This is a genomic window from Rhodoferax sp. (genome assembly GCF_034520025.1).
GTDB lineage: Bacteria > Pseudomonadota > Gammaproteobacteria > Burkholderiales > Burkholderiaceae_C > Allorhodoferax.
On sequence record NZ_JAXHNZ010000001.1, the window covers coordinates 1414356 to 1469581 of the forward strand.

Annotated in this window: 53 protein-coding genes, 1 tRNA gene and 2 pseudogenes (2 of these 56 cut by a window edge); 24 read left to right on the forward strand and 32 right to left on the reverse strand. The window is 61.2% G+C overall.

Translation table 11 applies throughout. From position 1 onward, the window contains the following. Together U5L73_RS06790 and U5L73_RS06795 are read left to right on the forward strand one after the other, a co-directional pair. On the forward strand, positions 1 to 877 hold the end of the coding sequence (locus U5L73_RS06790; RefSeq protein ID WP_322561632.1) for an ABC transporter permease. Its footprint begins 1640 nt before the window's first position; the window shows 877 of its 2517 coding nt (coding positions 1641-2517); the start codon falls outside the window, past its left edge; its stop codon occupies positions 875 to 877. 67 nt (positions 878 to 944) lie between these two features. Next, positions 945 to 1346: a group II truncated hemoglobin gene (locus U5L73_RS06795; RefSeq protein WP_322561633.1), complete on the forward strand. Its 402-nt coding sequence runs from the start codon at positions 945 to 947 to the stop codon at positions 1344 to 1346. A 29-nt stretch (positions 1347 to 1375) separates the two neighbouring features. Here U5L73_RS06795 and U5L73_RS06800 read toward each other — a convergent pair whose 3' ends face one another. Together U5L73_RS06800 and radC are read right to left on the reverse strand one after the other, a co-directional pair. Beyond that, positions 1376 to 2020 (reverse strand): Smr/MutS family protein, encoded by a 645-nt coding sequence (locus U5L73_RS06800; protein ID WP_322561634.1) that lies wholly within the window; start codon positions 2018 to 2020, stop codon positions 1376 to 1378. 9 nt (positions 2021 to 2029) lie between these two features. Further along, positions 2030 to 2749: a RadC family protein gene (gene radC, locus U5L73_RS06805; RefSeq protein ID WP_322561635.1), complete on the reverse strand. Its 720-nt coding sequence runs from the start codon at positions 2747 to 2749 to the stop codon at positions 2030 to 2032. A gap of 102 nt (positions 2750 to 2851) precedes the next feature. Here radC and U5L73_RS06810 point away from each other — a divergent pair, with 102 nt between their 5' ends. From U5L73_RS06810 to U5L73_RS06830, 5 genes are all read left to right on the forward strand, one after another. Further along, positions 2852 to 3316, forward strand: coding sequence for an FKBP-type peptidyl-prolyl cis-trans isomerase (locus U5L73_RS06810; protein ID WP_087496686.1), 465 nt, complete (start codon positions 2852 to 2854; stop codon positions 3314 to 3316). A gap of 11 nt (positions 3317 to 3327) precedes the next feature. Continuing rightward, entirely contained in the window at positions 3328 to 4263 is a 936-nt protein-coding gene (gene ispH / locus U5L73_RS06815) for a 4-hydroxy-3-methylbut-2-enyl diphosphate reductase (RefSeq protein WP_322561636.1), read from the forward strand. 90 nt (positions 4264 to 4353) lie between these two features. Continuing rightward, complete coding sequence (gene serS / locus U5L73_RS06820; protein ID WP_322561637.1) at positions 4354 to 5670, forward strand: serine--tRNA ligase; 1317 nt, start codon at positions 4354 to 4356, stop codon at positions 5668 to 5670. A gap of 72 nt (positions 5671 to 5742) precedes the next feature. Beyond that, a tRNA-Ser gene (locus tag U5L73_RS06825) sits at positions 5743 to 5830 on the forward strand. A gap of 157 nt (positions 5831 to 5987) precedes the next feature. Continuing rightward, on the forward strand, positions 5988 to 6938 hold the full coding sequence (locus tag U5L73_RS06830) for a tripartite tricarboxylate transporter substrate binding protein (RefSeq protein ID WP_322561638.1): 951 nt from the start codon (positions 5988 to 5990) through the stop codon (positions 6936 to 6938). Between the two features lie 22 nt (positions 6939 to 6960). Here the strand turns inward: U5L73_RS06830 and U5L73_RS06835 are convergent, their stop codons facing one another. After that, positions 6961 to 8706 (reverse strand): alpha/beta fold hydrolase, encoded by a 1746-nt coding sequence (locus U5L73_RS06835; RefSeq protein ID WP_322561639.1) that lies wholly within the window; start codon positions 8704 to 8706, stop codon positions 6961 to 6963. After that, complete coding sequence (locus U5L73_RS06840) at positions 8699 to 10444, reverse strand: GMC oxidoreductase (protein ID WP_322561640.1); 1746 nt, start codon at positions 10442 to 10444, stop codon at positions 8699 to 8701. The genes U5L73_RS06835 and U5L73_RS06840 overlap by 8 nt, the downstream gene beginning before the upstream one ends. Before the next feature lie 135 nt (positions 10445 to 10579). Between U5L73_RS06840 and U5L73_RS06845 the strand changes: the two genes are divergently transcribed. The 3 genes from U5L73_RS06845 to U5L73_RS06855 are packed head-to-tail and all read left to right on the forward strand — an operon-like array spanning position 10580 to position 13752. Further along, entirely contained in the window at positions 10580 to 12586 is a 2007-nt protein-coding gene (locus tag U5L73_RS06845; protein WP_322561641.1) for a bifunctional diguanylate cyclase/phosphodiesterase, read from the forward strand. Next, the gene (locus U5L73_RS06850) at positions 12586 to 13086 is read left to right on the forward strand and encodes an SRPBCC family protein (protein WP_322561642.1); all 501 of its coding nucleotides are present in this window, start codon (positions 12586 to 12588) and stop codon (positions 13084 to 13086) included. The genes U5L73_RS06845 and U5L73_RS06850 overlap by 1 nt, the downstream gene beginning before the upstream one ends. A gap of 9 nt (positions 13087 to 13095) precedes the next feature. Further along, positions 13096 to 13752, forward strand: a complete 657-nt coding sequence (locus U5L73_RS06855) for a hypothetical protein (RefSeq protein ID WP_322561643.1) — start codon at positions 13096 to 13098, stop codon at positions 13750 to 13752. Between the two features lie 10 nt (positions 13753 to 13762). Here U5L73_RS06855 and U5L73_RS06860 read toward each other — a convergent pair whose 3' ends face one another. The 12 genes and pseudogenes from U5L73_RS06860 to U5L73_RS06915 all read right to left on the reverse strand — a co-directional run bounded on the left by U5L73_RS06860 (position 13763) and on the right by U5L73_RS06915 (position 26120). Beyond that, positions 13763 to 15091, reverse strand: a complete 1329-nt coding sequence (locus tag U5L73_RS06860; protein ID WP_322561644.1) for a tryptophan--tRNA ligase — start codon at positions 15089 to 15091, stop codon at positions 13763 to 13765. Positions 15092 to 15131: 40 nt separating this feature from the next. Next, positions 15132 to 15800, reverse strand: coding sequence for a site-2 protease family protein (locus U5L73_RS06865; RefSeq protein WP_322561645.1), 669 nt, complete (start codon positions 15798 to 15800; stop codon positions 15132 to 15134). Between the two features lie 45 nt (positions 15801 to 15845). Further along, the gene (locus U5L73_RS06870) at positions 15846 to 16469 is read right to left on the reverse strand and encodes an L-threonylcarbamoyladenylate synthase (RefSeq protein WP_322561646.1); all 624 of its coding nucleotides are present in this window, start codon (positions 16467 to 16469) and stop codon (positions 15846 to 15848) included. Positions 16470 to 16519: 50 nt separating this feature from the next. Beyond that, entirely contained in the window at positions 16520 to 17374 is an 855-nt protein-coding gene (locus U5L73_RS06875) for a 3',5'-nucleoside bisphosphate phosphatase (protein WP_322561647.1), read from the reverse strand. A 46-nt stretch (positions 17375 to 17420) separates the two neighbouring features. Continuing rightward, entirely contained in the window at positions 17421 to 18095 is a 675-nt protein-coding gene (locus U5L73_RS06880; protein WP_322561648.1) for an RluA family pseudouridine synthase, read from the reverse strand. Then, on the reverse strand, positions 18088 to 20289 hold the full coding sequence (locus U5L73_RS06885; RefSeq protein WP_416221267.1) for an ATP-binding protein: 2202 nt from the start codon (positions 20287 to 20289) through the stop codon (positions 18088 to 18090). Before U5L73_RS06885 ends, U5L73_RS06880 begins: the two co-directional genes overlap by 8 nt. Continuing rightward, positions 20289 to 21926, reverse strand: coding sequence for a bifunctional UDP-sugar hydrolase/5'-nucleotidase UshA (gene ushA / locus U5L73_RS06890; protein ID WP_322561649.1), 1638 nt, complete (start codon positions 21924 to 21926; stop codon positions 20289 to 20291). The genes U5L73_RS06885 and ushA overlap by 1 nt, the downstream gene beginning before the upstream one ends. A 7-nt stretch (positions 21927 to 21933) precedes the next feature. Then, positions 21934 to 23265, reverse strand: a complete 1332-nt coding sequence (locus U5L73_RS06895; RefSeq protein ID WP_322561650.1) for a c-type cytochrome — start codon at positions 23263 to 23265, stop codon at positions 21934 to 21936. After that, positions 23262 to 23993 (reverse strand): c-type cytochrome, encoded by a 732-nt coding sequence (locus tag U5L73_RS06900; protein WP_416221268.1) that lies wholly within the window; start codon positions 23991 to 23993, stop codon positions 23262 to 23264. Before U5L73_RS06900 ends, U5L73_RS06895 begins: the two co-directional genes overlap by 4 nt. 23 nt (positions 23994 to 24016) lie before the next feature. Continuing rightward, positions 24017 to 24754 carry an AMP-binding protein gene (locus U5L73_RS06905; RefSeq protein WP_322561651.1) on the reverse strand — a complete coding sequence of 246 codons (738 nt, stop codon included), beginning with the start codon at positions 24752 to 24754 and terminating at the stop codon, positions 24017 to 24019. A 184-nt stretch (positions 24755 to 24938) separates the two neighbouring features. Beyond that, positions 24939 to 25712 (reverse strand): annotated as a pseudogene (locus U5L73_RS06910) (AMP-binding protein); the annotation flags it as partial. Positions 25713 to 25817: 105 nt separating this feature from the next. Then, a complete protein-coding gene (locus U5L73_RS06915) occupies positions 25818 to 26120 on the reverse strand; it encodes a 2Fe-2S iron-sulfur cluster-binding protein (RefSeq protein ID WP_322561652.1) in 303 nt (100 codons plus the stop codon). A gap of 137 nt (positions 26121 to 26257) precedes the next feature. Between U5L73_RS06915 and U5L73_RS06920 the strand changes: the two genes are divergently transcribed. Next, the gene (locus U5L73_RS06920) at positions 26258 to 26785 is read left to right on the forward strand and encodes a GNAT family N-acetyltransferase (RefSeq protein WP_313875467.1); all 528 of its coding nucleotides are present in this window, start codon (positions 26258 to 26260) and stop codon (positions 26783 to 26785) included. Positions 26786 to 26811: 26 nt separating this feature from the next. On the opposite strand, the gene U5L73_RS06925 is transcribed toward U5L73_RS06920, so the two are convergent. Next, positions 26812 to 27930, reverse strand: a complete 1119-nt coding sequence (locus tag U5L73_RS06925; protein ID WP_322561653.1) for a beta-ketoacyl-ACP synthase III — start codon at positions 27928 to 27930, stop codon at positions 26812 to 26814. Positions 27931 to 28110: 180 nt separating this feature from the next. On the opposite strand from U5L73_RS06925, the gene ahr reads away from it, so the two are divergent. The 3 genes from ahr to U5L73_RS06940 all read left to right on the forward strand — a co-directional run bounded on the left by ahr (position 28111) and on the right by U5L73_RS06940 (position 30739). After that, the gene (gene ahr, locus U5L73_RS06930; protein WP_322561654.1) at positions 28111 to 29127 is read left to right on the forward strand and encodes an NADPH-dependent aldehyde reductase Ahr; all 1017 of its coding nucleotides are present in this window, start codon (positions 28111 to 28113) and stop codon (positions 29125 to 29127) included. 26 nt (positions 29128 to 29153) lie between these two features. Then, entirely contained in the window at positions 29154 to 30122 is a 969-nt protein-coding gene (locus U5L73_RS06935; protein WP_322561655.1) for a bile acid:sodium symporter family protein, read from the forward strand. Between the two features lie 272 nt (positions 30123 to 30394). Beyond that, on the forward strand, positions 30395 to 30739 hold the full coding sequence (locus U5L73_RS06940; protein ID WP_322561656.1) for a hypothetical protein: 345 nt from the start codon (positions 30395 to 30397) through the stop codon (positions 30737 to 30739). A 442-nt stretch (positions 30740 to 31181) separates the two neighbouring features. Here the strand turns inward: U5L73_RS06940 and U5L73_RS06945 are convergent, their stop codons facing one another. Further along, positions 31182 to 31421, reverse strand: coding sequence for a hypothetical protein (locus tag U5L73_RS06945; protein WP_322561657.1), 240 nt, complete (start codon positions 31419 to 31421; stop codon positions 31182 to 31184). A gap of 289 nt (positions 31422 to 31710) precedes the next feature. Between U5L73_RS06945 and ubiG the strand changes: the two genes are divergently transcribed. After that, positions 31711 to 32442, forward strand: a complete 732-nt coding sequence (ubiG, locus tag U5L73_RS06950; protein WP_322561658.1) for a bifunctional 2-polyprenyl-6-hydroxyphenol methylase/3-demethylubiquinol 3-O-methyltransferase UbiG — start codon at positions 31711 to 31713, stop codon at positions 32440 to 32442. Between the two features lie 74 nt (positions 32443 to 32516). Here ubiG and U5L73_RS06955 read toward each other — a convergent pair whose 3' ends face one another. From U5L73_RS06955 to U5L73_RS06965, 3 genes are all read right to left on the reverse strand, one after another. Next, entirely contained in the window at positions 32517 to 32936 is a 420-nt protein-coding gene (locus tag U5L73_RS06955) for a BLUF domain-containing protein (RefSeq protein WP_322561659.1), read from the reverse strand. 147 nt (positions 32937 to 33083) lie between these two features. Further along, positions 33084 to 33554 carry an SRPBCC family protein gene (locus tag U5L73_RS06960; protein ID WP_322561660.1) on the reverse strand — a complete coding sequence of 157 codons (471 nt, stop codon included), beginning with the start codon at positions 33552 to 33554 and terminating at the stop codon, positions 33084 to 33086. 60 nt (positions 33555 to 33614) lie between these two features. Continuing rightward, positions 33615 to 34124, reverse strand: coding sequence for a hypothetical protein (locus tag U5L73_RS06965; protein ID WP_322561661.1), 510 nt, complete (start codon positions 34122 to 34124; stop codon positions 33615 to 33617). 135 nt (positions 34125 to 34259) lie between these two features. Here U5L73_RS06965 and U5L73_RS06970 point away from each other — a divergent pair, with 135 nt between their 5' ends. The 3 genes from U5L73_RS06970 to U5L73_RS06980 are packed head-to-tail and all read left to right on the forward strand — an operon-like array spanning position 34260 to position 36936. Further along, entirely contained in the window at positions 34260 to 35162 is a 903-nt protein-coding gene (locus tag U5L73_RS06970; protein ID WP_322561662.1) for a DUF808 domain-containing protein, read from the forward strand. A 3-nt stretch (positions 35163 to 35165) separates the two neighbouring features. Continuing rightward, on the forward strand, positions 35166 to 36101 hold the full coding sequence (locus tag U5L73_RS06975; RefSeq protein WP_322561663.1) for a DMT family transporter: 936 nt from the start codon (positions 35166 to 35168) through the stop codon (positions 36099 to 36101). Positions 36102 to 36141: 40 nt separating this feature from the next. Next, the gene (locus U5L73_RS06980) at positions 36142 to 36936 is read left to right on the forward strand and encodes an SDR family oxidoreductase (RefSeq protein ID WP_322561664.1); all 795 of its coding nucleotides are present in this window, start codon (positions 36142 to 36144) and stop codon (positions 36934 to 36936) included. On the opposite strand, the gene U5L73_RS06985 is transcribed toward U5L73_RS06980, so the two are convergent. Beyond that, the gene (locus tag U5L73_RS06985) at positions 36933 to 37850 is read right to left on the reverse strand and encodes a helix-turn-helix transcriptional regulator (RefSeq protein ID WP_322561665.1); all 918 of its coding nucleotides are present in this window, start codon (positions 37848 to 37850) and stop codon (positions 36933 to 36935) included. The genes U5L73_RS06980 and U5L73_RS06985 overlap by 4 nt on opposite strands. Before the next feature lie 325 nt (positions 37851 to 38175). Next, complete coding sequence (locus U5L73_RS06990; RefSeq protein WP_322561666.1) at positions 38176 to 38415, reverse strand: hypothetical protein; 240 nt, start codon at positions 38413 to 38415, stop codon at positions 38176 to 38178. A gap of 47 nt (positions 38416 to 38462) precedes the next feature. On the opposite strand from U5L73_RS06990, the gene U5L73_RS06995 reads away from it, so the two are divergent. Next, positions 38463 to 39218, forward strand: a complete 756-nt coding sequence (locus U5L73_RS06995; RefSeq protein WP_322561667.1) for an MFS transporter — start codon at positions 38463 to 38465, stop codon at positions 39216 to 39218. Between the two features lie 46 nt (positions 39219 to 39264). Here the strand turns inward: U5L73_RS06995 and U5L73_RS07000 are convergent. Next, positions 39265 to 40167, reverse strand: a pseudogene (locus tag U5L73_RS07000) (DMT family transporter). A gap of 108 nt (positions 40168 to 40275) precedes the next feature. Between U5L73_RS07000 and U5L73_RS07005 the strand changes: the two are divergent. After that, on the forward strand, positions 40276 to 41271 hold the full coding sequence (locus U5L73_RS07005) for a quinone oxidoreductase (protein ID WP_322561668.1): 996 nt from the start codon (positions 40276 to 40278) through the stop codon (positions 41269 to 41271). A 53-nt stretch (positions 41272 to 41324) separates the two neighbouring features. Here U5L73_RS07005 and U5L73_RS07010 read toward each other — a convergent pair whose 3' ends face one another. The 4 genes from U5L73_RS07010 to U5L73_RS07025 form a co-directional block, all read right to left on the reverse strand. Next, positions 41325 to 42209 (reverse strand): hypothetical protein, encoded by an 885-nt coding sequence (locus tag U5L73_RS07010; protein ID WP_322561669.1) that lies wholly within the window; start codon positions 42207 to 42209, stop codon positions 41325 to 41327. A 146-nt stretch (positions 42210 to 42355) separates the two neighbouring features. After that, positions 42356 to 42865, reverse strand: coding sequence for a signal peptidase II (lspA, locus tag U5L73_RS07015; RefSeq protein WP_322561670.1), 510 nt, complete (start codon positions 42863 to 42865; stop codon positions 42356 to 42358). Beyond that, positions 42865 to 45765 (reverse strand): isoleucine--tRNA ligase, encoded by a 2901-nt coding sequence (gene ileS, locus U5L73_RS07020; RefSeq protein WP_322561671.1) that lies wholly within the window; start codon positions 45763 to 45765, stop codon positions 42865 to 42867. Before ileS ends, lspA begins: the two co-directional genes overlap by 1 nt. Before the next feature lie 134 nt (positions 45766 to 45899). Next, positions 45900 to 46898 (reverse strand): bifunctional riboflavin kinase/FAD synthetase, encoded by a 999-nt coding sequence (locus U5L73_RS07025; RefSeq protein WP_322561672.1) that lies wholly within the window; start codon positions 46896 to 46898, stop codon positions 45900 to 45902. A gap of 178 nt (positions 46899 to 47076) precedes the next feature. Between U5L73_RS07025 and U5L73_RS07030 the strand changes: the two genes are divergently transcribed. Further along, entirely contained in the window at positions 47077 to 47634 is a 558-nt protein-coding gene (locus tag U5L73_RS07030) for an HNH endonuclease (RefSeq protein WP_322561673.1), read from the forward strand. Positions 47635 to 47643: 9 nt separating this feature from the next. Continuing rightward, positions 47644 to 48066: a methylglyoxal synthase gene (locus U5L73_RS07035; RefSeq protein WP_322561674.1), complete on the forward strand. Its 423-nt coding sequence runs from the start codon at positions 47644 to 47646 to the stop codon at positions 48064 to 48066. A gap of 78 nt (positions 48067 to 48144) precedes the next feature. Here U5L73_RS07035 and U5L73_RS07040 read toward each other — a convergent pair whose 3' ends face one another. Continuing rightward, a complete protein-coding gene (locus tag U5L73_RS07040) occupies positions 48145 to 50835 on the reverse strand; it encodes a bifunctional acetate--CoA ligase family protein/GNAT family N-acetyltransferase (protein WP_322561675.1) in 2691 nt (896 codons plus the stop codon). A 17-nt stretch (positions 50836 to 50852) separates the two neighbouring features. Beyond that, complete coding sequence (locus tag U5L73_RS07045) at positions 50853 to 51779, reverse strand: histone deacetylase family protein (protein WP_322561676.1); 927 nt, start codon at positions 51777 to 51779, stop codon at positions 50853 to 50855. A 150-nt stretch (positions 51780 to 51929) separates the two neighbouring features. Between U5L73_RS07045 and U5L73_RS07050 the strand changes: the two genes are divergently transcribed. Beyond that, a complete protein-coding gene (locus U5L73_RS07050) occupies positions 51930 to 52958 on the forward strand; it encodes a permease (RefSeq protein ID WP_322561677.1) in 1029 nt (342 codons plus the stop codon). A gap of 42 nt (positions 52959 to 53000) precedes the next feature. Here the strand turns inward: U5L73_RS07050 and U5L73_RS07055 are convergent, their stop codons facing one another. Further along, entirely contained in the window at positions 53001 to 53489 is a 489-nt protein-coding gene (locus U5L73_RS07055) for a MarR family winged helix-turn-helix transcriptional regulator (protein WP_322561678.1), read from the reverse strand. 58 nt (positions 53490 to 53547) lie between these two features. Continuing rightward, positions 53548 to 54300, reverse strand: a complete 753-nt coding sequence (locus U5L73_RS07060; RefSeq protein ID WP_322561679.1) for a 4-hydroxy-tetrahydrodipicolinate reductase — start codon at positions 54298 to 54300, stop codon at positions 53548 to 53550. Positions 54301 to 54391: 91 nt separating this feature from the next. Here U5L73_RS07060 and U5L73_RS07065 point away from each other — a divergent pair, with 91 nt between their 5' ends. Beyond that, positions 54392 to 55226: the 5' portion of a chloride channel protein gene (locus U5L73_RS07065; protein ID WP_322561680.1), read on the forward strand. It continues 497 nt past the right edge of the window; the window shows 835 of its 1332 coding nt (coding positions 1-835); the start codon lies at positions 54392 to 54394; its stop codon lies off the right edge, out of view.

Here is a 55226-nt window from a genome sequence, read left to right on the forward strand (position 1 = left end):
GATCCGCGGCCGGTTGGTGGCGGTGAACGACAAAGCTGTCTCTCCCGACGACTACACCGAAGACCGTGCCAAGCGCTTGGTGGACCGCGAGTTCAATATTTCGCACAGCGCCAAAAACCCGCAGCACAACTTGATTGTGGATGGCCGCTGGACTGAAGAAGAGGCCGGTGCCATCAGCGTAGAAGAGGGTATTGCCAAAGCTCTGAATCTCAAACTCGGCGATACCCTGCGCTTTGATGTGGGCGGAGTGCAAACTGAAGCCAAAATTACCTCGCTGCGCAAGGTGGACTGGGGCTCGATGCGGGCGAACTTCTTTGTGATGTTCCCGGTCAGCACCCTCAAAGACGTGCCCAGCACCTACATGGGCGCCTTCAAAGCGCCTGAGACCAAGGGGTTTGACAACTCCCTGGTGCGCGAATTCCCCAACATCACCAACGTTGACATGAGCAGCACCATCAACCAGGTGCAGCGGGTGCTGGACCAGGTGATTCGTGCGGTGGAGTTTTTGTTCGGTTTCACGCTAGCCGCGGGGCTGGTGGTGTTGTTTGCCGCAGTCACCGCTACCCGCGAAGACCGCGCCCGCGAGTTCGCCATCATGCGGGCGGTGGGCGCGGGCAGCAGTCTGCTGCGCCAGGTGCAGCGCACCGAACTGGCAGGCGTGGGCTTGTTGGCGGGCTTTTTGGCTTCCATCGTGGCCGCTGCGGTGGGCTGGGCCTTGGCGCGTTTTGTGTTTGAGTTCGACTGGACGGTGCAGCTCTGGGTGCCACTGGTGGGCGCCTTGGCCGGTGCGGTGCTGGCGCTGGCCGCTGGCTGGTGGGGCCTGCGTGACGTGTTGCGCCGCCCGGTTGTTGAAACCCTGCGCCGCGCTGGCAGCTGATTGCTCTTATTTTTATAGCGGATGGCGCACGTTCCATGAGCGCCAGAGGAATTTTCGCTTGTAAGTCATGCAGATTCAAGAACCCAACGCCAAAACCCCGTTTGAATGGATTGGGGGCGAGCCCGTGATCCGCAGCATGGTGGACCGCTTTTATGACCTGATGGATCTGGAGCCGGGCTACGCCGAACTACGTGCGGCCCACGGCACCGAGCTCGACAAGGCGCGCGACCATCTGTTCTGGTTTTTGTGCGGCTGGATGGGCGGGCCGGATTATTTTGTGGAGCGCTTCGGCCATCCGCGCCTGCGGGCGCGTCACATGCCATTCAAGATCGGCATTCTGGAGCGCGATCAGTGGCTGGCCTGCATGGACCAGGCCATGGGCGACGCCGCTATCGACCCGGTGCTGCGCGAGCGGCTCAAGACCTCGTTTTTTCAGACCGCCGACTGGATGCGTAACGTCGGCACCTGAGGCCCAGCCTCAAAGGGGTTTAGCGGCGTTCAGGCTCGGTTCTGGGGCTGGAGCAGCACTACCAGTGCGCCTGCTCCACCTTGCGCTGGCTGGGCCTGTACAAAAGCCACCACCTCGGCTTTTTGCACCAGCCATTTGTGCACTTTCTCTTTAAGCACCGGCGCCTTGCCCGGTGAGCCCAACCCCTTGCCGTGCACCACCCGCACGCAGCGTATGCCGTTGCGGTGCGATTCGCGGATGAAGGCGCCCAGCGCCTCGCGCGCCTCGTCACTGCGGTAGCCGTGCAGGTCAATTTGCTTTTGGATGCTCCATTTGCCCTTGCGCAGTTTTTGCGTCACATCGGTGCTCACGCCGGGGCGGCGAAAGCTCAGGTGCTCGTCGGTGTCCAGCAGGGTGGTGACGTCGATCTCGTCGCTCAGCGCCTCTTGCAGCGCGGCTGCGTCGTCCAGCATTTGCTGCTTGGGAATGGGCTTGGGGGGTTCTGGCGCTAATTTGGCGCGCTCAGGCGGTGCCATGGGTTTGACTTTGCCGATGGCGGCTTGAAACAGGTTGCTGGCTGCAGCTTTGCGCTTGGCCTCAAGGGCTCTTTGCGCCGCCAACGCGGCTTCGCGTGCGGCTTGGGCTTCGATGGCTTTTTTGACCTGCTTGAGGTCGGAAAGGGCGTTGATTTTCATGACGGCCCTTTAAATGAGTCCGGTCTCGGCCATGGACAGTGCCTGGCCGGGTCCTACGATGATGTGGTCCAGCACCCGCACATCCACCAGTGCGAGCGCGGCTTTGAGTGTGTGGGTCAGTGCTTCGTCGGCCCGGCTGGGCTGCACACTGCCGCTGGGGTGGTTGTGCGCCAGCACGACGGCAGCAGCGCTGTGGTGCAGCGCACGGATCACCACCTCGCGCGGGTACACACTGGTTTGGGTGAGCGTGCCGCGAAACAGCTCTTCCATGGCTAGCAGCTTGTTCTGGCTGTCCAGAAACAGCACCGCAAACACCTCATGCCCTTTGGCGGCCAGGTGCAGCTGCAGGTAGTGCTTGACGGCTTGCGGGTCGGCAAACACCTCGCGCTCTTGCAGGCGCTGCGCCATAGCGCGGCGGGCAAGCTCCAGCACCGCCACAATCTCGGCCCGCTTGGCAGGCCCCAGACCTTTGACGCGCTTGAGGTCGTCGGCGGTCGCGTGCAACAGACCCGCTATGCCTCCAAACCCGCCCTGGCCCTCGTTGATATTGCGCGAGGCGCTATCTTTTTTGAGTTGCAGCAGCTCTTCGGCCATCTGCAACACCCCTTTGCCCGCAATGCCGGTGCGCAGCAAAATGGCCAGCAGCTCCGCATCGCTGAGCGCCCCGGGGCCACGCGCGAGCAGCTTCTCGCGCGGTTGGCTTTCGAGGGGGAGGTCTTTGAGGGGCATGGCAGAAGTGGCTGTTCAAGGGGGAGTTCAGGGCTAAGCCCGAGCCTGATGGGGTCATCAGGGCTAGCTTTCTACAATAGAGGCCAGTTTATCGGGACTTTTATGACCAGCACGCTTCCCCGGGTTCAGCCGGGCTCCTTTCTCACCTTGCATTACCGCCTGGGCGGCCCCGCCGGGGACATCATCAACACCTTCGATGGCAAGCCCGCCACCCTGAGTCTGGGCACCGGCGAACTCTCGCCCGCCGTCGAGGCCTGTTTGATGGACATGGAAGAGGGCGCCCGCGCCACCTTTGAGCTGCCGGCCGGTGCCGCCTTTGGCGAGCGCAACCCCGACATGCAGCAATGGCTGGCCCGTAAGGTGCTGACCCAGATGGGCGACCCGCTGGAAACCTACAACGTGGGCGACGTGGTGCAGTTCCCCACACCCGATGGCCAAGGCCAGTTTGCCGGTGTGGTGCTGCAGCTGCGTGGCGAAGGTGCCGAGCGCGCGGTGTTGTTTGACTTCAACCACCCGCTGGCCGGCCAGCCGGTGACCTTTGAAGTGCAGCTGATCGGGGTGCTATGACAACGCCTGCCATGCCTCAAGAGATTTTGCTGGCCGAGCCGCGTGGCTTTTGCGCCGGTGTGGACCGCGCCATCGAGATCGTAGAAAAGGCCCTCGCCAAGTTCGGCCGCCCCATCTATGTGCGCCACGAGATCGTGCACAACACCTATGTGGTGAACGACCTCAAGGAGCGCGGCGCGATCTTCATTGAAGAGCTCGATGACGTGCCCCCGGGCGCCACGCTGGTGTTCTCGGCCCACGGCGTGAGCCAAGCCATTCAGCGCGAGGCCGAGCGCCGGGGCTTCCAGATTTTTGACGCGACCTGCCCGCTGGTAACCAAGGTGCACGTGGAAGTAGCCAAGCTCCACAAAGAGGGCTACGAGTTCGTGATGATCGGCCACAAAGGCCACCCCGAGGTGGAGGGCACCATGGGCCAGCTGGAGAGCGGCATTCATTTGGTGGAAGACGTGGCCGATGTGGCGCGCATCCAGCCCGGTCAGACCGATAAATTGGCGGTGGTGACGCAAACCACCCTGAGCGTGGACGATGCGGCCGAGATTACCGATGCGGTGGTTGCCCGTTTTCCGCTGATCAAAAAGCCCAAGATGCAAGACATTTGCTACGCCACCCAGAACCGCCAGGACGCGGTGAAAGTCATGAGCCCGCAGGTGGACATCGTCATCGTGGTGGGTAGCCCCACCAGCTCCAACAGCAACCGCCTGCGCGAAGTGGCCAAAAAGCTGGGCACCGAGAGCTACATGGTGGACAACGCCGATGAGCTAAAGCCGGAGTGGTTTGAAGGCCGCTCCCGCGTGGGCCTGACAGCCGGCGCCAGCGCCCCCGAGGTGCTGGTGAAGGCCGTGATTGACCGCATCAAGGCGCTGGGCGCTGTGTCGGTGCGCAAGATGGACGGTATTGAAGAAACCGTGAAGTTCCCGCTGCCCAAGGGTTTGAAGCTGGACGCCTGAGGACAGCGCTAGCCGCTATGAAAAAAGTAGCTGCTTGCGCAATAAAATAGAGGGCTGGAGCCCGATTTGATTCAAAAGTACGAGAACACCATGTTAGATATCAACCTGCTGCGCAAAGACCTGGATTCGGTGGTCGCCCGCCTGCTGACCCGTAAGAACCCCCAAGTTTTCTTGAATGTGGATGCCTTCAAGGCCCTGGAAGCCGAGCGCAAGACCATCCAGATGCGCACCGAAGAGCTGCAAGCCAAGCGCAACAGCGTGAGCAAGCAAATCGGCATGCTCAAAGGCAAGGGTCAGCACGCCGAAGCCGACGCCGCCATGGCCGAAGTGGGCACCCTGAAAGCCGAGCTGGAAGCATCTGCCACCCGCCTGGATGCCATCCAGGCCGAAATGCAAACCATGCTGGAAGCCGTACCGAACTTGCCCCACGAGAGCGTGCCAGTAGGCGAGGACGAGCACGGCAACGTGGTCGCCCGCACTTGGGGCACACCGAAGACCTTTGACTTTGAAGTCAAAGACCATGTGGATTTGGGTCAGCCACTGGGCCTCGATTTTGAAATGGGCGTCAAGCTCACCGGCTCGCGCTTTACCGTGATGAAGGGCCAGATCGCCCGCCTGCACCGGGCACTCGCCCAGTTCATGCTGGACGTGCAGACCAACGAACACGGCTACACCGAGTGCTACACGCCCTACATCGTCAACGGCGACAGCCTGCGTGGCACTGGCCAGTTGCCCAAATTTGAAGAAGACCTGTTTGCCGCCAAAAAGGGCGGGCAAGACGGTGAAGCGCAACCCGACCACACGGCGCTGTACCTGATTCCCACCAGCGAAGTACCGCTGACCAATTTTGTGCGCGATGTGGTGTCGGCCGAATCCGATCTGCCCATCAAGCTCACGGCCCATACACCGTGCTTCCGCTCTGAGGCGGGCAGCGCCGGACGCGACACGCGCGGCCTGATCCGCCAGCACCAGTTCGACAAGGTGGAGATGGTGCAGATCGTGCACCCCGAGAAGAGCTACGAAGCGCTGGAGGCCATGGTCACCCATGCCGAGGCCATTTTGCAGAAGCTGGGCCTGCCTTACCGCGTGATGAGCCTGTGTACCGGCGACATGGGCTTTGGCGCCAGCAAGACCTATGACCTGGAAGTGTGGCTGCCCGCGCAAGGTACGTACCGCGAAATCAGCTCGGTCTCTAACTGCGAGGCTTTCCAGGCTCGCCGTTTGCGAGCGCGCTTCAAGAACGCCCAAGGCAAAAACGAACTGGTGCACACCCTGAATGGCTCTGGCTTGGCAGTGGGCCGCGCGCTGGTTGCGGTATTGGAAAACCACCAAAACGCAGACGGCAGTATCACGGTGCCTGAAGTGCTGCGCCCCTACATGGGCGGTTTGACAGTGCTCAAGGCCTGAAAACCGCGCTCGCTCGAAGCAGGCCTGCGAGCCTGCTAGAATCGTTGCTTCGTTTCGACCGACACGAACTCAGGAGAAGTGGCAGAGTGGTCGAATGTACCTGACTCGAAATCAGGCGTACCGCAAGGTACCGAGGGTTCGAATCCCTCCTTCTCCTCCAAACTATAAAGCCTGCATTCCCACCGGAATGCAGGCTTTTTTCATGGGCGCGGCTTTGTCACGTTGCTGCAACCCAGCTGTCGCATAGTCCGGGTATTCGAGTTTTATGCATAGAGGTGTTGACAATGCGCAGCAAGTTTTTTTCTCGTCGGACGGCTTTGGCAGCTTTGGTTGTGGGCGTGTCCAGTGCCCTCCCGGCGTGGGCCCAAGGCAGTTTTCCGGACAGGCCTGTCAAGATCGTGGTGCCTTTCGCGCCCGGCGCCGGTACCGATGCCATGGGCCGCCTGATGGCCCAAAAGCTGGGCGAGGTCATGGGCGGCAGCTTTGTGGTCGAAAACCGCACTGGCGCCTCTGGTGCGATCGGCACCCAATATGTGGCCCAGCAGCCCGCTGACGGTTACACCTTGCTGCTGATGGCCTCGCCGTTCACCACGGTGGCCGCTTCATTGCCCACTGCGGGCTACGACCCTCTGAAGAGCTTTACACCGGTGGGCATGATTGCCAGCGGCCCCTTGGTTTGGGCTACGACACCTCAGACGGGCTTAGGGTCCATGCAAGACTTGGTGGCCAAAGCCAAGGCGCAGCCCGGTGCGCTCAACTATGGGTCCGCCGGTGCAGGGGGCGTTAACCATCTGGTGCTGGAGCTTCTCAAGGCACGCACAGGCACCTTCATCACCCATATTCCCTATCGTGGTGTGGCACCCGCCACCCTGGATATGGTGTCCGGCCAGGTGCAGGTCGTCACGGGCACCATTCCGGCCCTGCTGCCCCTGATCAAAGACGGCCGCGTCAAGCCGTTGGCGGTGACCAGTGCCAAGCGCTCCAGCGCTATGCCTGAGGTGCCCAGCATGACCGAGGCTGGGTTCAAGGGTTTTGATGTGCAGAACTTCTTTGCGCTCGCTGCGCCAGCCGGCACGCCCGCTGCAGTGATTGAGAAGCTCAATACCGCCTTGAATAAGGTAGTAGCCTTGCCCGAAGTGCAGGCTCGCTTCAAGCTCGATGCGGTAGAGGCCATGCCCGGTACTCCCGCAGCGCAGACCCGCTTTATCGAGGCCGACTACCAGGCCTGGCGAGACGTGGTGCGCACCCAAAACCTGAAGATTGAATGAGCCCGCGGGCGCGCCGCCCGGTTTAGTGGGCGTGCTGCCGCAAAAATTTGAGAAAGCGCGGAAACACATTTTGTGCCGCGTTCTTGCCGATGATCACGTCCGCATGGCCGTAGCCCGGGATCACCTCTAGTTGGTGCCGGCCCGGTGCAATCTGCGCTAGCCGCTCGTAGCACAACACATTGGAGTCGAGAAAGAGGGCGTTTTCTTGCCCTGCGACCAACAGCATGGGCGTGGTGATGTCAGCCGCGTCTTGAAGGTAGTTGTCGGGCAGGTGGCGGTAGCGTACGTCTTTGGGGTCGAACTTTACCGCCGTGTTGTTGGCGCCCACCATCTTGCGGATGTGGCGGTAGTAGTGCACCCCACTGCCACCAAACAGATCGCCGGTACGGCGGTGGGTGACCTGGTGCAGGTTCTCATGCCGGAACAGTACCGGGTAGCCGTAGCCCCACATGAAGCTGGTCATGTGGCATTCCGGCACATCGCATTCGCGGTGCATCAGGGTGACGCCCTTGGCCAACAGCTTGCCCGCAGAGATGCCGGCTTGCTGCCCCCATTCCGGGTTGAGGTAGTCCACCCCCAAAATGGATTCCGCCAGAAACGGCCCCGCAGCCAGCTTCATGCGCGCAAACGCCCCCACCTTGGGGGTGAGGGCGACTCCGTTCGTAATCACACTGGATACGCCCGGCAGCTGTTTGCCAAACAGGCTCATGGCCACCGACATGGCCCCCAGGCAATGGCTGATGATGTGGATGCGCGCCTCCGGCCCTACTACTTTACGGACGGCGGCCAGCGCGCCGGGGTTGTCATAGAGCGCCACGTCGTCCACCGTAAAGCGGTGGCGGGTGTGGTTGTAAGGCTGGCGCTTGCTGATGCGGCCGTCGAGCGTCCATACATCGGTAAAGCCTTCGTCCAGCAGCACCTGAGTCAGGTTGCGGTGCTCGGGCATGATGAACATGTCGCTGGACGCCGTGAGCCCCGGCACTAGCAGCACCACGTCCTTGCACGGCGCGCGCTGGAATCGCAGCAGGCTGATGCCCAGACCATCGCCGGTGCTGGCGTAGTGCGTACTGACATCCGCATCTTTCACGCCTTCCAGGCTGTGCAGCGGGATGGTGCGTATGCGGGGCTCGCGCCCATGGCGGCGTGGCAGGCCATGGGTCTCCCACAGTTTGCCCAGAAACAAGCGGCCAAAGCGCTGCACCGCATGCAGGCGCTCACCCAGGGTGGGGGCGTCTGCCTCAAAGGTCGTGAGCTGGTGCAAAAAGTCGCGCGCCTCAATATGCAGGATGCCACTCGCCAACACAGTGGCGGCTCCGTCGTCGATGGCGCGCACGTGTCCGGCATACAGGTTCACATAAAGCGTTGTCGTGTCGGACCAGGTGTCAAAGCCGAAGTCGTCCCGAATGTCTTTGCGGCCGCAGAGCGTGAGCGCTTGGCCTTCTGAGTTTTCGAACTTCAGGCGGTACAGCATGGTCTTGCGGTCGGCATCGCCGCTGTCGGTAAACAGGTTGAACTCTCCTGCCAACACCGGCTGTCGCCCACCGATGTAGCTCCCTTCCAGATACCCGATAGCCTGCGCATGGTGCGTCGGGTCGGCAATAAAGGCGTCCAGGTCGTCTATGCGGATGGTGAGGTGAAACATCAGCGCCAGACCGCTGGCCTTACCCTCGTTATGGCCCTGTTGCCAGGTGTGTTGGCCGGGGCTGATGTAGCCCTTCATTTCCTCGGTGAACTGAAGTGCGACCGGTCTAGGCAATGGCTCAGGCATGGGGTACTCCAAGCGTGTCGTCCGGAGCCAGGCCGGTGATGTCTTCTGCAATCCACTCCGCCAGCGCGGTGATGGTGGCGCTCGGGTTGGCCCCCACGCCGGTGGGGAGGATGGAGCCATCCGCCACATACAAGCCGTGGTAGCCGAAGGCTTGTCCCCGCACTCCGGGCAGGCTGCAGACCACCCCCTGGGCGGGTTTTTCGGCCAAGGCACAGCCGCCCAAAGGGTGGACCGTGATGTTGTTGCGAACCGGCCAGGCCCAAGTGGGCTGCGGAATGTGGCTGGTCGCCCGGGTGAACTGCTTGAACCGCTCTCCGCAAGCCACCATAGCGTCGTAGAGCGGGCGGCTGGTGGTTTGTGGCCAGTCCAGCGCAAGTCTGCCGCGCTTCAGGCTGAGAGTGCCGTCGGCAGCGTCCTGCCCCATGAACAAAAGCACGCTGCTCCGGTACGACACATCGCCTTGCAGCACGGCATTGGCGTAGGCAACCACTGAGCCGCTCCATTTGCCGGAAAACAGCTGGTCCACCCAGCGCTGCTTGAAGATTTTCAAGGTGCGCGCAATCCGGCTGAACACATAGCCGGGGCTGGCGGCGGGGCGCAGTCCTTCGACATACCAAGCGGCAAAAGCGGGGTAGGCCGCGTCTTCCAGCATGAAGGCGGGTTGGCCCGGCTGGGGTTGCTGCAAGCCATAGTCGATGTACTGGGTAATCACCGGGCCGTAGTTGGGGTCGGCATCTCGCTCACCGCCGGTCACAAACGACAAAAAGTCGCCGTTGCCCGAAAAGCCTTGCCCCAAGCGTTGGCTGAGGCGCGGCAGGGTGCCCAGCGCATCGCGGCAGCGCAGCAGCAGTTCGTTGGTGCCCAAAGTGCCTGCTGACACCACCACCCGACGGGCCAGAGCATGCCGTGCGGTGCCTGCATCGTCGCGGTAGTCGACTCGGTAGCCGTGGCGGCCATCGGCGGTGCTGTCAGTATCACCGGCTTCATTGAGTGGGGTGATGCAGGTGACCTCGCTACCGGTTTCTACCAAGGCGCTATGCTGTTTTTCTGCAGCGTACAGGTAGTTCAGGTCGAGCGTGTTTTTGGCGTGTACGTTGCAGCCCACATTGCACTCGCCGCAATAGGTGCACGAGGTTTGCACTGCACCAAAGCGGTTCCGCTCTTGCTCGCCGATCGGCAAAGGGCCGCTCTGGCGATTCGCGTAGCCCTTGCCGAAAAACACACAAATATCGGCAGCCCTGCTGGTGCCACCATCGGCTTGGGCAAAGTCGGCATACAGGCCGGTGCGCTGAATGGTCCGCCGGGCATCGCCTTGAGCCGGCGGCACAGGCCGGGCACCCAGCACACCTTGCGCCATCCGGTAGTAAGGGGCGAGGGTGCTCAAATTGATTTGCGCGGGCCAACGTGCCCCAAACACCCACGCAGGTGCAGGCATGAACACATTGGCGTAAATCAGCGAGCCACCGCCCAAACCGGCGCTCACCACCGCGTCCATGCGGTGGTAGTTGCGGATATCAAACAAACCATTGAGCTTGCGTGGCTGGCCGGGCTCGGCATCGGCCCAGAGGTTGTTGGCAAAGTCATGCGGGCTGCGCGCAAAGCTGCCCTTGGGGTAGCGTTTGCCCCGCTCCAGCAGCAGCACTTTGCCAGGCCAGCGGGTGGCCAAGCGACAGCACATCACGGCCCCGCCAAACCCGCTACCGACAATGATGGCTTCCAGAAATCGTTTTTGTGTCATGGAATCCCCCTGAAAAGCGTGTCAGCATGGTGGACATGCAACCGCTAGCAGGTTAAGTTAGCACAGCAGGTGGATTTTGGGTACCGCAAAACCACGACCTGCACCCCCACAAATAGCGGTTCAGGGAGTCACACCATGGATCCACACACTTGCCCATTACCTGTTGGTCAGAGCCCGCCGCCCTATGAACGGGCATTGCCTGCCACGCTCAAGCAATTGCTAGGGATCGGAGAGCAGGAGTTGGTGCCCGACGCCAGCCGCCGGAGCAACACTCTGATTTTTACCGTCATCGGCACCTTGACCTTGCTGGTATTCGGGGTGGCCAATGTGCGGGCGGGGCAAGACCACCGGCTGATGGTGATGGGCGTTGTGCAGTTGCTCGAGGTCGCGTTCCTGCTTGTGCCTGCCATCATTCTGGTAAGCCGCCGGGCGCCGCCGGTGCTGTCGGAAAACATGCTGGTTCTGGCTGGGTTTGCCATTTTTGCGTCGAACGCGGTGTTTGGCGGGCAAACTGGGGACGCGCCCTACTGGACCTTTGTGTTCCCCTACCTGGTTTTCTTCTTGCGGGGGCAAAAAACCGGCTGGCTGGTCGGCCTGGCATTTGCGATCCTCGTGCCCTGCCTCATGCTTTACAGCTCACGGCACTGGGATTTTTGGGTTTACGACGATGCCCACGCGCTCTACTATGGGTTGGCCTATTTTTTTAACGTGGTGACAGCCGCGTATTTCAATTTGCTGCGCAGCCGCTTTCAGGCCCACCTGGCCGACCAGGTGGAGTACCACACGGGTGAGGTGCGCAAGCACGTCGGGACTCTGCAGCACAACGCTTTGCACGACCTGTCCACCGGCCTGCTTAATCGGCAGGGGCTGACCGAGCGGCTGGATTCCAGCTTGACAGTGCTGTCAGGCGGGGGCGGGTTTTTGTTGGTGGCCCATGTCCGCTTCTTCCGGGTGCCTGAGTTGGCGAGCATTGTGGGATCTGCCAAGGTGGACGAGTCATTGGGGCAGTTGGGGCGTGTGCTGCAGCAGCATTTGACCGGTCTGGTCGGGTTGGCACGTATCGCGCAAGACACCTTGGGTATGGTGCTGCAAAGCGACACAGCCGATGCCAGTGCGGTGCAGCAACTGCGGGCAATTGCGCACCTCCGCAATGTGACCCACTTGAGTGAATTCGCGGTCCATGTCGAAATGGCTTTGGGTGTGGCGGTGCAAAGGCTTGGCGAGGCGTCTGATGCCGAGGTGCTGATGCGCAATGCCGAGCAAGCGCTGTTGTTTGCGATAGACCATCGGCTGGACCACCAGTTTTTTGATGCCTTGCTCCATAACCATTTTGTCGACCGTAACCGCCGTTACGAAAAGCTGCGCGAAGGTATTCTGCAAAACACCCTGATGCTGCATTACCAGCCTCAGGTGGACCTGAAGACCGGCTTGGTGGTGGGGGCCGAGGCGCTGGCGAGGTGGAACGATCCGCAAGAGGGCATGGTGCCGCCGGACAAGTTCATTCCCATCATCGAGTCCACCGGGCTCTTGCACCGGTTCTCGGTCTGGACGGTGGCACGGGCGCTCAAGGACTGTTCTGCCTGGCAAACCCGTTTGCCGGGGGTGAGTGTGTCGATCAACCTGTCGGCAGGCGCGCTGCACGACCCGGAAGTGCTGCAAACGGTGGAGCAGCACTTGATGAGCAGCGGCTTGTCACCGGACTTGGTGGTGATGGAGCTAACCGAGAGCGTGTTGTTGACCTCGCCCGAGGCGGCGCTTGATTGCATGGCCCGGTTTGTGGCGCTGGGTGTGAAGCTGTCGATTGACGATTACGGTGCCGGTTTCTCGTCGCTTACCTATTTGAAGCAGCTACCCGCCCAAGAAATGAAGATTGACAAGTCTTTCATGGAAAACCTGGCGGAAGGCAGTAAAGACAGAGCCATTGTCTTGTCCTCCATTGAGCTGGGCCACGACCTCGGTTTGAAGGTCTTGGCCGAAGGCATTGAAGACGAAGCCACTTGCCATGTCTTGCGCGATGCGGGTTGCGACCTCGGCCAAGGCTGGTGGTTTGCCAAGGCCATGCCCAGCGCCGACTTTGAAAACTGGACGCTGGCGCGCAACAGTGCCGCTACCGCGTCCGCCCCTACAGGACAAGACAGCTGATGCCTACAAGCACCCCAGCCCCTGCGATCCAGTGGCCCGCACACTTTCACCCCGACCATGCGCCGGTGCATGTAGTGAATGATTTGTTTATTCCGGCGCCGGCCGAGCACATCTGGGCCTGGCTGATACGTGCGCCTTTGTGGCCCACCTGGTATGCCAACTCCAAGGTTGATTGGGCCCCTGGCCGCAGCAGTGATTTGGCCTTGGGCCTTGAGTTCGAATGGAAGACCTTCGGGGTGCATATCCGCTCCTGCGTGCAGGAGTTTGTGCCCTGCGAGCGGATTGCCTGGAACGGTGTGGGCTTCGGGGCCGAGGTCTACCACGCGTGGTTGATCATTCCGCAAGCCGGCGGCTGCAGGGTACTGACCGAAGAAACACAGCACGGCTGGGGCGCGCGCCTGATGCACTTCTTTATGCCCTACCGGATGTACGATGGCCATGTCCTGTGGCTCGAAAGCTTGTCGATCCAGGCCACCGGCGGCATGCCACCGGCACTTTGAGGAGCTTGTATGCGGTTTGAATTGGCGTGGATATCCCGGGCAAGCGCTCTGCTCATGGCCTTGGCGGTGGTGATACCGCTGGCGGCCCACGCAGCCCAGCCGGCCAAAGAGTCGAAGTTGCCCAAGCGGGATCTGACGGTCGAGTTGCGGCAGGTTGAAGAGGGCCGGGAAGAGGGTTCCATGCGCATCGGCACCCAGCCGGATACGCCTGTCATGGCGCCTCAAAAAATCCAGGTGCGCAATGGTGAAAAAGGCAGCCTGCGCATGAACCAGGCGATCCCCATGCAGTGGGTGCAATCCGCTAGCAGCCAAAGCAACAGCGTCAGCTCGGGGGGCACATCGGTCAGCAGCACGTGGGGCGGTGTGGCGCAGTCGGTGCAGTGGTTCGAGGTGGGCCAGAGCATAATCGTGTCCCCGCGCTGGGCGGGGGGCAATCAAGATGCCACCGTCGAGATCGAGCTACAGCAGGCGGACATGGCCGTGCGCCATAACCCCGACATGCCCAGTCAGACCCGCCAGCAACTCAGCACGACGGTCACCACCCCGCTCGGGCAGTGGGTCACGATTGCGGCCACGGGGAATGCGCCCGCCCGGCAAGGCACTTTCAGTAGCAAAGGCAGCACCGAGGCCCGCCGCTTGCTGCAAGTGCGGGTGCTGGCGCCGTAGGCGGGTTACATCAGGCCTTGGCGGCTTTTTCCCGGGCGGCCTGCGCAGCTGCTTCGGCCAGCGCAACCAGTGCCGCGCTGGCGGCCGTGTGGGCCGCAGCATCCAAGGGTTCGAGCAGATCCGTGAGTGCCGCCAAAGCAGCAGCACCGTCGCGCTGCAACTGTGCAATGGTTTGGCCTGCCACCTTGCCGGAGTCAAACGCCTTGCTTTGCAGCAGCACTTGGCCGTCCGCATCCGCGAGCTTGAAGTAAAACTGGCCGTCTTTCTCGCGGTATTGCTTGAAACTGGCGAGCGTCACCTTGTCTGCCTTCGTTGCTTGGGGCTGGGTGCTGGCACTCAAGCGGCGCAGGCCAACCGCGCTGCGCAAACGGGTCATGAAGGGCGTGGCAATCGCACGTGCCTTGTCAGCACCGGCGAACAGCAGTGCCTCCACCTTTTCGGGGTGGGCCATGTAGTCTTCGTAGGCGGCGCGCATCGGGGCGATTTCCTTGTCAATCCGCTCCAACAAGGCGTTTTTCGCATCGCCCCATGCAATGCCATCGGCATAGGCTTGGCGCAGTGCTGCGGTTTCTTCTTCAGTGGCAAAAGCCTGGAAGATCTGAAAGAGCGCGGAGCCTTCGGTGTCCTTGGGCTCGCCGGGCGCACGCGAGTCGGTTTTGATGCCGGCAATCAACTTCTTCAGCTGCTCGCGGCTGCTGAACAGGGGAATCGTGTTGTCGTAGCTTTTGCTCATCTTGCGGCCATCCAGCCCGGGCAGTGTGGCCACAGAAGCTTCGATCTCGGCCTCAGGCGGCACAAAGTGCTCGCCGTACCGGTGGTTGAAGCTGGCGGCCATGTCGCGCGCCATTTCAATGTGCTGGATCTGGTCGCGCCCTACCGGCACTTTGTGGGCGTTGAACATCAAAATATCGGCGCCCATGAGCACCGGGTACATGAACAGGCCGGCGGTCACGTCAGCATCCGGGTCCGTACCGGCGGCGGTGTTTTTATCGACTGAGGCCTTGTAGGCATGGGCGCGGTTGAGCACGCCTTTGCCGGTCACGCAGGTCAAAAACCAGCATAACTCGGGGATCTCAGGGATGTCCGACTGGCGGTAGAAGGTCACAAGCGATGGGTCCAAGCCGGCGGCCAACCAGCTGGCGGCAATCTCCAGCGTGGAGCGCTGGATACGCGCGGGATCTTCGGTCTTGATCAGGGCGTGGTAGTCGGCCAGAAAGTAGAAGCTTTCCACCCCAGGCGTTTTGCTGGCGCGGACTGCGGGGCGGATCGACCCGACATAGTTGCCCAAATGCGGTGTGCCGGAGGTGGTAATGCCGGTGAGGAAGCGAACAGTGCTCATGGGTACAAATCAATCAGACAAAACAAGTGCGGCCAGCAGCTTAGCGCGCCAGCCAGGAAAACGGGGTGAGGAGCAGGTCGATCAGGTCAAAGGTCAAGCCCATGACCGGCTGCATCCACACGGTGCTGAGCACGCCGGCAATCACCAGCGCCATCACAATGAAAAAGCCCCAAGGCTCCACGCGGGACACAGCCATCGCCTGGCGTATCGGCAGCAGCCCCACCAGAATGCGCCCGCCATCCAGCGGCGGCAGCGGGAACAGGTTGAAGGCAAACATCACCACATTCACCAGCACGCCGCCCTGGCACATTTTGAGGAAAAAGGGTTCAGCCACGCCAGCGCCCGACAGCAGATACAAGCCTGCACCCCAAGCCAATGCCATGGCCAGGTTGGCGCCGGGGCCGGCCAATGCTACCCACACCATGTCACCCTTGGGGTTACGTAAATTGCCAAAGCGCACCGGCACCGGCTTGGCGTAACCAAACAGAAAGGCGCCTGAGGTGGCGACATAGAGCATCAGCGGCATCAAGATGGTGCCGATCGGATCGATGTGCTTAGCCGGATTCAGGGTGATGCGGCCCAGCATGGCCGCCGTGTTGTCGCCGAAGTACCGTGCGGCATAGCCGTGGGCGGCTTCGTGCACCGTAATGGCAAACAGCACCGGCAGTGCGTAAATCGCGATGGTTTGAATCAGATTGGCAAAGTCCACAGGCGCAAGGTCTCGGTTGGGAATAAAAAGGATACGCCGCGAGGCTTAGAGCCCGAGCAAGGCAGGGTCTCCGCCGCCTTGGCGGATCAGCTCGGGTTCATCGCCGGTGAGGTCCACCACGGTAGTCGGCTCCTGCGCGCAGGCGCCGGAATCGAGTACACCGGCAATCTGGTGCTCGTAGCGCTCGCGGATGTCGTGGGCGTCGTTGAGCGGCTCAGTCTCGCCTTTTGCTATCAAAGTAGTAGCTAGAAGCGCAGATCCATAGAGCGCTAGAAGCTCTTGGAGCACATGATGTTCAGGCACCCGCAGGCCAATGGTCTTGCGCGAGGGGTGACTCACCCGGCGCGGCACTTCCTTGCTGGCTTCCAGAATGAAGGTGTAGGCCCCCGGCGTGGCGGCTTTGAGCAGTCGGTATTGTTTGTTGTCTACCCTTGCGTAGTTGGCCAGCTCGCTCAGGTCGCGGCACAACAGGGTGAGGTGGTGCTTGTCGTCTACGCCACGAATACTGCGCAGCTTGTCTGCAGCGACTTTGTCATCCAGGTGGCAAACCAGCGCGTAGCTGGAGTCGGTGGGGACGGCCAAGATGCCGCCTTTTTCCAGCAGCGCAATCGCTTGTTTGAGCAGGCGGGGCTGCGGGTTGTCGGGGTGAAGCTCGAAATACTGCGCCATGGCATGGCGGCGCCGGGGGCGCCGGTCCTCGGTGGTGGGTCGTTAAAAAGTTACTGGATTCGGGCGCTTAACAGCTCCCACACTGGCGTCAGGCCGGCGGGCAGCGGGGGCAGGGTGCCTAGTTCGGTGTGGCTTTCGTCCGGGCTGTGGAAGTCGCTGCCGCGCGATGCGGCTAGGCCGAATTCTTTGGCCGTGTGGGCGTAAATGCCGAACTCAGCCACCGAGTGGCTGCCGGTCACGACCTCGACGCCTTGCCCGCCATGGCCTTTGAACTCGGTAAACAGGGCAAATTCTTCGTTAGGGGTGAATTTGTAGCGCGCCGGGTGGGCAATGATGGCCATGCCACCCGCGCCGGTGATCCAATGAATCGCGTCTTTGAGCAGCGCCCAGCGGTGCGGCACATAGCCGGGCTTGCCTTCGGTGAGGTATTTGCGGAATACCTCGTTGGTTTCTTTGCACACGCCGCTTTCGACCAGAAAGCGTGCAAAGTGGGTGCGGGAGATCAGCTCGGGGTTGCCCACGAATTTCAAGGCGCCTTCGTAGGCGTCTTTGATGCCGACTTTGGCCAAGCCATCGGCCATTTCCATGGCGCGCTCTTGCCGCCCGCCACGGGTTCGGCGCAGGCCTTCGCGCAGGTCGGTGTTATCGGCATCGAAGCCCAGACCCACGACATGCACCGTCTGGTGCAAAAAGGTGACCGAAATTTCAGCGCCAGTCAGGTAGCCCATGCCTTGAGATTTTGCAGCGTCGCGTGCGCGCTGCAAGCCGCCAATTTCGTCGTGGTCCGTGAGGGCCCAGAGTTCCACGCCGTTGCCTTTGGCACGTTCGGCCAGCGCTTCGGGGGTAAGAGTGCCATCGGACACCACAGAGTGGCAATGGAGGTCGGCATTAAGTAGTTGGGTCACCGAGCTATTTTAGGCGCTCACCCCGGGCACTCGCCGCCGGGAGGGCTTAAAAGGGCACCGGCGCGTGGAATTCCATCTGCACACCGCTCTCCGGGTGCGGAATCAGCAAGGTGCGGGCGTGCAGCTGCAGCCGGTCGGACAGGGCCAATGCCTCGGGGTTGGCATACAGCGTGTCGCCTAACATCGGGTGCCCCAAGGCCTGCATGTGGACCCGCAGTTGGTGGGTGCGACCGGTCACCGGCTCGAGCTCCACCCGAGAGCAGTTGCGCACTGTGTCGATTGCAATGCAGCGCCAGCGGGTAAGGGCTTGCTGGCCTTCCGCATAGTTCACCGTGCGCTTGGGCCGGTTGGGCCAGTCCACCAGCAGGGGCAGGTCGATCTCTTGCCAGGCCTCGCCCGGGGGCAGCAGGCCTGCCACCACGGCTTCGTAGCATTTGTCGACCTGGCGCTTCTCGAAAGCCAGGTTGATGGCGCGCTGCGCCACGATGCCTCGCGCCATGACCACCAGGCCCGAGGTGTCTCGATCCAGCCGGTGCACGACCAGGGCCTCGGGGTACACATCCTGGGTGCGTTTGCTCAGGCAGTCTTGTTTGGCCTCGCCCCGGCCGGGCACAGTCAGCAAGCCGGCAGGCTTGTTGAGCACCACCATGGCATCGTCTACGTAAATCACCGGCAGCGGGCCGGCGGGGGGCGGGTTGTAAATGTCTTCCGGGCTATGCATCGTGGTGGCTGATCAGGCGCTGCACGGTCTCGCAGAGCTCATTCACATCATTCGGTTTGTAAATCAGGGCGCTTGCGCCTTGTTCGAGGGCCTGTTGCTCGATTTCAGGTGTCACATAGCCGGAGGCCAGTGCCACCGGCAGGTCGGCACGGATGGCCTTGGCATCCCGCAGCAGGTCGAGCCCGCTATAGCCGGGCATGTTGTAGTCGGTCACCAAAAGGTCGAAGCTTTCAGGCTGGCTGCGCAAAGCGGCTTCGGCCTCGTGCGGATCACTGAAAACGGTCACCTTGAAGCCCTTGCGTGTGAGTACCCGGTTCACCAGAAACACCAGGGCCTGGTCGTCGTCCACATACATTACGTGTTTGCCACGGCCTTCGACCACTTGCACCGGCTCGGGCTCTAGGGTGGGGAGTGGCTTCGCGCCTGTAGCCGGGAAATACAGCGTGAATACGCTGCCTTGCCCCGGGGCGCTTTGCACATCAATGCCACCCTGGTGGGTTTGCATGATGCCGTGCACCACAGCCAGCCCGAGGCCTGTGCCCTGGCCGACTTGGCGGGTGGTGAAAAAGGGCTCAAAAATACGCTCGATTGTTTCTTGCGCCATGCCACTGCCGGTATCACGCACCCGCAAGGTCACGTAGCGCCCTGGCGGCACGCCAATGCGGTCGTTGAACGGTAGCGATAGCTCGGTGGTCCCGAGTTCAATCGTCACCGAGCCTTTGTGCTGGCCAACGGCCAAAATCGCGTTGGTGCACAAATTCAGCAGTGCCTGCTCGACCTGCGTTGCATCGGCCAGCACCAGCGGGCAGCCTTCGCTGATCGAGACCCGCAGGTCCACCCCCGGCGGGATAGCTACCCGCACCAAGCGCTGGGTTTCTTGAATGACCTCTTTGAGTTGCAGCGGAACCCGTTTGGGCGGCTCGTTGCGGCTGAAGGTCAAAATCTGGCGCACTAGGTCGCGTGCACGGCGGCCGGCTTTGTCGATTTCTTCCAGGCTGACCAGCGCGTGCGACCCCGTCGGGGTGTCTTGCTTGGCCAAGTCCACATTGCCTAGAATCGCGCTCAAGATGTTGTTGAAATCATGGGCAATACCGCCGGCCATGGTGCCCATCGCCTGCATTTTTTGCGACTCGCGCAACTGGGTTTCCAGCGCAATACGCTGCGCCTCGGCCAGCTTCTTGGAGGTCAGGTCGCGGGCAAAAATAGTGGTGATGGAGCCCTGCCCGCCGGGCTGTCCGCGCAAGGCAATCGCGTTGGGATCGTCCGCCCGGAAAGGGGTGCGGGTGCGCAAGCGGCGCTCAAGGGATACGCTGATTTCCACGTAAATCTGTTTGCCTGACAGCGTGGTGGCGGTGAATTCACCCAGCATGGCTTGGGCCGATACATTGCCACTGCTCAGCGCCTTTTCGACATCCGGCAAAAAACGACCCAGGCTGGTGCCGAAGGCTTGCTCCACAGGGCATTCAAACAGCGCCGTAGCAGCGGGGTTGAAGACCGTGATCAGCTGCTTGTCGTCAATACACAAAATGGCATCGAGCGACGAGTTGATGATGGCCGCCATGCGGTTTTCGCTGAGCAGCAGGTCCTCATTGCGCTGGCGCAACACAGCAGCGCTCTCAAGGAGCGCGTGGCGCTGGGTGAGCAAAGGGCCTTGGTCGATGATGGCGCAACTGAAGTGGGCCAAGTCGTCGCTGGGGTTCTCGATACGGGCTATGTGCAGATCGCCGGTAAAGGTGCCTTTGGTGCCGGCAAAAAACTGCACCTCGTTGACCTCTGCCGTGCCTTCCTGGCGCGCACTGGAAAACGCCACGGCCACCTCATCGGTGTGTTCAGGCCCCACAAAAGGCAGCAAAAAGTTCAGCGGCGGGTCGCTCTCCAGAGGCTGAAACAGGCGCAGTGCCATGGCGTTGCTGGCGAGTACCAAGCCGCCCTCGTCGACCACCATCAGTGCCAAAGGCACGCTGGAGAACAGGGTGGCAAAACGCTCCGAGGCGCCCTCGGCCTCTTGCTGCGAGTAGCGCAGGGCCTTGTTCTGGATTTCAAGTTCTGCTTGGTACTTGCGCAAGTCCTCGATCATTTGCGATGGCGCATAGCCATCAATGATGACGTGCTGAGCACTCGGGCCACTGGACAGCGGGCCGCCCACCCGGCGGACATTGAAGTGCGGCCGGGGCCTCCGGGGCAAGGCGCTCATCAGCGGCGAACGACCTGATCGCCCGGTGCGTAGTCAGCGGCCTTCAAGGGGCTATTGGCCGCAATGTAGGCCCGCAAGACGTCTGCATCCACAAAGCCGGTGTCTCTATAGCTGGGATGTGCGGTGACCTTGGGGTAGCCATCGCCACCCGAAGCTACAAAGTTGTTGATGGCAATCCGGTAGGTGCCGGCCGGGTCAATCGGCTTGCCGCCCACGCTGGCTTTGACCACCGCGCCTTTTTCAATCTCTAGACGAATGCCTGCGAATTGCGGGAATGCGCCCGAGCCGATGGACATTTTGGCCGCGGCCGCTAGGTAGTCCAGCGCCTCTTTGCCGCTGAAGTCCACCACAGCGATGGTGTTGCCAAAGGGGTGCACCGTCAGCACATCCTTGTAGGTGATCTTTCCGGCAGGCAACGAGTCGCGCACGCCGCCTGCATTCACCACGGCAAAGTCGGCCTTGGTTCTTTCCATCATGGAGCGGCCGATCATGACGCCCAGCACTGCGGGTTGGGCGCGGACCACGGCGCGGTCACCCTCTAGCCGGGCATCGCTGCTGCCGACTTCGACCATCAGTTTCTGCTGGCCGAACTCCTGGAAGGGTTTGAGCAATTGCAGCATATCGGGGGATTCGGCAATCTCCGGGCCGTAGTTCACCAATGTTGTTTTGCCGTCAGCGCTCTTGACCGGTTTTTTCAGGTTGATGGGCACCAGTGTGTATTTCACCAGTTTGAATTCGCCGTTCTTGAAAGTGAAGTCGGCGCGCCCCACGTATTTGCCCCACTCATGGGCTTGCATGATCCAGGTGCCGTTTTGCCGGTCTGGTGTGCATGCGCTGCCGGGCACATAGGCTCGGTCGAGCACGTTCTCCGCCTTCATGCACGCGGGGTTTTGGGTGTGGCCGCCCACCACCATGTCCAAGCCCTTGACGGCACGAGCCAACTCCACATCACCCGGTGCTTGGGTGCCGTGCATGCCGTTTTCGTAGTGCCCCATGTGGGTGGCTGCGATCACGATGTCCGCTTTGCTGCGGAGCTCGGGCACCACCTTGGCAGCTTCGGTCTGAACGCTGCGGAACTCGACGTTGCGGATGTTGTCGGGGTGCACCATCTTTTGGGTGTCTTCGGTAGTCAGCCCCATGACCGCAACTCGCACGCCGCCCAGATTGAAAATCTTGTAGGGCTCAAACATGCGCTTGCCATCGCGATAGATATTGGCCGACAGCATCGGGAAAGTGGCTAGCGCGCGCTGCATTTGCAGGACCATGGGCGGCTTGTCGAACTCGTGGTTGCCCACAGCCATCGCGTCATAGCCCAGCAGGTTCATGCCCCGGAAGTCCGGCACGGCATCTTGCAGGTCGGACTCGGGCACACCGGTGTTCACATCGCCGCCATCCAGCAGCAAGCTGTAGCCATCGGCGGCAGCTACCTCTTGGCGAATTTGGTCCACCACGGTTTTGCGGGCTGCCATGCCGTATTCGCCATCCCGGTTCTTCCAGAAACGGCCATGGTGGTCGTTGGTGTGAAGGATGGTGATGGCGTATTCCACATCTGCTTTGGGGCCGCCCGATGGCAGGCCTGCGCAGCCGGCCAGAACCAGGGCGCTGCACAAGGGAATCAGTCGAAAAAAAAGCTGCATGGGAGGCCTATCGGATGGGTGAATTGCGGATCTTGTTTATATCAAACTCAGTCACCGGCGCGGCTGCGTTACCCCAGCTTTTGCGGATGAAACTCAACACTTCGGCCACCTCTGCGTCGCTCAGGCTGAGTTGGTAGGGCGGCATGCCGTGCGGCTGCGGTTTGCCGGCCGTAGAGGGCCCATAGCCACCGCGCAGCACTGTCAGCGTGAGGTTGTTGGTGTTGCTCATCAGCACCGAGCGATTGCCTGCCAGTGCCGGGTAGGCGTCAGCAACCCCTTCGCCTTGTTTGCCATGGCACTGTGCGCATTGGTTCTCGTAAATTTTGGCGCCCAAGGGAGAGGGGGGCGTAGTGTCGGCAATTGCAGGCGATTTGACAGCCGCAGGGGTTGATGGCGCCAATGTCTGCAGGTACAGCGCGATGGACTCGGCATCTGCGGCGTTCAGGTACTGGGTGCTGTTGCGAACTACCTCCGCCATCGGGCCGGCTACATAGGCTTGCCGCCGCTGCCCGTGTGTGAGCAGCGTGGCAATGTCTGCAGTGTCCCAGTCAGCGAGACCCGCTTCGGTGTTGTCGTTCAGGGCTGGGGCGTACCACAGGCCATCGGGCATCAGCGCGCCACTCCACGCTTGTGATGAGCGCAGGCCCCCCAGACGATTGCGGGGAGTGTGGCATTCGGCGCAGTGTCCGAGACCTTGCACCAAGGCCGCGCCGCGCCGGGCAGAGGGGCCGGCGTCTGCTTCCGGGGGGGCGGGGCTGTCGGGCGCTTCGGAGAAATGCAGCCATCGCCACGCTGTCAGCGCGGTTTGTGTGCCCAAAGGCCAGGGGAGCTCGTGGGCCCTATGCGGCGAGTCTACGGCGGGAAGGCTGCGCAAAAACGCGAACAAGGCATCACTGTCGCTTTGGGTGATGCGGGTGTAGCTGGTGTAGGGAAAGGCGGGGTTCAGCACCCGCCCATCAGGCCGGATGCCTTGGTGCATAGCGCGCCGGAAATCTGCCGCGCTCCAGGCGCCCAAGCCCGTAGTGGGGTGCTGGGTGAGGTTGCCCGGGTACACCCTGCCGAATGGGGTGAGCAGGGCATTGCCACCCGCATAGTCAGCGCCACCACGTGCGGTGTGGCACTGGGCGCAATTGCCCAGGCGCGCGAGATAGGCGCCGCGCTGCACCAGAGCGGTGTCGGGCGCAGCAGCAGGCGGCACCGAGGGCGCGCTGCCTGCGCGGACTGCGGGCGCAATGACCTCAGCAACCAGCACAAAGAGCAGCAAACAAAGCCCGAGCCCCAGCACGAGCCATCGCCACGGTTTGGGGGCGGTTCGGTTTGCAGAGGGTGTTGTTGTCATGGTGCGCTCCCGCATTCCGGCAGTGCCGGTGCGCCAAGCGGCTGAGCAGGTCGCATGGCCACGGCCGTGCTGTTGGCGGGGACCGGCTGGGAGGACAACCATTGCGAAATGGCGTTGACATCGGCATCGCTCAGGCGTTTGGCAATCGTGGCCATGCAGTCAGGGCTATGGGCTTTGCGTTGGCCGGTTTGCCATCCGCCCAATTGGGCATTGAGGTAGTCACGCGGGAGGCCCAGCAACCCGGGCGTGAATGGTTGTACTCCCGTCAACGCTTGGCCGTGGCAGCTGACGCAGGCCGGCAGGCCGCGTTTGGCGTCGCCCACTAGCACCAAGGTTCTGCCGCTTGCAAGCACAGCTGGCGTGGCGGTGGCGGGTGCCGGTGGGGGGTAAGGAATATGCAACTCTGAAAAATACACCGCCATGGCACGCAAGTAATCGCGGCTCAAGGGGTCGATCAGGCCTTGCATTAGCCCGTATTGGCGCCGACCTTGCTGAAAATTCTCCAGCTGGTTGTACAGATACCCGGCGGGCTTGCCAGCCAAGCGCGGGTAGTAGCCATCCGGCCCTGCCCGACCTTGGTCGCCGTGGCAGGCTGTGCAGGCGCGGGTGCGATCTGCCATGGTGCTCTCAAAGGCCAGGCTCGTGGTGGGTAGTGCCCCTAGTGCGAGCCACCCACCAAATAGCGCCATGAACAGCTTGCGCTTGCGGGGACTGGGGTTTGCTTGCATGAAGCAAGCTTACCGTAGCAGCTTCAGCTCGGCTGGTCTGCCCACACAACCTTTTTGTGTTGGTTCAACCACCGGTCATACGATGGGGTGTATTTCGCTTCGATGCTGGCGCGTTTGACCTTCAGGGTCGGGGTGACCAAACCGTTTTCTGATGTCCATGTCTCTGCCACAGCGATCAGAAAATCCAGCTTTTCATGGGGCTCCAGATGGCTGTTGACCTGCTGCAAGTGCTGCTGGAGACCGGCCTCCAGCGCTTGGCGGCCCGCGGCGGATCGGCTCTCCGCGGCCGCATCCGGCGAAAGCATGACCAGTGCAAACGGCTGGGCATAGTGGGCGCCGGTGACCACACAGGCCTCGACCGCAGCGTGGGCAACGAGCTTGTCTTCGATGGGTGCCGGCGCAATGTATTTGCCTTTGCTGGTCTTGAACAGGTCTTTGACCCGACCGGTAATGCTCAAAAAACCTTGGCTGTCCATGACGCCTTTGTCACCAGTGCGCAGCCATCCGTCTGGGGTGAGTGCAGCGGCCGTGAGCTCGGGTTCGCGGTAGTAGGCCTTCATCAAGGCCGGGCAACGCATCTGGATCTCACTGGTGGCCGGGTCCATGCGTGTTTCAACTCCGTCGTAGGCCAAGCCGACAGAGCCGGTCTGGCGCGAGCCGGGCAGAGTGGAGTGCGAGACCCCGCTGTTCTCGGTCATGCCATAGACCTCGACCAGGTCCAGCCCCAGGCGGCGGTACCACTGCAGCACATCGGCAGGCATGGGCGCAGCCCCGCCCGCGGCGATGCGGCATTGGTCTAAGCCCAGGCCTTTCAAAATCTTGCGGCGCACTAAATGGCCCACGATGGGCAGGCTGAGCAAAAACCGGAGCTTTGGGGCCGGCACCTTGCTGTGCACCCCCCTGTTGAAACTTCACCCAGAGTCGCGGGACCGAGAAAAACACCGTAGGCCGCGCACGCTGGAGATCTTGCAAAAACGTGTCCAGCGACTCGGCAAAAAAAATGCGTCCGCCATAGCGCAATGAGGCCTGCTCAATCAGCATGCGCTCTGCCACATGGGCCAATGGCAGGTACGAGATGTAGCGGTCGTTGATATCCATCGGGAAGCGGCGCGTCGCACAACTCACCCCCCAGGCCATGCTGTTGAAGCTGTGCACCACGCCTTTGGGGGTACCTGTGGTGCCCGAGGTGTAAATGATGGTGCTGATGCTCTCGCCCGCAGGCTCAGGGCAGGTTTTGAGCGGGCTGGTGGTGTTTATCAACTCCGTCCATTGGTGGGCGTGCATGGAAGGTGCCAAGGGCAGCGCAATCAGGGGCATGCCGGGCGGCACACCGCTTAGCAGGTTGACGGTGTCATCGAGCTTGCCGATGAAAAGCGCCTTGCTCTCGCTGTGCAGCAGGATGTAGCTCAGGGCCTCGCCATTAAAGGTGGGGTAAATCGGCACCGACACATACCCTGCCATTTGGATCGCCAGATCCGCCAAGATCCAGTGGGCGCTGTTTTTACCGATGATGGCGACCCGGCTCCCAGCAGCCCAGCCCTGGCTTTGCAGCCATTGGGCCATGCGTCGAACCTGGCTGGCCGCTTGAGTCCAGGTGAGGTCCAGGACCTGCCCGCCTCGCATCGGTTGCGAGAGGTAGACCGCATCCGGGCGCTCGTGCTCCCAGCGGTACAGGCACGCCAAAGGAAGGTCGGCAGGCTTAAGTGCAATGCTTTGCATGGGCTCCTCTCAATCGTTTGGCCGATTGTTGGGCGCACGCTGTTACCCCCGCAATGGTGCTGACCCTAGGTCTACCAGGTGAATGGTTTGGGGCCTGTTGCGCGGCTACACCGAGCCGGCGAACGGCTGTTCAATCCGTAGGTCGCTTAAGGGAATAGCTACACAGGGCAAGCACCAGCCTTCGGCTTTTTCGTCCGCACTCAGGCCAGGCCATTCAATGCGGTAACGCACCTGTCCTGACACCATTTTGCAAAGGCAGGCCCTACAGGTCCCGTTGCGGCAGGAACTCGGCAGCTCGACCCCCTGGGTCAAGCCGGACTCCAGCATGCTGCTGATGCCATCGCTCTCGAAACTCAGGCCGTCTGGCAGCACGGAGACGGTGTAGGGGGCGTTGAGACTCGTGGGCATTGGCGCGGTTATGGGCGTGGGCAGCAAGCCGGGTTGAGAGCGGTGTGGCGGGTGAAAAATGGGGCCATGGGAGTCGATTCTTGAATGCTGCGACAATCACGCTCTTTTTTTCAATTTTGCTTGAGTTTGCGTTAGACATGTCCAGTACGACTACTTTCAAGGTTCGCCCCGCCACACTACGCGATGCCAAAGCCATCGCTGAGCTCCACAACTCTTCTGTTCGCGAAGCCTTCAAAAGCATGCTGGCCGATACACCGGTGCCCGTGACTCCATTGGATAAGCGTCAGGCTTACTGGCGCGAGGCTATTGAGTACGCTGAACCCCAGGTTCAAGTGGCTCTGGATGACGACAAGATCGTCGGATTCGTGGGTTTTGACCGCTCGCGTGACAAGGGAACCCCACCGACCATGGGCGAAATTTGGGCCATTTACGTGGCCTCCAGCCACTGGGACAAAGGCGTAGGCCTGGCACTTTGGGATGCTGCCCGCGAAGGCCTGCTCGAAGAGGGTTGCGCCAACGTGAGCGTGTGGCTGCCGATTGCCAACGAGCGCGCCATGCGTTTCCACGAGCTCGCCGGCTTCAAGCGCGAAATGAATACCGCCAAGACTGTCCAGATCGGTGCGGTCAAGATTGAGGAAATGCGCCTCAAGCGTCCCCTGAACTAAGGGGCGCGACCTCGAAGCGCCTTGCCTTACAGGCGCTTCACCACCACGCTACCAATCGAGTAGCCTGCTCCGAATGAGCAGACCACCCCCACCTCACCCGCAGCAATGTCGGCGTGGTGGCGGTGGAAAGAGATGATGGAGCCTGCCGACGCCGTGTTGGCGAATTCGTCCAGAATCACCGGCGCATCATCCAGCGTCGCCTCCCGCCCCAAGAGTTTTTTGGCAATCAGCTGGTTCATGCCCAGATTGGCTTGGTGCAGCCAAAAGCGGCGCACCTGCTGCGGCGTGAGGTCCAGAGATTTCAAATGCTGCTCGATGTGCTCGGCCGCCATGGGGCACACCTCTTTGAATACCTTGCGGCCTTCCTGGCGGAAGAGCTGGTCGCGGTCGTCCGGGTTGCGGTCTTCCGAGCGCGACATGAAGCCGTTGTTGTTGCGGATGTTGTTGCTGAAAGTGCTCAGCAGCTTGGTGCCCAGCACCTCAAAACTACCGGCGGGTGCGAGGTCCAGCCGCTCCACCAGAATGGCCGTACACACATCGCCGAAGATGAAGTGGCAGTCCCGGTCAATCCATGCGTGGTGGGCGGATGTGATCTCGGGGTTCACGACCAGCACCGCACGGGCACTGCCACAGCGCACTGCGTTCACCGCTTGCTCCAGCGCGAAGGTGGCAGAAGAACAGGCCACGTTCATGTCAAAACCGTAGCCCTGCACGCCCAAGGCGGTCTGGATCTCGATAGCCATGGCCGGGTAAGGGCGCTGCATGTTGGCACTGGCGCAAATCACGCCGTCTACATCGGCGGCGGTTTTGCCGGCAGCTGTGAGCGCGTCTTGGCAGGCCTTGACGGCAATTTCAGCCATTAACGACAACTCGCTATCCGGGCGGGGCGTGAAGTGCGGGCGCATGCGCTCGGGGTCCAGCACACCGGTTTTTTCCATCACATACCGGCGCTGAATGCCGGAGGCTTTTTCGATGAACTCGACGCTGGAGTCTGTCAGAGCGGCGCGGCTGCCAGCAGCTATTTCGTCGGCAAACTGCGCGTTCTGCAGCGCGGCATAGGCGTTGTAGCTGGCGACCAACTCCGCGTTGGTAATGACGTCCGGCGGCGTAAACAGGCCGGTGCTGCTGATGGCAACGCGATGCATAAAAGGGGCTTCTCAGGCTGGTGCGCGCGCGCGGCGGGTTGCCGGCGCCGGCCGGATTATCCGCCGAAGTGGCGCAGTCGCGCGGGTTACAAACCCGCTGCCCCCGGGCAAGCCTTCGTTGTACCCTGCGGGCTCGCGCGCGCAGGCGCGCCTGCGAGACCCCCAACACAGGAGATTGATATGACCCACTTCCGCGGCTGGGCAGCCCCCGGCAAAAGCGCAGACCTGGAGCGCCTTGACTTTGACCCTGGCGCCATGGGGGGGGAAGAGGTAGAGATTGCCGTGGAGTACTGCGGAATCTGCCACTCCGACCTCGCCATGGTCGATAGCGAGTGGTTTCCGACCCATTACCCGGTGGTACCGGGTCACGAAGTGGTCGGGACGATTGTGGCGGTCGGCGCACAGGTCAAAGGCCGGGTCATCGGCCAGCGGGTGGGCCTGGGCTGGCACAGCAACAGCTGCCAGCACTGCCAGTATTGCCAAGGGGGCGAGCAAAACCTGTGCGCGACCCGGCAGCCCACCATCATCGGGCGGCATGGCGGTTTCGCAGATAAAGTGCGTGCCCACTGGAGCTGGGCCCTGCCTTTGCCGGCAGGGCTCGACCCGGCGTCGGCCGGGCCCCTGATGTGCGGGGGCGGCACGGCGTTTTTGCCCTTTGTGATTCACGATATCAAGCCTACCGACCGGGTTGGCGTGGTGGGTATTGGCGGCTTGGGCCACTTGGCCGTCAAGTTTGCCAAGGCGTGGGGGTGTGACGTGACCGCGTTTACCTCCAGCCCTTCCAAGCGCGAAGAGGCATTGGCACTCGGCGCGCATCGCACCGTGTCCAGCGTGGATGTGAAAGAACTCAAGGCCCATGCCGGCAAGCTCGATTTCTTGCTGGTCACCGTAGGCGCGAGTCTGGAGTGGGATGCCCTGATCGGCACCCTGGCACCCAAAGGCCGGCTGCACCTGGTGGGCATGGTGACCGAGGCTATGAAGGTCCGTACCAGCAGCTTGCTGTCATGGCAGCGCAGCATCTCGGCATCGCCCACACCGTCGCCAGTGACCTTGATGAAGATGATGGAGTTTTGTGTCCGCCACGGCATTGCACCGCAGGTGGAGCACTTCCCCATGTCGCGAGTAAATGATGCCGTTGCCCACCTGCGCAGCGGCAACGCCCGGTACCGGGTGGTGCTGGACGCTGATTTTGTTTAATCTTCGCACAGGTATGCTCTGCCCCCATGCAACGCCCCCGCTTTCTCCCTGACAACTTCACCCTTATCCTGATCGCCGTGGTCACATTGGCCAGCTTGCTGCCCGCTAGCGGCGCAGTGGCACAGGGTTTTGAGTGGCTCACCACCGCAGCCATTGCCTTGCTGTTTTTTATGCACGGCGCCAAGCTCTCGCGCGCCAACGTGGTGGCCGGCCTGAGCCATTGGCGGTTGCACCTGCTGGTGCTGGCGTTCACTTTTGCTCTGTTCCCTTTGCTGGGGGTGTTGCTCAAACCGGTGTTCGGCTGGTTTTTGAACCCTGAGCTGGCGTTGGGCATGCTGTTTTTGTGCGTCTTGCCGGCCACGGTGCAATCGGCTATTGCGTTTACCGGCATGGGGCGTGGCAATGTGGCGGCGGCGGTGTGCAGTGCGTCAGCCTCCAGCTTGATCGGGGTGTTTTTGACGCCCTTGCTGGTGAGCTGGTTGATAGTGCCCGGAGAAGTGGCGGGTACCAACACTTGGGATGCGGTGCTGCACATCATGCAGCAGTTGCTGTTGCCCTTCGCCTTGGGTCAGCTCATGCAGCCTTTGATCGGCGACTTCGTCAAAAAGCACGCCGCCACGCTGCGCATGGTGGATCAGAGTTCTATCTTGCTGGTGGTCTACACCGCTTTCAGCGCCGCGGTGATCGAAGGGCTGTGGAACCGGGTACCTCTGCCCATGTTGCTGGTGCTCACTGTGGCGTGTTGTGTCTTGCTAGCTTTGGTGCTGTGGATTACGACCATGGTGAGCCGCAAGCTGGGCTTTTCCAAAGAAGACGAGGTAACCATCGTTTTCTGCGGCTCCAAGAAGAGCCTGGCCAGCGGTGTGCCCATGGCCAAAGTGCTATTCGCCGCCCCGCAGGTGGGCATGATGCTGCTGCCGCTGATGATCTTCCATCAGATCCAGCTCATGGTCTGCGCAGTGCTGGCGCATCGTTATGGGGAGCGGGCGGACTGAAGCTGTGCTACTTGTTTGATAGCTAGAGCCGTTGTGGCAATGTGGGCTTGGTTCGGGTATGTCACTGCGGCTTGGTAAGGTGCAAAGGGAATCTGTGGAGATATGTTCCCGCGCGTGTCTTCACGGAAAAGGGCTGTCACCGGCAGTTGCGGCTATTGCTGCTGAACAGTTGTCCAGATTGGGTTTTATAGAAGCTGAAAAAATTGCAATTCGTGAAATTGTTAGGTTAGCGCGCTGCGACCAAAGTGTAAAATTTTCGGCGTTAATGGGCAATGAAGATGAACAATCGAGAACGCTTTAGTGACGCTGAGCTCGACCACATCGTTGGGCAAGGCATGATTTACATGTGCGCTTGCCCGGCCCAAGTAGCTGATGCACTCCGTAAGTTACGTGAGCTTTTGCGGTACCAATCTGCTTGCTTGGCAAAGCCTGAGAACGACAGACGCGTGCACGAGACGATCGCTGGTTTTTCAATTGCTGCTCATGCTGCCCTAGAGGATTGCCTAGAAGAAGTCATCCAACTGGAACACTGGGATCGTGAGACCCTTGAGATGCCCTCAGATTTGCGCGAACGACTGGTGCAGGAAATGTTGAGGGATGACAATCTCTCTCCCTAGAGACCGGAATGTGATGAGCGGTGAAAACCAGACCGGCGGAGCGACATATTTATTCGATCGCCATTTTGAGAGCCTTCGGATGTCGCCTCGACACGAGCCCAATTTTTGATTCTCTACTGCAATTTCCCGACGTTCCCTCCCCAGAATGGAGCGGCAGTTGAGCTTAAAGTCCAATCCCATGAAACAGGGTGTTGGAAGCGAAGAAGAAATATGTGAAAGGGTAGGCGGCGCAACGTATCGCCGCTAAGGCGCCAGACTGATCTATCGGTAGCCGAAGTCCGGCAGGTGAACTGGTTAATTACAAATCTGTTGATCGCTAGTATGCAAAGGCTGCCCTGTAAGTGGGGAAACACTAGCAGCAGAAGATCCCTCAGTCAGATGGACATCCATTGGAGAGCTCACTACGTGTCAACCTCAACTAGAACAAATACATGGAATTAGCCTAAGCAGATTCCGCGATGAAGGCCTGAACGAACACTGGTTCATCAGCCTGCAGCATTCCCGGCTCACTCGCATCTCTGTGTGTCAGTGCATTGCGAATGAACTGCTTCTCGTAGTGGCGGTTACGACGCCCCTTTTTGGCTGTGGAGCGCTGCCCTAAGCGCTTATCGACCACCACTTGGTCGAGTTGGCTGAGGTCCTCTAAATTTCGAAAGCTTTGAGGAGAATTTCGGCGTGGCATACGACTGGAGATCCCAAGTAGGCGGTTGAAAGGGAAAGTAGAAACATCGCAGGCATGGCGGCGTGCGCCGGGCTGTCTTCGCCCGACGCCGTCACCTCTAAAGGTCTACTTCCTACGCCGGATAGGTTAATGAGTTCAAAAAGACATAGGTTCTTTGGATGTATTTGGCCTTGCAGTCGCCTCAGTAATTTCGGACGCCTACTATTCAAACCGCCTGAGTGGCACGGTCCACTTACATTGGGCTCGCAAGCGAGATCGCTTCTAGCCTCCGCATTCAGAAAGCTATGTAATGACAAAGATTGACGCAGAAATTCAACGGTTTAATCGATTGGGCGCTACCTGGTGGGACCCCAACGGACCCATGCGCCCCCTGCACGTTGTCAATGAATTGCGCTTGAAATACGTGACAGAGCAGGTTGCGCGTCACCCTGCGCGTCATCCGTCAGCTCTCGGCCTAGAGGGTTTGCGTATTCTGGATGTCGGTTGCGGAGGCGGTCTGCTGTCGGAGCCCCTCGCACGTTTGGGCGCAAAGGTGGTGGGGGTGGATGCATCGCGCGGCAATATTGAAGCGGCACGCTTGCATGCCTCCGCTCAAAACATTGAAGTCGACTACCGGCTAGGAGAGGCCGGTGAAGTTCTAAAGCAAGGCGAGCGATTCGATGTAGTACTGGCCCTGGAGGTGATTGAGCACGTGAGCGATGTGCCAGCATTTTTAAGACGCGCCGCCTCCAGTTTGGCACCGGGCGGGCTGCTGTTCGTATCGACGATTGACCGCACCTTGAAAAGCTTTGTATTCGCAATTGTTGGGGCTGAATATGTGTTGCGGGTGTTGCCGCGTGGCACTCATCACTGGCGGCAGTTTGTGAGGCCAGCGGAAGTTGATGCCGCCTTCGGTGGGTTGAATCTCACAAAGATCGACTTGAGGGGCATGAAATACAACCCCTTCAACCAAACCGCGCAGTGGTGTCAAAGCACTGATGTGAATTACATCGCTTTCTATCAGTCACCGCACGCCGTGTAGCGCAACCTTTCCTATCGGGGCAGCGTTACACCTCGTGGCCTGACGGTTGTGCAACACGAGGTGAAATAAATGTCTCAACCCAACCATCGAACGTTGTTCAAAACATCAGAAAAAAAGGCTCTTAACGTGGCTGGACTCATTTTGTAGGGGTCAAAGTCAGCGCTAGTGGAATACTTGAGGAATAAGGCGCGGCTTTCCTGAGTTGCAGCAATTAAGCCCATCGACCAGCCACCGAATTGCCTGCTCACAATCTCAGAAAAGTCCAAAATGGCAGGGTCCTTGTGCCGGGTATCTTGCAGAATCCGATGGTAGAGCGCATTGACGGCAGTGCGGTCACCCTCCAGCTGTTGCAAGAAGATGCCATTGGACAAACACAACGCGCCGGTGATACCTGCGGATTGGTTGTTGCGCGCGGAGCTTTGCAGGATGTCTTTAACATCCCCGGGGCCAAGGATGCCGGCAGAGCGGCTCGCATAGGTGAGCTGAATAAGCATAGGTGTGAATATTGTTAGTCCTCCCCGAAGCGGCCTAGTTCCAGAAGTACTAGGCTTTGGCGTCCGGGGGTGCAACTGATTGCCTTGGGTCTAAGGCTGATTAAATATTAATTGCCTGCGAGCCGCAGGCCAACAAAAATCAACCCCCTAAGCTTCCCCGCCAAAGTGCTTAGTCAGGTTGTCGATGTACTGCTCCACCATTTTTTCAAACTCTGCTTCGGCGATCGGGGCGGCCACCATCTTCATCAGGCCGGGCAGGGGCAGGGTGAGTTCGCCTTGGATTTCCAGCACGACGTTGGTAGACTTTTTGTTGTCGGTGATCTTCCAGCTGCCGGCCACCAGGGCGTTGCCTTCGCCTTTGATAGGCGTCCAGGTCACGGTGCCTTTGGCTTTGTTGCTGGTGTATTTGGATGCGTACACCGTTTGCAGCGTGATCGAGGCGATGCCGATTTTTTCCATCTCCCAGCGGTAGGCGCCGCCGCCCAGATCGACCAGCTGATCGACCTTGGGGAAGTGGCTCGCAGAGCTAGGCACATCGGATAGCACTGCAAACACGTCGCTGGCTTTGGCCTTTACGTCAAATTCATAACCCAGGTTGATCTCTACGGTCACGGCCATGGCTACTGTCTCCTTGTGGTGTGGGGGTGTTCTGCGTCATGTTACTGCCTAAGACTCCGGTTAACCCGCCCTGATGCGCTGCAGTGTGAGCTGGATCAGCCGCGCGTCCGAACTCGCCCGGTGGCGCTGGGTGCCACGTTCGCTGGCGATTTGGGCCTTGACGGTGTGCCATTGATCGGCCTCTTCGTCGCTCAGCAGGCTGCGCAGGTTTTCCAGTTTGAAGCGGGGGCTCATGCCAGCCGCCTCAAACAGCACATTGAGCCAAGTGAAGTCGTTGGCCCAGCCGTCGGTGTACACCGTGCTGCCGGCCAGCTGGGCATTGAGCAGCTTGGCTACATCGCGGGCACTCAGGCCGCGCTGCTGAAGCAGCTCGCGGGTGATGCGGTGCAGGCTGGCTGCACCGGTGTCCCAGTGGGTCCAGTCGGCCTCGGGCTGCACCAGGGTGCAATAGGCATGGCCGTCCGGGAGCACATAGCCGATCTCGATGGGGTAACTATTGCGCCCCAGGCCGGACGCCTCGATATCCAAGACCGTGGGCGCTGTGAGGTGGGGTTGGCGGTCAACAGTCAAGGTGGGTGGCATAAGTGTCGGAGGCGTGGTCCCATTCTCCAGCAAGCTTTGCGCCAGCTCTGTAAGGGCTTGCCCTGAGCGGCATACGCCAAACGGGTGACAATCGCGGCCTTACCCACTCCATGTAACCTCCCTATGGCCAGCAGCCTCCTTGCCCTTTTGGACGACATTGCCACCATCCTCGACGATGTGGCCGTACTCAGCAAAGTCGCCGCCAAGAAAACCGCTGGCGTTTTGGGGGACGACCTCGCCCTGAATGCGCAGCAGGTCACCGGTGTGTCTGCCGAGCGTGAGCTGCCAGTGGTGTGGGCCGTGTGCAAGGGCTCCTTGCTCAACAAGCTGATTCTGGTGCCTGCGGCTCTGGCTATCAGCATGGTGGCACCTTGGCTGGTCACGCCGCTGCTGATGATTGGGGGTGCGTTTCTTTGTTTTGAGGGCTTCGAGAAACTGGCCCACAAATTTTTGCACCGCGCCGAAGACGACAAGGCGCACGAGGCCGAACTATTGCAGGCGCTGCAAGACCCGGCGGTGGACCTGGTAGCGCTAGAGAAAGACAAGATCAAGGGCGCGATTCGCACCGACTTCATTCTCTCGGCCGAAATCATCGCCATAACTCTAGGCACGGTGCAAGACAAGGTCTGGACGACCCAGTTCATGGTGCTGGCCGCGGTGGCATTGGCCATGACGGTGGGGGTGTATGGCCTGGTGGCCGCTATCGTCAAAATTGACGATGCAGGCCTGTACCTAACCCGCCGCCCCTCGGCCAATCCGCAAGGCGGCTGGGTGCAGGCGCTGGGGCGCGGTCTATTGTGGTCTGCGCCGGTGTTGATGAAAGTGCTGTCAGTGGCTGGCACTGCTGCCATGTTCTTGGTGGGCGGTGGCATTCTGGTACACGGCCTGCCGTTTTTGCACCACCTCACCGAGGGCTTGCCTTTGGGCTTTGTGTGGGATGGCTTGGTAGGCGTGGTAGCAGGTGCAGTGGTGCTGGCGGGCGTGACGCTGGTGCAGCGAGTGCGCGGCGGTTTGAAGGCAAATTAAGCGGTGGCCGGCGTAGCGCCTGCGCAAGCAGCTCCTCAATCAATAGCAACTGGCGTTGCGCTGGCTATTGCTGGTTCGATCGCCTTTAGCGGCAAAGCCATCATTGTCAAGCTGGCCTATCGCTACCCCGGGGTGGATGCGGTCAGCCTGATCATGCTGCGCATGCTGATGGCTTTGCCGTTTTTTCTGGGGCTGGTGTGGTGGGCTGGCTACCGTGCCCGCAAGGCCGGTGCCGTGGTGGTGCCACTCACCCGCAAAGACAAGCTGGGTATTTTGGGTCTGGGCATTACCGGCTACTACCTGGCCAGCTACCTCGACTTTGCGGGCTTGGCCTATATCTCCGCGTCACTAGAGCGGCTGATTTTGTACCTCAACCCCACGCTGGTCGTGTTGCTGGGCGTAGCCCTCTACGGCAAAAAGGTGAGCCTGCCCCAAGCCGCCGGCATGGCGCTTAGCTATGGCGGCGTGTTGCTGGTGTTCGGGCACGAAGTCAGCTTTGCCGGGGGCAACGCGGCCTTGGGTGCCGCCCTGGTGCTGGGCAGCGCCATCAGCTACGCGCTGTACCTGTCGTACAGCGGGGAGCTGGTGCAGCGCCTGGGCTCGCTGCGCTTGGTGGGGTTGGCGACCAGTGTGGCGTGTGTGCTGTGTATCGCCCAGTTTGTGATTTTGCGGCCGCTGGACACTGCATTTGCGGTGGCACCGGAGGTGCTGTGGCTGTCGCTGCTCAATGCCACCGCTTGCACCGTGGTGCCGGTGATGCTGGTCATGATGGCGATCGAGCGCATTGGCTCGGGGCTGGCAGCGCAGGTGGGGATGGTGGGGCCTATGTCCACCATTCTGATGGGCGTGCTGCTGCTCGATGAGCCGATGAACCTGTGGGTGATCGGTGGCACCATTTTGGTGCTGCTGGGTGTGTATGTGGTGAGTACCCGGCGCTAAGGCGTGGGGCTTGGATAACTTCAATCGCAAAGGACGTGGTATGGACTTGGGAATCAAAGGCAAATGGGCGCTGGTTTGTGGTGCCAGCAAGGGGCTGGGCCTGGGCTGCGCACAAGCATTGGCCGCCGAGGGTGTGAACCTGTTGATCGTGGCGCGCGGTGCCGAGGCGCTGGAGGCGTCTGCTACCAATTTGAGAGCGGCTTACGCAGACAATACGGGCGCTGAGGTGCTATTTTGTGCCCAAGACATCACCACCGTGGCTGGCCGCGAGGCGGTGTTTGCCATGCGCCGTGATTTCGACATCGTGGTCACCAACGCCGGTGGCCCGCCCCCAGGCGACTTCCGTGACTGGGACCGCGAGGCCTGGATCAAGGCGGTAGACGCCAACATGCTCACCCCCATCGAGCTCATCAAAGCCACGGTGGACGGCATGGCCGCGCGCGGCTTCGGGCGCATTGTGAACATTACCTCCAGCTCGGTGAAATCGCCGATCGACATTCTGGGCTTGTCCAACGGCGCACGCAGCGGCCTGACCGGTTTTGTGGCCGGCGTAGCCCGCAGCAGCCTGGCCGCCAAGGGCGTGACCATCAACAACTTGTTGCCCGGCAAATTTGATACCGACCGCATTGCCACCACCGTCAAAGCGGCGGCTGCCAAGTCTGGTAAGTCGGTGGAAGAGGTGCGCGCCAGCCAGCAGGCTCAAATCCCCATGGGCCGCTACGGCACGCCCGCTGAGTTCGGCCAGGTGTGCGCCTTCTTGTGCAGCCAGCAAGCCGCTTATATGACGGGCCAGAACGTGCTGCTCGACGGCGGGGCTTTCACTGGTACGTTTTAAGGCAAGACTGTGCGCCCTGCCGCCTGCTGGCGGTAGGCTTTGGGTGTGACCCCGAAGCGTTGCTTGAAGCAGCGGATGAAATAGCTGGCGCTGGCAAAGCCGCTGCACCAGGCCACTTCTTTGATGGCGGCATCGCCCTCAGTCAGCAGTCGTGCGGCCCGGGCCAAGCGCTGCTGCAAGATGACTTGCCACAGGTGTTCCCCGGTCAGGCTGCTGTACAGGTGCGACAAATAGTCCGCTGTGCAGCCCAGGTCGTGCGCCAATGCAGCCACCGTCAGGTCGGTTTCGCCCATGCGGTTCTGGATCAACATGCGCAGCTTGCTGAGCACCGGCGGCTCGGCAGACACGGTTTTTTGCGGCGTATCGAGCAAGCGGGCTACGCCGGTGAGGGCGCTGAGTAGCAAGGCGCGTTGCTGCACCGGCCACAGGCCGGCGGTGTCGTCGGGCGGGGGCGTGGCGGCGTCGCGCAGCCAGCCCTCGATGCGCATCGCGTCGGGGTGCTGGCAGGTCTCGAGGTAGAGGCTGGCGGGCACGCCGGGTCGCACCTCATGGGCCAAGTGGCACGACATGCGCTGGCTGTCCGCCGAGATCACCAGGTTGCAAAAAGCCTGCGCCTCGTGCCCGCTGACCCATTCGTCGTGCAGCAATTTCGGGGGTACCACCAGCACCTGCCCTGGGGTGAGTGTGAGCTGCCCGTGCGGAAAGGTAAACCGCGTTTGCCCCGCCATTTGCAAAAACACCTCGGCATGCAAATGCATATGGCCTGCCCCACGGGCTGTGCCCGCGGGTTGCGGCGGGGGGCTCAGCAGCGGCAAAGCGCCTTGGGCCGCTTCGCGGATAAAGCGGGCCACCGCGTCGCGCAGTTGGCGGGCGTAAGCCAGCGCCTCCGGGTGGTCGCAGGCGATGGCGGCCACACACGGCCCGACCCCGTGCACTGCATCTAAGATTTTTATTACTTTTGACATCGGATTGATATTGATCGCCGCTGGCACTACCGCGAAGGCTGGTTACGCTAGAGCTATGAATCTGACTATTGTGAATGCAGGGCACCCAGGTGCCAAGCCCTTGTCATCCAAGAATTTCGCTATTTTTAGCGCGGGGGTTTGCCGTGGATAAAGGCTTTGAACATGGCAGCCCCTCGCAAATCCGCCGGGCGATTTGGGCCACCCGGGGCTTGTTTGCGCTGCTGGGTGTTTTCAGTGCGGTGTGGGGTGTGCACATTCCATCGGTCAAACAGCGTTACGCCTTGGGCGAGGGCGCGCTCTCGCTGGTGCTGGTGGCCGCGGCGGTGGGCGCCGTGTCGGCGGTGATGTTTGCAGGCCGGGTGATCGGCCGGCTGGGTGCGCGCCAAACGGCCATGCTCTGCGCAGTGGTCATGGCCTGCATGCTGGGCTTGGTGTTGCATTGGCCGGGTTTGCCATGGCTGCTGCTGGCGATGCTGTTGTTCGGGGCGTCGCTCAGCGTGTTTGATGTGGCCATCAACACCGAGGGCTCGGCGCTCGAGGGTGGCCGGTGGCCAACCCATCATGGGGAGCTTGCACGGCATGTTCAGTTTGGGGGCCATGGGCGGGGCGGCGCTAGCTGCCGGCATGTTGGGTGCCGGGGTGTTGGCCGAGTGGCAGTTGCTGGGTGTGGGCGTGGCGGTCGCGGTGGCAATCTGGATCGGTGCGCGCTGGATGCTGCCCACGCCGCCGCCTACCGACAAGCCCAAAGTCCACTTCACTTGGCCGCGGGGTGCGCTGCTGATCATGGGCCTGCTCACATTTGCTGGCATGAGCGCGGAGGGGGTGATGTTTGATTGGTGTGTGCTCTATCTCCAGCAAGAGGTGCGCATGCCCCATGAGCAGGCCGCCATTGGCTACGCTGCCTGTGCCTGTGCCGGTGCGATGGCTGTCATGCGCTTTGCGGCAGACCGGTTGCGGGCGCTTTACAGCGAGCAGCGCTTGCTGCAAGTGAGCGGTGTGGTGACTGCGGTGTCGATGGCCGGTGTATTACTGACCGGTCACCCAGTGGTGGCGATCGTCGGGTGCGGGTTGGTCGGTGCCGGTTTGGCGATGATCGTGCCGATTTTGTACGGTGCGGCGAGCCGGGTGCCCGGCACCACGCCAGCAGCGGCGATTGCGGCGGTTTCATCCATCGGCTATGCCGGGTTCATGGTCGGCCCGCCCTTGATTGGCTTTATTGCCCAACACGCGTCGCTCACGGCAGCCATGGGTGTGGTGGTGGTGGCAGCCACGGTGCTGGCGCTCAGCGCGCGCTTTGTGCCCGAAAAAGCAGCCTGAGAAATGCCAGAGGGCATGGCCGCAAAATCACAGCCCGGCGGTCCGGCTACTTGCGCGAAGAAATCACAATGCCGGAGACGATCAGCACAAACGCGGCCGCATGGTAGGCGCGTGGTGCTTCGCCAATAAAAATGGACGACAGTACTGCAGTGAACAGCGGCGTGAGGTTGATAAAGAAACCCGCAATCGCAGGCCCGGCACGCGAGACCCCGGCACCCCAGCTGCCGTAGGCAATCACGGCAGGGCCCACTGCAATAAAGGCCAGTGCCGCGACCAGACCGGCACTCCAGTCGATATGGGCCGGCGTCAAGGCCCACTCGCCGGCCGTGAAGGCCATAGACCAGCCCAAGCCAAACACAACCTGCCCCATCAAAAACGTAGCCCAGTCGGCCCGGATCGCCGCCGACTCCGGCGTGGGGTGGGCCAGTAACTAGCTGTAGGTCGCCCAGGCGATGGAGGCCAAGAGCACATACAGGTCGCCCGGCACCAAGCGCAGCTGGGCCATGACCTCCCAGTCGCCGCGGCCCAGCACCAGCACCACGCCGGCAATCGACAACACCGCCCCCAAAATTTGCCGGCGGCTCACAGGCACCTTGAAGAACAAGCGCCCGATGAGCAACATCCACACCGGCGTGCTCGCGCCAACGAGGGTGACGTTGATCGCTGTCGAGGTGTTGAGCGCTAGGTACAACAGCGCGTTGTAGCCCCCGATGCTGAACAGGCTGAGCAGAGTAAACCGCTTCCACTGGGGCCACAGGTCGCTGTTGCGCTGCAGCACCCGGCGGGCCAGCGGCAACAAAATCAAAAACGCAATCCCCCAGCGCAGCAGGTTCAGCGTCATCGGGGAAATAGGGGGGGCGACCAGGCGGCCAACGACTGCATTGCCGGACCACATCAAGGGGGGAATCACGAGAAGAAGGGCTGCAGTCGGCGTCAGGCGTTGGGTCATCGCATCGACTGTAACAAGGAAGCGATGCCCCGCGCAGGGCTGCGGGCGCGGCCGATTTCTGGCACCATGCTCCGGATTTATAACAATCCCATCGATGGAGACATGACCATGCGTTCAGTGACATCCCGCGCCATCCACATCGCCCAGCACGGCGGCCCCGAGCAGCTGCAGCTGGTGCAGGTCACCGTGGGTGAGCCCGGCCCCGGCGAGGTGCGCGTCCGCCACCATGCAGTGGGCCTCAACTACATCGATGTCTACCAGCGCAGCGGTTTGTACCCGATGAACCTGCCGGTGCAGTTGGGCATGGAAGCTGCCGGTGTGATCGAGGCGGTGGGCGAGGGCGTGAGCCACCTCCAAGTAGGCGACCGCGCGGCTTATGCCAGCCAGCCGCCGGGCAGTTATTGCGAAGTGCGGGTGATGCCTGCTAAGTGTGTGTGCAAGTTGCCTGACGGCATCAGCTTCGAGACCGGCGCGGCCATGATGCTCAAAGGCTTAACCGCCCAGTACCTGCTCAAGCGCACACTGCCCCAAGGCGGCTTGCAGGCGGGTGACTTTGTGCTCTTCCATGCGGCGGCCGGCGGTGTGGGCCTGATTGCCTGCCAATGGGCCAGAGCGCTGGGATTGCGCTTGATCGGCACGACAGGTTCTGACGAGAAGTGTGCTCTAGCCCTTGCCAATGGTGCGGAATTTGCTATCAATTACAGAGCGGGTGACTTTGCTGCCAAGGTCAAAGAGCTCACCGGTGGCAAGGGCGTGAAGGTGGTCTACGACTCGGTAGGCAAAGACACCTGGGACCAGTCGCTCGATTGCATCGCCCCCTTTGGTTTGATGGCCAGCTTCGGCAATGCCTCCGGCCCGGTGGCGCCGTTTTCGCCCGGCATCCTCGGGCCCAAGGGGTCTATTTATGTGACTCGCCAGACCCTGTTCACACACATTGCCACCCGCGAGAGCACCCAGGCCATGGCGGATGACCTGTTCGACATCGTGTTGAGCGGCAAGGTCCAGATCCACATCGCCCAGCGCTACCGCCTGGAGGATGTGCAGCAAGCCCACGTGGACCTGGAGTCGCGCCGCACCACCGGTTGCACCGTGCTGACGCTGTAAACAAAAAAGGGCACCCGGATCGGGTGCCCTTGGCTTGGCAGCTGTGCTGCGGTTTAGAACAGAAAGCCGGCCGACAAGGCCTGCTCGTTCATCCAGATTTCCTGGTCGGCTGTGCCTTTGAAGACGGGTACCTTGCTCAAGCGGCCATAGGCGACTTTGTTGGTTAGCTCCACATAGATCGATTTGTAGACCCGGTAGCGCAGGCCCACTTCCACGCCGGCGGTCCAGCCGTTGATTTGCCACCAGTCGTTGCTCTTGAAGCAGCAGATGTTTTCGTTCTTGGGGCCGACCTGGTTGGCGTTTCCAAAAATCACGTTGTCAGCGTGCGGCAGCAAAATACCCGCGCCCACCCGGCTGATGAGTTGCAGGTCGCCGGCTTTGTGCGCCGGGCCACGCAAACGGTGGAGCCAGACGGCGTTGACCATGATGTGGTTCAAGCCGTTGTGCAAGGCGTAGTTGAAGTTCTGGGGGGACACCACCATCGAGGACATGGCACCCGGGGTGGTGACCGTGCCATCGACCGCCACCGTTTGCCCGTAATCGACGTTGTATTTGCTGTGGTCGATGTTCAGTTCCACCGCGAATGTTTTCTCGTCGTTGAGGAACTTGCCGATGCGGATGTTTTCTTGCGGATCGGTGAAATCCAGGGTCAGCAGGGATTTGAAGGTATCTGGAATGCTGGACGGAAAGTCACTGGCCCGCGCTTGGCGGACCGTAAAGTTGTTGCCCAGTTCCGGTTGAGAAACGTGGATGTCCGACGGTGCGTACTGCTGGCGGCTGTAGCCCCAGGAGAAGTACCAGTTCTCGTCCTTGTTGATCGCCTTGTCAAATTGGCCGGAAACTGCGTTGGCTGCGGGGGTGGTATCGGCCGCCGGAGTGGCTGCTTGCGCCATCAGGACGCTCTGCGCCAAACTGGCTTGGCAAGTGCCTAATGTCATAAGAGCGGCCAACAGGCCGCGTCGGAAAAAGGGTGTGTGCATGGTGGGGGTGTCGGTGCGAGACGCAGCGGGGCGCAGAGGGGTGCGCACGCCAAATAGATCTATTTTAGGCGAGCGCCCTTCGGCGTTCGGCAGTCGCTTTGGAATCAGGTTTTTCGGACCCGCAGGAGTTCGTCGAGGATCAGGCAGATGGCGCCTACGGAAATCGCACAATCCGCGACATTGAAGGCTGGGAAATGCATGCCGCTCCAGTGGAAGTCCAGAAAGTCCACCACATAGCCGTACATCAAGCGGTCAATCACATTGCCGATCGCGCCGCCCAAAATGCAGGCCATGGCAAAGCTGAACAGCTTTTGTCCCGGATGGGCGCGCAGCATCCAGATGATCACTACGGCTGCGACAAATCCAATGCCGGTAAAAAACCAGCGCTGCCAGCCACCCGCGTCCGCTAGGAACGAAAACGCAGCGCCGGTGTTGTGCACTCGCACCACGTTGAAGAAGCTGGTGACAAAGGTGCTATCGCCCAGACGGTAGTTGCCGACAATCAGGACTTTGGTGAACTGGTCAATCAACAGCAAGATCAGGGCCAAGCCCAGCCACTGTACCCAGCCGCTTTTGCCGCTGCTCTTGCTGAAGGTTTGTTTGCCGCGGGCCATCAGGCAAACGTCCGGGTTTCGCCGGCGCCATACAGGTTGGTGGTGCAACGGCCGCACAAGGTGGGGTGCGCAGCATCTGCTCCCACGTCGGCACGGTAGTGCCAGCAGCGCTCGCATTTCACGTTGTTAGAGGCTGCTACGCTGATGGATTGTGCGGATCCAGCTACCAAATTGATAGCGCTTGTGATGAACACAAATTTCAAGTCCTCCCCCAAGCTGCTCAGCAGGGCGAACTCTTCAGCCGGCACGGTGAGTGTGACCTCCGCTTGCAAAGATGCGCCCACCTGACCTGCCGCACGCAAGGTCTCGATGTCTTTGTTGACCGCTTCGCGCACCGCGCGGATGCGGGCCCACTTGGCAAGCAAGGCTTCATCCGGCGCGGCAAAAGTGGAGTAGCCGTCCAGGAAGATGGAGAGCTTGGTGGCCTCGGGTGTCTTGCCCTCGGCGCCCAACACCGCCCAGGCTTCTTCAGCGGTGAAGCTGAGGAAGGGCGCCATCCAGCGCAGCATGGCCTGGGTGATTTGCCACAACGCGGTTTGCGCGGAGCGGCGGGCCAGGCTGTTGGCGGCGGTGGTGTAGAGGCGGTCTTTGAGCACGTCCAGGTAGAACGCGCCCAGGTCTTCACTGCAGTACACCTGCAGCTTGCTCACCACGGGGTGGAATTCGTAGACCTTGAAATGCGCCAGGATGTCGGTCTGCAACTGCGCGGCACGGGCAAGCGCATAGCGGTCGATTTCCAGCAACTGGTCGACCGGCACCGCGTCTTTGACCGGGTCAAAGTCAGAGACGTTGGCCAGTAAAAACTTGAGCGTGTTGCGCACGCGGCGGTAAGTGTCCACCACGCGGGCCAGGATCTTATCGTCGATGTTCAGGTCACCGGAGTAGTCGGTGCTGGCCACCCACAAGCGCACGATCTCGGCGCCCATCTTGCTCGTGATGGTTTGGGGCTCGACGGTGTTGCCCAAGCTTTTGCTCATCTTACGGCCCTGGCCGTCGGTGGCAAAACCGTGGGTCAGCAGACCGCGGTAGGGCGCGCGGTCGTAGAGTGCGCAGCCCAAGAGCAGCGAGCTGTGGAACCAGCCGCGGTGCTGGTCGTGGCCCTCCAAGTAGAGGTCGGCTTCAGGGCCTTCTGCGTGGAAGGGGGGCACGGCATACGCATCTTTGTGGCTGCCGCGTAGCACGTGCTGGAAGGTGGAGCCGGAGTCGAACCAGACTTCCAGGATATCGGTGCTCTTGGTATAGCTGGGTGCGTCGGCCGCACCCAAGATGTCTTCCACCGACACGCGGCTCCAGGCCTCGATGCCGCCTTGCTCAACGATGTCAGCCGCCTGGTCCAGGATTTCCATGGTGCGGGGGTGCAGCTCGCCACTGTCCTTGTGCAGGAAGAAGGGCACCGGCACACCCCAGCTGCGCTGGCGCGAGATGCACCAGTCGGGCCGGTTGGCAATCATGTCGCGCAAACGGCTGCGGCCGTTTTCGGGGTAGAAGCTGGTCTGCTCGATGGCGTCCAGCGCCAGCTGGCGCAGGGTCTTGGGCGCTTTGTCTTGGGTGAATACGCCCTCACCGGCATCCATGCGGATGAACCACTGGGCGGCTGCGCGGTAGATCACCGGTGTCTTGTGGCGCCAGCAGTGCGGGTAGCTGTGGGTGATGCCCACGGTGGCCATCAGGCGGTTGTGTTCGCGCAGGGTGTCGATCACATTGGCGCAGGCCTTCCAGATGTGCTGGCCGCCGAACAGGGGCAGCTCGGCGTCGTACACGCCATTGCCCAGCACGGGGTTCAAAATCTGGTCGTATTTCAGGCCGTTGGCGATACAGCTGTTGAAGTCATCCACACCGTAGGCGGGCGAGGAGTGCACGATGCCGGTGCCGTCGCCGTCGCTCACGTAGTCAGCAAGGTACAGCGGGGAGAGGCGTTTGTAGCTGTATTCGTTGCCAGCCACGTTCACATCGGCAGGCAGGTCGTACAGCGGGTGGCGGAACACTTGGCCGCGCAGGGCTTCACCCTTGGCGGTGGCCAGCACGGTGCCGGTCAGGCCAAAGCGCTCCAAGCACTTCTCGACCAGGCTCGCGCCCAGCAGCAGCACGCCCTTGGGCGTGTCGACCAGCGCGTATTCCAGCTCGGGGTGGGCGTTAAGGGCCTGGTTGGCAGGGATGGTCCAAGCGGTGGTGGTCCAGATAACAGCGAACGCTTGCTTGCCAGCGGGCAGGGCGCTCAGGCCGAAGGCTTTCGCCAAGTCGGCCGCGTCGTTGGACTCAAAGGCCACGTCCAGCGTGTCGCTTTTCTTGTCCGCGTATTCGATCTCGAACTCTGCCAAGCTGGAGCCGCAGTCAAAACACCAGTACACCGGCTTCAAGCCACGGTACACAAAGCCACGTTCGATCACGCGCTTGAAGGCGCGGATCTGGCCGGCCTCGTTGGCGGGGTTCATGGTCTTGTAGGGGCGCTCCCAGTCACCCAACACGCCCAGGCGCTTGAAGTCTTCGCGTTGCTGGTCGATCTGTTCGGTGGCAAATGCGCGGCTTTTGGCCTGCATGTCGTCACGGCTCAGGTTGCGGCCATGCAGCTTTTCGATCGCGTTTTCGATCGGCAGGCCGTGGCAGTCCCAACCGGGGATGTATTGCGCATCGAACCCGTCGAGCTGCTTGCTCTTGACGATCATGTCCTTGAGGATTTTGTTCAGCGCGTGGCCGATGTGCAGCTTGCCGTTGGCGTAAGGGGGGCCGTCGTGCAACACGAACAGGGGCTGGCCGGCGCGGGCATCGCGTAGTTTTTTGTACAAACCCTCTTCGTTCCAGGTCTTCACCCAGGCCGGCTCGCGCTTGGGCAGGTCGCCGCGCATGGGGAAGGCGCTATCGGGCAGGTTCAGGGTGCTACGGTAATCAACGGGTTCAGTCATGGCCAACTCTCGGTTTGGAGGCTTTGTGCAAGCAATTCGGGTGGGGGGCTACCGGCGCATGGGCCAAGGCAACCCCAGGGGGAGACAGGTGACGCGGGGCAAAGTGCGTCGGGTGGCCGCAGGGGCCAGCCCCGTCAAATTCGGGTGCTGCTGGGAAGGCTGATGTGCGCCGCGAGCCAGGCGCGCGCGTCATCGCGGTCTTTCTGTATGCCCTGTGTCAGGGCGTCCAGACCGTCGTATTTCAATTCGTCGTGCAGTTTGTGCAGCAGTTCCACGCGGGTGATTTTACCGTAGGCCCCCTCGGGGCCCAGTTCCTCCGGCCAGTCCAGGCAATGGGTCTCCAGCAGCACCCGGCCGCGGTTGACGTCGTTGGGGTCCAGCGAGGGACGAACGCCGAGGTTGGCTACCCCTTGCAAGGGTTTGGCGGCCAAACCGTGGACCAACACCACAAAAATGCCACTAGCGGCTGGTTTCCAGTGCGCAAAGCGCAAATTCAGGGTTTTGAAGCCTAGGGTGCGGCCCAGCTTGCGCCCGTGCACCACATGGCCACTGATGCAATACGGCCGGCCCAGCAGGCGGGCTGCGTCCTGCATACGCCCTTGGCCGAGTGCCTCGCGGACTGCTGAGCTGGAGACGCGCAGGCCATGCACCTCGTAACTGTTCATGCGGGCCACGTCAAAGCCGTGGGCCTCGCCCGCCGCATCAAGCAGCGCGTAATCGCCCGCCCGAGCTTTGCCGAAGCGGAAATCGTCGCCCACCAGTACATAGCGGGCACCCAGGCCGTCTTGCAGCACCTGCTGGATGAAGTCTTGCGGGCTCTGGTTGGCCAGGCGCGCATCGAAAGGCAGGACGATGCTCTGGTCTACGCCGGCCTTGGCCAGGTCGTCCAGCTTGTCGCGCAGGGTGCCTACCCGGGCGGGTGCCAACTCCGGCTTTTGATGGAGTTTGGCGAAATAGTCGCGCGGATGGGGCTCAAAGGTGAGCACACAGCTGGGCACACTGCGTTGCTGGGCCTCGCCCTTGAGCAGAGCCAGCATGGCCTGGTGGCCCCGGTGCACACCATCGAAGTTGCCAATCGTCACTGCGCACGCCTCGGCAACGCCGGGGTGCTTGAAACCGCGAAAAACCTTCATGGAGTTGTTATCTTTTTGATGGCAGGCTGCGCACATCGCCTCGGCGCCTGAAGCCAATTTGTCATGGAAACACGGTATATTGTGACCGAGCAGGGCCCGGGCCGCTCGTCCGGTGCGCACTTGCAGACCTTTGCAGACTTGTGTTGGTGGTTGTTTGAACCGTTGATGGAGGCGTTGCGTGAAAGTCTTGAAGTTGTCGGCCCAAGGGCTGCCCCAATCCTGGATATCGCTCGAACAAGCGGTGATTCATTACGCCGCGGACGAAGTGCGCTGGGAAGCCGGCGGTGAGGTCGCGGTGTTCCACGGAGGCCACAACTCGGTCACCGGGCAGCAATCCATCATCCGTGTCAACAGCATCATCGGTACCTGCGGTGTGCCCCGCATCAACCCCTTTAACTTGCGCCCCGGCCTGACCAACGCCAAGCTGTTCATCCGCGACCGCAATGTATGCGCCTACTGCGGTGGGCATTTTCATGAAACCGACCTGACCCGGGAGCACATCATTCCCTTCGCCCAGCATGGCATTGACACCTGGATGAATGTGGTGACCGCTTGCAAGCCTTGCAACCACCGCAAGAGCCACCGCACCCCTGAGCAGGCCAATATGCCCTTGCTCTACACGCCCTATGTGCCCAGCCTGTGGGAAGACTTTATTTTGCGCAACCGCCGCATCCTGGCGGACCAGATGGAGTTTTTGATGGCGCATGTGCCGGCATCGTCCCGGCTGGTGCTTTAGCATGCGGGCATGAGTACCAGCCCTTCCCAACGCCCTGCAACCCGCACCCCTTCTGAGCGTCCGCGCATCGCCCTGATCGCGCACGACCGCAAAAAAGACACCATGGTGGCACTCGCCCGTGAGTTCGCCCCTTACCTGCAAACCTGCACCTTGATGGCCACGGGCACCACCGGTGGCCGCCTGGTCGACGAGGTAGGCCTGACGGTGGAGCGCATGCTCAGCGGCCCCTGGGGCGGCGACCTGCAGATCGGCGCCCGCTTGGCCGTGGGGGAGGTGGACGCGGTGATCTTCCTGCGCGACCCCATGACCCCACAGCCCCATGAACCTGACATCAACGCCCTGGTGCGTGCCTGTGACGTGCATGACGTGCCGTGTGCAACCAACCTGTCCAGCGCCCGCTTGGTGCTCCAGCAATTGCTCCTGAAAGCATAGCTGCTCGCGCATATTCCACGGGCGCTAGAGTCTGAAAAGCCTTGTAAATGACCCTGGTGCCACTAAGCGGCGGATGGGTCACAGCGGGTGGCTGACCAGCTTGAAATCGGCGTCCTCTTCAAAGGTTTTGACGGTGAAGCCGAGGCTGCGCATCAGTTTGAGCATGCCGGGGTTGTGGGTCAGCACCAAGCCTTCGATTTCGCTCAGGCCCTTGTCGCGTGCCACGTCCATGATGGACATCATCAACCGTGAGCCTAGGCCCTTGCCGGCAAAGTCGTCCGCCACCACCAGCGAGAACTCACAGCTCGATTTGTCGGGGTTGGTCACATAGCGGGAGACGCCGATGATGCGCTCGGTCTCCAGCATTTCGCCGTCTTCTCCGGCGGTGCGGGTTTTGTGGATGGCCACCAAGGCCATCTCGCGGTCGTAATCAATCAGCGTGAAGCGGGCCAGCATGGAGGGCGGCAGCTCGTGCATGCTGGAGACAAAGCGGAAGTAGCGGCTCTCTTTGGAGAGGCCTTGCACCAGGTTTTGGAGCATCTGCGCATCGTCCGGCTGCACCGGGCGCACCGTGTATTCGCCGCCACCGCGCATGGGCCACAGCTGCTCGTACTGGGCAGGGTAGGGCAGGATGGACAGGTGGTTGTAGTTGTGCACCCGGCTGCTCACGCCCTGTGGGGCATGGTCAATCACAATGCGCGCATCCACCGCCACAGCGCCGTGCTCGTCCACGATGATGGGGTTGATATCCATCTCGCGCAGCTGGGGCAGCTCGCACACCATCTCGGAGATGCGCAGCAATATCTGCTCCAGCAGGTCGATATTGGCGGGCGGGCTGCCGCGCCATTCGCCCAGGGTCTCGGCCACGCGTGACCGCTCGATGAGGCGGCGGGCCAGAAACTGGTTCAGCGGGGGCAGCTCCATCGCCCGGTCGTTGATCAGCTCGATCATGGTGCCGCCGGCACCGAAGGCAATCACCGGGCCGAAAGGGTCGTCGGTCACCAGGCCGATACAGATTTCCCGGCCATGGCGCGAGCGCACCATGCTCTGCACCGTGACGCCGTTGATGCGCGCATCGGGCCGCAGGCGCTTCACGGTTTGCATCATGTCGTTGTAGGTGTCGCGCACGCCGGTGGCGTTCATGATGTTCAGCGCCACGCCGCCCACATCCGATTTGTGGCTGATGTCGGGCGAGTCGATTTTCAGCACCGCTGGAAAGCCCAGCTGGGTGGCAATCATCATGGCCTCGTTGGCGCTGCGGGCCAGGATGGTGCGGGTCACCGGAATATGAAAGGCCGAGAGCAGGGTCTTGGACTCCATTTCGGTCAGCACCTTGCGTCGCTCGGCCAGCACACTCTCTATGACCAGGCGCGCACCTTCAATGTCAGGCTTGGCCAGGGTGGAGAGGGGCGGCGGTGTTTGCTGCAAGAGCAGCTGGTTTTGGTAGAAGGATGCAATGTTGCCGAAGGCGCCTACGGCAGCCTCCGGGGTGCGGAAGCTTGGTATTTCTGCCGCCTTCAAGATGCCGCGTGCTGCAACGACGGTGCTGTCGCCCATCCAACAAGAGAGCAGGGGTTTGCCGATGGTCTTTTTGACCTCGGCCAGCGCTTCGGCTACTGCAGAGGAGTCGTGCCCCGCCTTGGGCGAGTAAATCGCCAATACGCCGTCCACACCGCGGTCTTTGCCGGCGGCCTCCAGTGCGGCCTTGAAGTGACTGGCATCGGCCTCTTCAGACAAATCCATCAAATCGGTGAGCGAGGCCAGTTCTGGTAACTGTGGCTTCAAAGCGGCTGCGCTCTCGGTCGACAAGCGCCCGAGTTGCAACTGGAGCTCATTGATCCAGTCGGCGGCCAGCACACCGGGCCCGCCACCGTTGGTGACGATGGCCAGCCGCTTGCCCACCGGCCGGTAGCGTGAAGCCAAGCACTTGGCTGCTGAAAACAACTCTACAAAAGAGCGCACCCGCACTGCGCCTGCGCGGCGCAGTGCGGCATCGAACACATCGTCGCTGCCCACAATGGCGCCGCTGTGGGTTTGTGCAGCCTCATTGCCTGCCGGGCGGCGGCCGGCCTTGAGCACCACCACGGGCTTGGCGTTGGCTGCCATGCGCAGGGCACTCATGAAGCGGCGCGAGTCCGAGATCCCCTCGAGGTAGACCACGATGCTCTGGGTCTGTGCGTCATTGGCCAAGTAATCGAGCACGTGGGCAATATCAATGCTGGTGTACGGCCCCAGTGACACCACACTGGAGAACCCCACCGCATTGTTGGCTGCCCAGTCGAGCATGGACGCGGTCAGTGCGCCCGACTGGGAGACCAGCGCCAAAGGCCCCCGCTGGGCCAGTGGCCCGGCCGCGCTGGCATTGAGCTGCATGGCTGGTCGCTGGACTCCGAGGCAGTTGGGCCCCAGCAGCAAGATCCCTTCGCGTTTGGCAATTTTGGCAAGGGCGCTGGCCTGCGCGCCGCTGATGCCGCTCGACACAATCAAGGCGGCCCGGCAGGCGATCCGGCCTGCGATCTCGAGAGCCGCGGTCACGTCTTGAGGGGGAAGGGCGATGATGGCCAGATCGGCCCGGGCCTGGGCGAGATCCGCCAGGGTGCCGGTGCTCTGAATGTCGAGAAAGCGCAGGGTGCCGGCAAATTCTTGACTCTTGAGAGAGGCTACCAACGTGCGCGCCTGGTGGGTCATGGTGTCCGGCGAATCAGTGGAACCTGCAAACACGATGATGGACTGCGGCGCAAAGAGGGGCGTGAGATAGTGCTTTTCCATGGTCTCTCCAGAGGGTTCTAGTCTGCGCCAATCAATACTTTGACATGTTCGGCCACGCTGCGGGCTAAGGGGTTGAGCACGTAGCCGCCTTCGAGGCAAGAGATGATGCGCCCTTTGCAATGGCGCTGGGCCACGGCCATCAGCTGCCGGGTGACCCATGCGTAGTCGGCGTCCACCAGCCCGAGGTTGCCCATGTCGTCTTCGCGATGGGCGTCAAACCCGGCAGATACGTAAATGAGCTGGGGAGCAAAGGCATCGAGCGCTGGGATCCAGTGACTGGAGACCGCGTCCCGGAAGGCCTCACTGCCTGATCGGGAGGGCAGGCCGACGTTGCACATGTTCGGGCCGGTCGCCTTGTCGCCGCTGTAAGGGTAGAGGCCCTGCTCGAAAATAGAGCACATCAGGACCCGCTCATCGCCCCGGAAAATGTCTTCGCTGCCGTTGCCATGGTGCACATCGAAATCTACCAAGGCCACCCGCTGCAGGCCATGCACATCGAGGGCATGGCGGATACCGACGGCCACGTTGTTAAAAAAACAAAAGCCCATGGCGGCGGAGCGCTCGGCATGGTGGCCCGGCGGGCGCACATTGCAGAAGGCGCTGGGCACTTGTCCCCCGAGCACCAGATCGGTGGCCTGCACTGCAGCACCAGCGGCCCGCAAGGCTGCACGCATGGTGTAGGGGTTCATGTCGGTATCGGGGTCGACTTTGTGGTATCCGAAGGTGGGTGAGGCGTCGATCAGTTCATTGACATAGTTGGACGCATGCGCCCGACCGAGCTGGGCCACAGTGGCTAAGGGCGCCTCGTAGGTATTCATGTAATCCAGCAGGCCACGGATCAGCAACATGTCTTGAATGGCACCCAGGCGCTCGGGGCATTCAGGGTGGTCGGGTCCCATCTCGTGGCGGGCGCAATCGGGGTGGGATATGAAGGCGGGCAGCATCGTGTCTCCTGCGGAATGTTTTTCACAGTCTAGGCACCTAAGCTGACACCAGTCTTGATGTGGCGCAATGGGCGTGGGCCATCGGGGACATCCCCGCAGTCTTTGGGGGTTCGAGTCGCTGTTGGCGCTATTGATACCATCGCGGCACTCATGAATTCCAAGTCCCACCCATCAGGCCCTGTGGCCGCGTTGTCCCGCTATGTGGCCGCCAGCTCTTTTGTGCTGGTCGGGCTGATCTGTTTGACGGTGCTGGTCTATGCCATGTTGCCCGGCCTGTTGGCCGTTTGCCTCGGGTTCATGGTGGCGCAAGCCCTGAGCACCAGCCAGCGCTTGGGGCGGTGGCGCCCCAGCCCTTTTGTGGCCGCGGGGTGGGTGATTGTGGTGCCCCTGCTCTTGTTTGCGGTGGTGTTGTCGAATGCCAAGGGCATGGTCATCGGGGCGGGCGGCCAATATGCAGCCCTGCTGCACCATTTGGCCGGCACGGTGCTGGAAATTCGCCAAAAACTGCCGCCAGATCTTGCGGCCCATTTGCCGGATGGCCTGGCCGCTGCCCAAGCTTGGCTGGCGGCGTATTTACAGAGCCAGGCACGGGCGATCACAGGCTTTGGTTCGGCAGGTCTGCAGGGGCTGTTGCTGGCGTATGTCGGGCTGGTCATTGGTGCGTTGATAGTGGGCACCCCCGGCGTGCCCCACCCCGCGCCCTTGCGGGCCGCGGCCCGCACCAGGGCGCGCCACTTTATCGGGGCGTTTCGTCAGATCGTGGTCGCGCAGTTTTGGATCGCGTCTTTCAATGCGGTGTGCACCGCGCTCTTTTTGTTTGGCGCCTTGCCCCTGTTTGAAGTGCACGTGCCGTATTCGGGCATGTTGGTGGCCTTGACGTTTTTCGCAGGTCTGGTGCCGATTGTGGGCAACCTGCTGTGCAACGGCGTGTTGACTCTGGCTGGCATGTCAGTCGCTCCCATGGTCGGTTTGGCGTGCCTGATGTTTTTGATTGCAATCCACAAGTTCGAGTACGTCATCAACGCGAAAGTGGTGGGCAAGCGAACCGGCACCACCGCTTGGGAACTGTTGACCGTGATGTTTGTGGGCGAAGCCATATTCGGGGTGGTCGGCCTGGTAGCTGCGCCGTTGTACTACGCTTACATCAAGCGCGAGCTGCTGGAAGTCGGTCTGGTCTAGTGTTTTTGAGACAAGCTGTGCTTCGCATCCAAGGGTGTCGCACTATAGGTCTGCCAGTGGGATATTGCGAGCGGCTTCATCCACGGCCAGCAGTTGAACCAGTTTCCCTAAATCCCGGTTGATATTGGCCAGTGTGGTCTCGTCCAGCTGTCGCAAGGCGTTCGGCAGCACGCCTTCATACGGACCAGGATTTTTGGCGAGGGCTTGCTTGCCTTCGGGGGTTACACGCAGCTCCGCCATTCGCTTGTCCTGCGCCGACTTCGTCAGGGTGATCAGCTCTTTCTTGACCAACACTTTCACTAGGTTGCTGGCGGTGGACTGATGGATGTCCATCTGGAGGGCTATGTCGCTTATCCCAAGCCCCGGGCTGTTTTGTATCAGGCTCAGCGCCCAAATTTGAGCTCCGCCCAATCCGGTGTCTTTTTCTATCTGCCGGAAGTGCGTTCGGACTGCATTGAATACCACTCTGAACTGTCGCAAGGCCTGTGCGGCGTTATCTGTTGGTTCAGGGGCGGGGTTGGGGTTGTTCATCGACACACACAGATACTTTGGGTGCGCGAATCATACGGTGCCCCAATCGCCCGTGCCGTCAACTCGTGTGACCCGCGAGGATTTGTGCTCGCACCCGTTTCATCAGTAAATCATCAAAGGTGTAGAAGCCCTGCGGGCAGTTCCGAAGCTCGTTGAGAGCAAATGCAGCGCCTGTGCCAAAAGCTTCGCGCTTGATGGAGTCGTGAATCAGCCGCACGGTTTGGTAGGGAAATCCGAAGATCACCTCGTGGTGCCCGACGATGCCACCTAGGCGCATGGAAGTGATTTTTTCGCCTCCCACATCGAGACTCTCTGCTATTTTCTTTGCAGTTCCTGAGACTTCCGGCTTGTCGCGGAAATGCTGTTCAAGGATTTCCACATCAGCAAACGGGGCGATCTCTCGCAAAAGACGAGCAGCCATGATCAGAAAGTTGATGCCGACGGTGATGTTGGGCGAACACAGCACCTTGGCGTATTTTCCCAGCTCCCGCATCCGGTCGAGCTGGGAATCGTCGTACGAGGAAATCGCAGTCACCACGGTCAGTCCCCTGCGTTGAACCTCATCCGAATAAATAGCAGCTGATGCTGCATTCGAAAAGTCCACCAGCGCATCAACCGGATGTTGATCCAGCCAGTCGGACAAGTGCTCTTGGGTCAAGGCTGTTACTGGAATTGTTTGCTCCCCTAACGTCACTGCCGTTGGGTTTCCGCTGCGCGTGGCAATCCACTGCAAGTCATAGCGAGGGTCTTCACTCAGCACCTGCGCTACGGCGCTTCCCGCTTTGCCGTATCCGATCAAGCCAACTTTCATTTCGTTCTCCTTGCAGGTTGTTGCACCAAGTACATTTGTGCAAATATAACAAAATACATTTGTACCAATGTATGATGCCCACAGTAATCACATGGATGACCTTCCGATGCGGCAGCACCCTCATATTTACTCTTCGTTTAAGAACGAGCTCTACGATGCCCACCTCTGGCGCGGGCGAGCTCTGTTTATCGTGTTTGCCGCACTCGCTGGGCTCACGGTGGTTTGCTTCACTTGGCTGACTGAGCATGCACTTGCCGTTTTCTTCAAACTTCAAGGCAGCTTTTGGTGGGCACCGCTCTTTTGGACGCCACTCAGTGCCGCCATCATTGTGTGGGTGACCCGACGCTATTTCCCGGGTGCTGCGGGCTCCGGTATCCCGCAGGTGATGGCAGCGCAGGACCCGGAAGTCTCTGAGAGCACACGCAGCCTTTTCGTTTCCTTGAGACTTACTGCCGCAAAGATGGTGCTCACGGCGTGGGGCCTGCTGGGTGGTCTGTCGCTTGGGCGGGAAGGCCCCTCGGTGCAAATAGCGGCAGGCGTGATGCACAGCGTGCGCCGCTGGCTACCCAAGCGTTCGCAAATCAGTGAGCACAGCCTGCTAGTGGCAGGGGGGGCCGCAGGTATAGCGGCTGCGTTCAACACGCCTTTAGGTGGCGTTATGTTCGCCATTGAAGAGCTGACCCGCAAACCTGAGCATCGCAATCACGGCCTCACCATCGCCGCGATTGTGTTGGCGGGGTTGATGGGCATCTCGGCCTACGGTAACGGCAGCTACTTTGGCGTGATCAAAGTGGAGGGTTTTGGCTGGCGTGCGCTCTTGCCCGGTGTCTTGGTATCGCTGGCGTGTGGTCTCCTGGGGGGCTTGTTCGCCCGTTTGCTCGTGGTGTCGTTGGCCGGACATTCGTTGGACTGGTTCACCGCGCAGC

What these genes read in the sequence shown, in the direction of transcription:
- U5L73_RS07025 (WP_322561672.1), bottom strand. Translation starts at nt 46,898, where the DNA reads ATGAAGGTTTTTCGCGGTTTCAAGCACCCCGGCGTTGCCGAGGCGTGC.
- U5L73_RS06845 (WP_322561641.1), top strand. Translation starts at nt 10,580, where the DNA reads ATGGATCCACACACTTGCCCATTACCTGTTGGTCAGAGCCCGCCGCCC.
- lspA (WP_322561670.1), bottom strand. Translation starts at nt 42,865, where the DNA reads ATGGCCCGCGGCAAACAAACCTTCAGCAAGAGCAGCGGCAAAAGCGGC.
- U5L73_RS06915 (WP_322561652.1), bottom strand. Translation starts at nt 26,120, where the DNA reads ATGCCCACGAGTCTCAACGCCCCCTACACCGTCTCCGTGCTGCCAGAC.
- U5L73_RS07005 (WP_322561668.1), top strand. Translation starts at nt 40,276, where the DNA reads ATGCGTTCAGTGACATCCCGCGCCATCCACATCGCCCAGCACGGCGGC.
- U5L73_RS06795 (WP_322561633.1), top strand. Translation starts at nt 945, where the DNA reads ATGCAGATTCAAGAACCCAACGCCAAAACCCCGTTTGAATGGATTGGG.
- U5L73_RS06870 (WP_322561646.1), bottom strand. Translation starts at nt 16,469, where the DNA reads ATGGCGCAGTATTTCGAGCTTCACCCCGACAACCCGCAGCCCCGCCTG.
- U5L73_RS07040 (WP_322561675.1), bottom strand. Translation starts at nt 50,835, where the DNA reads ATGGAAAAGCACTATCTCACGCCCCTCTTTGCGCCGCAGTCCATCATC.
- U5L73_RS07050 (WP_322561677.1), top strand. Translation starts at nt 51,930, where the DNA reads ATGAATTCCAAGTCCCACCCATCAGGCCCTGTGGCCGCGTTGTCCCGC.
- ushA (WP_322561649.1), bottom strand. Translation starts at nt 21,926, where the DNA reads ATGCAGCTTTTTTTTCGACTGATTCCCTTGTGCAGCGCCCTGGTTCTG.
- U5L73_RS07010 (WP_322561669.1), bottom strand. Translation starts at nt 42,209, where the DNA reads ATGACATTAGGCACTTGCCAAGCCAGTTTGGCGCAGAGCGTCCTGATG.
- U5L73_RS06905 (WP_322561651.1), bottom strand. Translation starts at nt 24,754, where the DNA reads ATGCCTGCCGATGTGCTGCAGTGGTACCGCCGCCTGGGGCTGGACCTG.
- U5L73_RS06940 (WP_322561656.1), top strand. Translation starts at nt 30,395, where the DNA reads ATGAAGATGAACAATCGAGAACGCTTTAGTGACGCTGAGCTCGACCAC.
- U5L73_RS07035 (WP_322561674.1), top strand. Translation starts at nt 47,644, where the DNA reads ATGAGTACCAGCCCTTCCCAACGCCCTGCAACCCGCACCCCTTCTGAG.
- U5L73_RS06880 (WP_322561648.1), bottom strand. Translation starts at nt 18,095, where the DNA reads ATGCATAGCCCGGAAGACATTTACAACCCGCCCCCCGCCGGCCCGCTG.
- U5L73_RS06800 (WP_322561634.1), bottom strand. Translation starts at nt 2,020, where the DNA reads ATGAAAATCAACGCCCTTTCCGACCTCAAGCAGGTCAAAAAAGCCATC.
- radC (WP_322561635.1), bottom strand. Translation starts at nt 2,749, where the DNA reads ATGCCCCTCAAAGACCTCCCCCTCGAAAGCCAACCGCGCGAGAAGCTG.
- U5L73_RS06840 (WP_322561640.1), bottom strand. Translation starts at nt 10,444, where the DNA reads ATGACACAAAAACGATTTCTGGAAGCCATCATTGTCGGTAGCGGGTTT.
- U5L73_RS06960 (WP_322561660.1), bottom strand. Translation starts at nt 33,554, where the DNA reads ATGGCCGTGACCGTAGAGATCAACCTGGGTTATGAATTTGACGTAAAG.
- ubiG (WP_322561658.1), top strand. Translation starts at nt 31,711, where the DNA reads ATGACAAAGATTGACGCAGAAATTCAACGGTTTAATCGATTGGGCGCT.
- U5L73_RS06855 (WP_322561643.1), top strand. Translation starts at nt 13,096, where the DNA reads ATGCGGTTTGAATTGGCGTGGATATCCCGGGCAAGCGCTCTGCTCATG.
- ispH (WP_322561636.1), top strand. Translation starts at nt 3,328, where the DNA reads ATGCCTCAAGAGATTTTGCTGGCCGAGCCGCGTGGCTTTTGCGCCGGT.
- U5L73_RS06925 (WP_322561653.1), bottom strand. Translation starts at nt 27,930, where the DNA reads ATGCATCGCGTTGCCATCAGCAGCACCGGCCTGTTTACGCCGCCGGAC.
- U5L73_RS06935 (WP_322561655.1), top strand. Translation starts at nt 29,154, where the DNA reads ATGCAACGCCCCCGCTTTCTCCCTGACAACTTCACCCTTATCCTGATC.
- U5L73_RS06955 (WP_322561659.1), bottom strand. Translation starts at nt 32,936, where the DNA reads ATGCTTATTCAGCTCACCTATGCGAGCCGCTCTGCCGGCATCCTTGGC.
- U5L73_RS06810 (WP_087496686.1), top strand. Translation starts at nt 2,852, where the DNA reads ATGACCAGCACGCTTCCCCGGGTTCAGCCGGGCTCCTTTCTCACCTTG.
- U5L73_RS06885 (WP_416221267.1), bottom strand. Translation starts at nt 20,289, where the DNA reads ATGAGCGCCTTGCCCCGGAGGCCCCGGCCGCACTTCAATGTCCGCCGG.
- U5L73_RS06970 (WP_322561662.1), top strand. Translation starts at nt 34,260, where the DNA reads ATGGCCAGCAGCCTCCTTGCCCTTTTGGACGACATTGCCACCATCCTC.
- U5L73_RS06860 (WP_322561644.1), bottom strand. Translation starts at nt 15,091, where the DNA reads ATGAGCACTGTTCGCTTCCTCACCGGCATTACCACCTCCGGCACACCG.
- U5L73_RS06895 (WP_322561650.1), bottom strand. Translation starts at nt 23,265, where the DNA reads ATGACAACAACACCCTCTGCAAACCGAACCGCCCCCAAACCGTGGCGA.
- U5L73_RS06835 (WP_322561639.1), bottom strand. Translation starts at nt 8,706, where the DNA reads ATGCCTGAGCCATTGCCTAGACCGGTCGCACTTCAGTTCACCGAGGAA.
- U5L73_RS06920 (WP_313875467.1), top strand. Translation starts at nt 26,258, where the DNA reads ATGTCCAGTACGACTACTTTCAAGGTTCGCCCCGCCACACTACGCGAT.
- serS (WP_322561637.1), top strand. Translation starts at nt 4,354, where the DNA reads ATGTTAGATATCAACCTGCTGCGCAAAGACCTGGATTCGGTGGTCGCC.
- U5L73_RS06990 (WP_322561666.1), bottom strand. Translation starts at nt 38,415, where the DNA reads ATGGCCACATCAAACACGCTGAGCGACGCCCCGAACAACAGCATCGCC.
- U5L73_RS07055 (WP_322561678.1), bottom strand. Translation starts at nt 53,489, where the DNA reads ATGAACAACCCCAACCCCGCCCCTGAACCAACAGATAACGCCGCACAG.
- U5L73_RS06980 (WP_322561664.1), top strand. Translation starts at nt 36,142, where the DNA reads ATGGACTTGGGAATCAAAGGCAAATGGGCGCTGGTTTGTGGTGCCAGC.
- U5L73_RS06945 (WP_322561657.1), bottom strand. Translation starts at nt 31,421, where the DNA reads ATGCCACGCCGAAATTCTCCTCAAAGCTTTCGAAATTTAGAGGACCTC.
- ahr (WP_322561654.1), top strand. Translation starts at nt 28,111, where the DNA reads ATGACCCACTTCCGCGGCTGGGCAGCCCCCGGCAAAAGCGCAGACCTG.
- U5L73_RS06850 (WP_322561642.1), top strand. Translation starts at nt 12,586, where the DNA reads ATGCCTACAAGCACCCCAGCCCCTGCGATCCAGTGGCCCGCACACTTT.
- U5L73_RS07060 (WP_322561679.1), bottom strand. Translation starts at nt 54,300, where the DNA reads ATGAAAGTTGGCTTGATCGGATACGGCAAAGCGGGAAGCGCCGTAGCG.
- U5L73_RS07045 (WP_322561676.1), bottom strand. Translation starts at nt 51,779, where the DNA reads ATGCTGCCCGCCTTCATATCCCACCCCGATTGCGCCCGCCACGAGATG.
- ileS (WP_322561671.1), bottom strand. Translation starts at nt 45,765, where the DNA reads ATGACTGAACCCGTTGATTACCGTAGCACCCTGAACCTGCCCGATAGC.
- U5L73_RS06900 (WP_416221268.1), bottom strand. Translation starts at nt 23,993, where the DNA reads ATGCAAGCAAACCCCAGTCCCCGCAAGCGCAAGCTGTTCATGGCGCTA.
- U5L73_RS06995 (WP_322561667.1), top strand. Translation starts at nt 38,463, where the DNA reads ATGGGGAGCTTGCACGGCATGTTCAGTTTGGGGGCCATGGGCGGGGCG.